The 50,713-nt window shown below is 38.0% G+C and carries 46 protein-coding genes and 1 tRNA gene; 1 reads left to right on the top strand and 46 read right to left on the bottom strand.

What is annotated here, in order from left to right:
* Positions 1-456 precede the first annotated feature (456 nt).
* The 35 genes from lepB to tyrS all read right to left on the bottom strand — a co-directional run bounded on the left by lepB (position 457) and on the right by tyrS (position 36,283).
* On the bottom strand, positions 457-1,038 hold the full coding sequence (lepB, locus tag Q7U95_RS04585) for a signal peptidase I (protein ID WP_308752239.1): 582 nt from the start codon (positions 1,036-1,038) through the stop codon (positions 457-459).
* The gene (leuS, locus tag Q7U95_RS04580) at positions 1,038-3,524 is read right to left on the bottom strand and encodes a leucine--tRNA ligase (RefSeq protein WP_308752237.1); all 2,487 of its coding nucleotides are present in this window, start codon (positions 3,522-3,524) and stop codon (positions 1,038-1,040) included. The genes lepB and leuS overlap by 1 nt, the downstream gene beginning before the upstream one ends.
* 105 nt (positions 3,525-3,629) lie before the next feature.
* Positions 3,630-3,704, bottom strand: a tRNA-Ala gene (locus Q7U95_RS04575).
* 220 nt (positions 3,705-3,924) lie between these two features.
* Positions 3,925-4,299 carry a ribosome silencing factor gene (gene rsfS, locus Q7U95_RS04570; protein ID WP_308752235.1) on the bottom strand — a complete coding sequence of 125 codons (375 nt, stop codon included), beginning with the start codon at positions 4,297-4,299 and terminating at the stop codon, positions 3,925-3,927.
* 13 nt (positions 4,300-4,312) lie between these two features.
* Positions 4,313-5,383: a LytR C-terminal domain-containing protein gene (locus tag Q7U95_RS04565; protein ID WP_308752233.1), complete on the bottom strand. Its 1,071-nt coding sequence runs from the start codon at positions 5,381-5,383 to the stop codon at positions 4,313-4,315.
* Positions 5,347-5,931 (bottom strand): bis(5'-nucleosyl)-tetraphosphatase (symmetrical) YqeK, encoded by a 585-nt coding sequence (gene yqeK / locus Q7U95_RS04560; protein ID WP_308752231.1) that lies wholly within the window; start codon positions 5,929-5,931, stop codon positions 5,347-5,349. The genes Q7U95_RS04565 and yqeK overlap by 37 nt, the downstream gene beginning before the upstream one ends.
* A gap of 6 nt (positions 5,932-5,937) precedes the next feature.
* Positions 5,938-6,573, bottom strand: a complete 636-nt coding sequence (gene nadD / locus Q7U95_RS04555; RefSeq protein WP_308752229.1) for a nicotinate-nucleotide adenylyltransferase — start codon at positions 6,571-6,573, stop codon at positions 5,938-5,940.
* Positions 6,574-7,473: 900 nt separating this feature from the next.
* Complete coding sequence (locus Q7U95_RS04550) at positions 7,474-8,721, bottom strand: glutamate-5-semialdehyde dehydrogenase (protein WP_308752227.1); 1,248 nt, start codon at positions 8,719-8,721, stop codon at positions 7,474-7,476.
* 86 nt (positions 8,722-8,807) lie between these two features.
* A complete protein-coding gene (gene proB / locus Q7U95_RS04545) occupies positions 8,808-9,932 on the bottom strand; it encodes a glutamate 5-kinase (RefSeq protein WP_308752225.1) in 1,125 nt (374 codons plus the stop codon).
* Positions 9,933-9,956: 24 nt separating this feature from the next.
* Entirely contained in the window at positions 9,957-11,246 is a 1,290-nt protein-coding gene (obgE, locus tag Q7U95_RS04540; protein ID WP_308752223.1) for a GTPase ObgE, read from the bottom strand.
* Between the two features lie 102 nt (positions 11,247-11,348).
* Positions 11,349-11,603: a 50S ribosomal protein L27 gene (gene rpmA / locus Q7U95_RS04535; RefSeq protein WP_308752221.1), complete on the bottom strand. Its 255-nt coding sequence runs from the start codon at positions 11,601-11,603 to the stop codon at positions 11,349-11,351.
* An 80-nt stretch (positions 11,604-11,683) separates the two neighbouring features.
* Positions 11,684-12,286, bottom strand: a complete 603-nt coding sequence (gene rplU / locus Q7U95_RS04530; RefSeq protein WP_308752219.1) for a 50S ribosomal protein L21 — start codon at positions 12,284-12,286, stop codon at positions 11,684-11,686.
* A complete protein-coding gene (locus tag Q7U95_RS04525) occupies positions 12,283-13,797 on the bottom strand; it encodes an Rne/Rng family ribonuclease (protein ID WP_308752217.1) in 1,515 nt (504 codons plus the stop codon). The genes rplU and Q7U95_RS04525 overlap by 4 nt, the downstream gene beginning before the upstream one ends.
* 9 nt (positions 13,798-13,806) lie before the next feature.
* Positions 13,807-16,464 (bottom strand): TIGR03960 family B12-binding radical SAM protein, encoded by a 2,658-nt coding sequence (locus Q7U95_RS04520; protein ID WP_308752216.1) that lies wholly within the window; start codon positions 16,462-16,464, stop codon positions 13,807-13,809.
* Positions 16,461-17,396 (bottom strand): hypothetical protein, encoded by a 936-nt coding sequence (locus tag Q7U95_RS04515; protein WP_308752214.1) that lies wholly within the window; start codon positions 17,394-17,396, stop codon positions 16,461-16,463. The genes Q7U95_RS04520 and Q7U95_RS04515 overlap by 4 nt, the downstream gene beginning before the upstream one ends.
* Positions 17,397-17,410: 14 nt before the next feature.
* Complete coding sequence (rodA, locus tag Q7U95_RS04510; protein WP_308752212.1) at positions 17,411-18,517, bottom strand: rod shape-determining protein RodA; 1,107 nt, start codon at positions 18,515-18,517, stop codon at positions 17,411-17,413.
* A gap of 10 nt (positions 18,518-18,527) precedes the next feature.
* A complete protein-coding gene (gene mrdA, locus Q7U95_RS04505) occupies positions 18,528-20,387 on the bottom strand; it encodes a penicillin-binding protein 2 (protein ID WP_308752211.1) in 1,860 nt (619 codons plus the stop codon).
* A 16-nt stretch (positions 20,388-20,403) separates the two neighbouring features.
* Positions 20,404-20,943 carry a rod shape-determining protein MreD gene (mreD, locus tag Q7U95_RS04500; protein ID WP_308752208.1) on the bottom strand — a complete coding sequence of 180 codons (540 nt, stop codon included), beginning with the start codon at positions 20,941-20,943 and terminating at the stop codon, positions 20,404-20,406.
* A 1-nt stretch (position 20,944) separates the two neighbouring features.
* Positions 20,945-21,799 carry a rod shape-determining protein MreC gene (gene mreC, locus Q7U95_RS04495; RefSeq protein ID WP_308752206.1) on the bottom strand — a complete coding sequence of 285 codons (855 nt, stop codon included), beginning with the start codon at positions 21,797-21,799 and terminating at the stop codon, positions 20,945-20,947.
* A 39-nt stretch (positions 21,800-21,838) separates the two neighbouring features.
* Positions 21,839-22,870: a rod shape-determining protein gene (locus tag Q7U95_RS04490; RefSeq protein ID WP_308752204.1), complete on the bottom strand. Its 1,032-nt coding sequence runs from the start codon at positions 22,868-22,870 to the stop codon at positions 21,839-21,841.
* Positions 22,871-22,989: 119 nt separating this feature from the next.
* Positions 22,990-23,685: a DNA repair protein RadC gene (radC, locus tag Q7U95_RS04485; RefSeq protein WP_308752202.1), complete on the bottom strand. Its 696-nt coding sequence runs from the start codon at positions 23,683-23,685 to the stop codon at positions 22,990-22,992.
* Positions 23,672-24,250, bottom strand: a complete 579-nt coding sequence (locus Q7U95_RS04480) for a Gx transporter family protein (protein WP_308752200.1) — start codon at positions 24,248-24,250, stop codon at positions 23,672-23,674. Before Q7U95_RS04480 ends, radC begins: the two co-directional genes overlap by 14 nt.
* A 5-nt stretch (positions 24,251-24,255) precedes the next feature.
* On the bottom strand, positions 24,256-24,639 hold the full coding sequence (locus tag Q7U95_RS04475; protein ID WP_308752198.1) for a NusG domain II-containing protein: 384 nt from the start codon (positions 24,637-24,639) through the stop codon (positions 24,256-24,258).
* A gap of 141 nt (positions 24,640-24,780) precedes the next feature.
* Entirely contained in the window at positions 24,781-25,602 is an 822-nt protein-coding gene (locus Q7U95_RS04470) for an RnfABCDGE type electron transport complex subunit B (protein WP_308752196.1), read from the bottom strand.
* A gap of 93 nt (positions 25,603-25,695) precedes the next feature.
* Positions 25,696-26,307: an Rnf-Nqr domain containing protein gene (locus Q7U95_RS04465; RefSeq protein WP_308752194.1), complete on the bottom strand. Its 612-nt coding sequence runs from the start codon at positions 26,305-26,307 to the stop codon at positions 25,696-25,698.
* On the bottom strand, positions 26,308-26,916 hold the full coding sequence (gene rsxE / locus Q7U95_RS04460) for an electron transport complex subunit RsxE (protein ID WP_308752192.1): 609 nt from the start codon (positions 26,914-26,916) through the stop codon (positions 26,308-26,310). It lies immediately after the preceding gene.
* On the bottom strand, positions 26,913-27,500 hold the full coding sequence (locus Q7U95_RS04455) for an FMN-binding protein (protein ID WP_308752191.1): 588 nt from the start codon (positions 27,498-27,500) through the stop codon (positions 26,913-26,915). Before Q7U95_RS04455 ends, rsxE begins: the two co-directional genes overlap by 4 nt.
* A complete protein-coding gene (locus tag Q7U95_RS04450; RefSeq protein ID WP_308752189.1) occupies positions 27,497-28,450 on the bottom strand; it encodes an RnfABCDGE type electron transport complex subunit D in 954 nt (317 codons plus the stop codon). The genes Q7U95_RS04455 and Q7U95_RS04450 overlap by 4 nt, the downstream gene beginning before the upstream one ends.
* On the bottom strand, positions 28,451-29,821 hold the full coding sequence (gene rsxC / locus Q7U95_RS04445; RefSeq protein ID WP_308752187.1) for an electron transport complex subunit RsxC: 1,371 nt from the start codon (positions 29,819-29,821) through the stop codon (positions 28,451-28,453).
* 11 nt (positions 29,822-29,832) lie between these two features.
* Positions 29,833-30,237, bottom strand: coding sequence for a nucleoside-diphosphate kinase (ndk, locus tag Q7U95_RS04440; protein WP_308752186.1), 405 nt, complete (start codon positions 30,235-30,237; stop codon positions 29,833-29,835).
* Positions 30,238-30,320: 83 nt separating this feature from the next.
* The gene (locus Q7U95_RS04435) at positions 30,321-30,590 is read right to left on the bottom strand and encodes a zinc ribbon domain-containing protein (RefSeq protein WP_308752184.1); all 270 of its coding nucleotides are present in this window, start codon (positions 30,588-30,590) and stop codon (positions 30,321-30,323) included.
* A 241-nt stretch (positions 30,591-30,831) separates the two neighbouring features.
* The gene (locus tag Q7U95_RS04430) at positions 30,832-32,157 is read right to left on the bottom strand and encodes a folylpolyglutamate synthase/dihydrofolate synthase family protein (protein ID WP_308752182.1); all 1,326 of its coding nucleotides are present in this window, start codon (positions 32,155-32,157) and stop codon (positions 30,832-30,834) included.
* A 5-nt stretch (positions 32,158-32,162) separates the two neighbouring features.
* Positions 32,163-34,814: a valine--tRNA ligase gene (locus tag Q7U95_RS04425; RefSeq protein ID WP_308752180.1), complete on the bottom strand. Its 2,652-nt coding sequence runs from the start codon at positions 34,812-34,814 to the stop codon at positions 32,163-32,165.
* A gap of 16 nt (positions 34,815-34,830) precedes the next feature.
* On the bottom strand, positions 34,831-35,040 hold the full coding sequence (locus Q7U95_RS04420; RefSeq protein WP_308752177.1) for a hypothetical protein: 210 nt from the start codon (positions 35,038-35,040) through the stop codon (positions 34,831-34,833).
* A 19-nt stretch (positions 35,041-35,059) separates the two neighbouring features.
* Positions 35,060-36,283: a tyrosine--tRNA ligase gene (gene tyrS, locus Q7U95_RS04415; RefSeq protein WP_308752176.1), complete on the bottom strand. Its 1,224-nt coding sequence runs from the start codon at positions 36,281-36,283 to the stop codon at positions 35,060-35,062.
* A gap of 171 nt (positions 36,284-36,454) precedes the next feature.
* Between tyrS and Q7U95_RS04410 the strand changes: the two genes are divergently transcribed.
* Entirely contained in the window at positions 36,455-38,710 is a 2,256-nt protein-coding gene (locus Q7U95_RS04410; protein ID WP_308752175.1) for a PBP1A family penicillin-binding protein, read from the top strand.
* A gap of 6 nt (positions 38,711-38,716) precedes the next feature.
* Here the strand turns inward: Q7U95_RS04410 and Q7U95_RS04405 are convergent, their stop codons facing one another.
* The 11 genes from Q7U95_RS04405 to argJ form a co-directional block, all read right to left on the bottom strand.
* Positions 38,717-39,670, bottom strand: coding sequence for a hypothetical protein (locus Q7U95_RS04405; RefSeq protein ID WP_308752174.1), 954 nt, complete (start codon positions 39,668-39,670; stop codon positions 38,717-38,719).
* Positions 39,671-39,799: 129 nt separating this feature from the next.
* On the bottom strand, positions 39,800-40,378 hold the full coding sequence (locus Q7U95_RS04400; RefSeq protein WP_308752173.1) for a DNA-3-methyladenine glycosylase: 579 nt from the start codon (positions 40,376-40,378) through the stop codon (positions 39,800-39,802).
* Between the two features lie 327 nt (positions 40,379-40,705).
* A complete protein-coding gene (gene polX, locus Q7U95_RS04395; protein WP_308752172.1) occupies positions 40,706-42,433 on the bottom strand; it encodes a DNA polymerase/3'-5' exonuclease PolX in 1,728 nt (575 codons plus the stop codon).
* A 51-nt stretch (positions 42,434-42,484) separates the two neighbouring features.
* Positions 42,485-43,876 carry an argininosuccinate lyase gene (gene argH, locus Q7U95_RS04390; RefSeq protein ID WP_308752171.1) on the bottom strand — a complete coding sequence of 464 codons (1,392 nt, stop codon included), beginning with the start codon at positions 43,874-43,876 and terminating at the stop codon, positions 42,485-42,487.
* Positions 43,877-44,208: 332 nt separating this feature from the next.
* Positions 44,209-45,408: an argininosuccinate synthase gene (locus Q7U95_RS04385; RefSeq protein WP_308752170.1), complete on the bottom strand. Its 1,200-nt coding sequence runs from the start codon at positions 45,406-45,408 to the stop codon at positions 44,209-44,211.
* A 67-nt stretch (positions 45,409-45,475) separates the two neighbouring features.
* On the bottom strand, positions 45,476-45,904 hold the full coding sequence (locus Q7U95_RS04380) for an ArgR family transcriptional regulator (RefSeq protein WP_308752168.1): 429 nt from the start codon (positions 45,902-45,904) through the stop codon (positions 45,476-45,478).
* Positions 45,905-45,906: 2 nt separating this feature from the next.
* Entirely contained in the window at positions 45,907-46,842 is a 936-nt protein-coding gene (gene argF / locus Q7U95_RS04375; protein WP_308752167.1) for an ornithine carbamoyltransferase, read from the bottom strand.
* Positions 46,843-46,863: 21 nt separating this feature from the next.
* Positions 46,864-48,051, bottom strand: coding sequence for an acetylornithine transaminase (locus Q7U95_RS04370; protein ID WP_308752165.1), 1,188 nt, complete (start codon positions 48,049-48,051; stop codon positions 46,864-46,866).
* 216 nt (positions 48,052-48,267) lie between these two features.
* Positions 48,268-49,146, bottom strand: coding sequence for an acetylglutamate kinase (argB, locus tag Q7U95_RS04365; RefSeq protein WP_308752163.1), 879 nt, complete (start codon positions 49,144-49,146; stop codon positions 48,268-48,270).
* A gap of 12 nt (positions 49,147-49,158) precedes the next feature.
* Entirely contained in the window at positions 49,159-49,482 is a 324-nt protein-coding gene (locus tag Q7U95_RS04360; protein WP_308752161.1) for a hypothetical protein, read from the bottom strand.
* 9 nt (positions 49,483-49,491) lie between these two features.
* Positions 49,492-50,713: bifunctional glutamate N-acetyltransferase/amino-acid acetyltransferase ArgJ (argJ, locus tag Q7U95_RS04355; protein ID WP_308752159.1), on the bottom strand; the 1,222-nt coding region annotated here is incomplete at its 5' end.

Genomic DNA, 50,713 nt, shown 5'->3' with positions numbered 1-50,713 from the left:
TCATTTTTAGGTTTCAAAATAGGTTGTTCAGGAAATAAGCCGAAGCTGTTTGAGTCAGGCTTATATCCGCCTTACAACATAGTTGGAAGCTTTGGTTTAAAAAGCCAAAGGGAAGGATATGGTTTAGTCTGACGAGTTCTGCCGTGCCTACCGGCAGGCAGGTAGGCGCCTGAACAACCGTTATTTTGGAGCTGTTTAAAAAATGATCGGCCGTCCTTCTTTTGCTTCGTTTTCTTAGACGAGTAAGAAAATGAAGGAAATAAAGTTTCGCAATGAGAGAGTCGAGTGAATAGGGAGGCAAACCAGAGTCCAAGAACAACCCACAAAAAAAATAAATTAATAAAACTAAGTTTTAAAAAAATAGACGTAAAAATCAAACGTTATGATTAAAACGAGATTGCCGCGCTCCGCTCGCAATGACTAGCTCACAACCATTAGCTTTCAACAAGTTGAAAGCTAATTTACAAGCCCAATTCTATCCACCGGCCAATAGATAAAAAATACCTTCCCCACCACATCATCTTCAGGAATCGGCCCAAAGATGCGGCTATCATAACTATTCGGCCGGTTGTCGCCGGCGACAAACACGTAGTCCTGAGGTATTTCGATTGGTTCAAGTCCGCTTAAATCATGGTTCTTTATATAGGATTCTTCGACTGGTTTTCCATCAATTACCAAAACGCCTTCTTTAATTTCAATCGTTTGCCCTTCAGTAGCTACAACTCTCTTTACAAAATCGGTTTTATTCATGGGAGATTTAAGGATTATAATGTCACCATCCTCAATATCTGATAAACGGTAAATAAATTTGCTAACAAGAACTCGGTCGCTATCATGAAGCGTTGGGTCCATGGAATGCTGTTGAATTGTAAAAGCCTCAACAATAAATAAGCGTATTACAAATGAAAATAAAAAAGCTGCAATAACTATAAAAACCGTCTCTTTTATAAAAGCCCAAAAGGGACTGCTTTTTGATTCTTTACCCGGAGCTTCGCTTTCAAACAACTCTTCGTTAATTGCTTCTTTTCCTTCTGTCATTATCTCACAACCACATTAACAAGTTTTTTTGGAACAACTATTACCTTAACAACTTCTTTCCCTTTGATAAATTGAATTAGTCTGCCGCTGGAAAGGGCAATTTTTTTCATCTCTTCCTCTTCTATGTCGGCCGGGACAGTTATTTTATCCCTCATCTTACCATTAACTTGAACGATAAGGGCTATCTCTTCGGCTTTTGCAAGCTCGGCATCAAAAACCGGCCATTTTGCTTGATGAATACTTTTCGTTTCCCCTATCATCTCCCATAACTCTTCAGTAATATGAGGAGCAAAGGGAGCCAAAAGCAATAACAATTTCTCGTTAGCTTCAGCTAAAACTTCCGGATTTATATTTGCCTCGTTTTTATCGTCATAATATTTATGGTTGGCATTTACCAGTTCCATTGTGGCACTTATAGCCGTGTTTAAATTGAAACGTTCAATATCATTTGTGACTTTCTTGATTGTCCGGTGAATTATCCTCTGAAATTCTCGGTCAATTTCATCTACTTCAACTTTTTTATTCTTCTTTGAGGCTTCTATGTTTCTCTCAACGATTCTCCAAACTCTGTTTAAAAATCTGTAAGAACCTTGAACCCCTTGGTCGCTCCACTCAAGCTCTTTTTTAGGTGGAGAAGCAAAAAGGATGAACAGTCTGGCAGTATCTGCACCATAAATCTTAATTATCTCGTTTGGATCAACTACATTTCCTTTAGACTTAGACATCTTAGCTCCGTCTTTTATGACCATCCCCTGGGTAAGCAAGTTAGTAAACGGCTCTTCGGCTCTACAAAGGCCCATATCTTTTAAAACTTTCGTAAAGAAACGAGAGTAAAGAAGATGTAAAATTGCATGCTCTATGCCACCGATATACTGGTCAACCGACATCCAATAATTAGCCGCATTTACATCAAAAGGACCATTCTCTTCATGAGGGCTTGCGAAGCGAATATAGTACCAGGAAGAACAAGTAAATGTATCCATGGTGTCAGTTTCTCTTTTAGCAGACCCGGAACATTTTGGACAAGTTGTATTCATAAAGGCCTCGTTTTTAGCTAAATGGGAGCCGCCTTTTTCGGTAATCTCCACATCATCCGGAAGTACCACCGGCAAATCTTCTTCGGGAACAGGAACCGCGCCACATTTATCACAATAAATCATGGGAATTGGATTTCCCCAATAACGCTGACGAGAAATTAACCAATCCCTTAAACGGTAATTAACTGCAAAATCGCCCTTATCTTGCTCCTTCAACCACTTAGTTACAGCTTTAATCCCTTCTTTGTTAACCATTCCGGTAAACTGACCGGAATTTATCATTATTCCCTCGCCGGTATATGCTTCATTGAGCCCAGCGCTAAAATCTTTACCTGCCGGTTGAATAACCGGCTCTATTGGAAGGTTGTATTTCTTGGCAAAAGCAAAATCCCTTTCATCATGAGCAGGAACCGCCATCACCGCTCCGGTTCCATACTCCATTAAAACGTAATCGGCAACCCAAATCGGTATCTTTCGGTCATTTACGGGATTTATGATATGGGCGCCGGTAAAGCAGCCGTTCTTTTCAATTTCAGCTGATGTTCTGTCAATCTCAGTTTTTCTTGCAACTTTTTCTCTAAATTTAATAACTTCATCTTCATAAGAAGTCCCTTTGATGAGCTCGTCAACAAGTGGATGTTCCGGTGCAAGCAAAAAGAAGGTGCAGCCAAAAAGAGTATCAGGACGAGTTGTAAACACGGTAATGGTCTTGCCGTCTTTGAGTGAAAATTTAACCCAAGCTCCCTCGCTTCGGCCAATCCAGTTTTTCTGCATAATCTTTACCTGTTCAGGCCAACCAGAAAGCTTGTTAAGGTCATTTAATAATTCTTCAGCGTAGTCAGTTATTTTAAAGAACCACTGGGTAAGTTCTCGTGGCTCGACCAGAGTACCACATCTCCAGCAGTTTCCTCCTTCAACCTGTTCGTTGGCAAGAACCGTTTCACATGAGCTACACCAGTTTACTTTAGCTTTTTTACGATAGACCAAACCTCTCTTGTAAAACTGCAAAAATAGCCACTGGCCCCATTTATAATATTTTGGCTCGCAAGTTATGATTTCACGATCCCAGTTATAGCTTAAGCCCAAACCTCTTAATTGAGTTCGCATAGTCTTGATATTTTTAAAAGTCCAATTTTTGGGATGAATTCCATGAGCTATTGCCGCATTTTCGGCCGGCATACCAAAAGCATCATAACCAATTGGATGAAGAACATTGTAACCCTTCATCCTGTTATAGCGAGCCAGCACATCGCCTATGGAGTAATTTCTCACGTGGCCCATATGAATATTTCCCGAAGGATATGGAAACATTTCAAGGATATATTTTTTAGTTAATGATGGGTCTTCTGAAACTTCATATATCTTTGATTCTTCCCATTTCTTTTGCCATTTTTCTTCAATCTTCGCAAAATCATATTTTCCCACAGTACCTCCAAAAAAAACTGGCATAAACTACCACCATCCACAAAGTAGATAAACTAATAATTATAATACTAACAAAGAAGCCCCGTAAAATTGCTTCGCAACCACGGGGCACACTTGCCGATTTTTACTTGGTGGAGATGGAGGGGATTGAACCCTCGACCTCCTCCACGCCAAGGAGGCGCTCTCCCACTGAGCTACATCCCCAAAATTTCGCTCTCTTTTGGTGATTTAACGCTCACCAAACGCGAAGCTTAATAAAAAAATAACTTTCGAATTCGAGCTCCAAGGTGAATTCAACCCGGTCAGATACTGATTTTCGCCATTCCAGCTCTCTAAGTTCCTGTTTAAGGCCTACTATTTCTCTTTAAAGCCACTTATTTAATTTCCAAATTATTATATAAAATGCGGCTTAATAAAGTCAACGTTATTCTGCGTTTGCTTTTTGCTTTAAAACTTCTTCCCATTCAAGATGTGGGGCATCTTTCCAAAGACGCTCAATTTGATAGTATTGCCTCGCTTCGCTTGTGAACACATGAATAACCACGTTGCCATAATCTAACAAAATCCATCCCGCTCTACCGTCTCCTTCAACACCGTACGGCTTAACTCCATTTTCTCTCAATTTTTCTTTAATAAATTCTGAAATGTAATCAACCTGCCGGTCATTTTTGCCTTCACAAATTACAAAATAATCAACAATTCCCAGTAAATTGCTTAAGTTTAAAATAATAATGTTTTCAGCTTTTTTGTCAACCGCCGTTCTTGCAGCTATCCTGGCAATTTCTTTAGAATCTAACAAACAACCGCCTCTTTTAATTTTCTTCTTCGTTAGAATTATAATCCCTCCCGACAACCACAACAATATCAGTTACGTCTTGATTAATAGTTCGGATGATAATTGTGCCAACTCCCAATGTTTCTTTTATATTGTTGGCGATATCCTCGTTGTCGCCATAAACCAGTAATTGGGTTTCTTCATATTTAAAATTATCCGCATTTTTTGTGCCTACTACTTGATACCCCATATTTATTAATTTGCTTGCAACCTCGCCCGCCACTCCGGGAACACCGCATCCGTTTAAAACCATAACCCTTGCTTTTTCGACTTTTTCAACTTTCACTCCCCAAATACGCGCAAGCAATCCTTCTAACTCTTTTTTATCGGGTTCATAGTATATTTCCTGGCCAACTGCGTGGCTTTTTACCGGAAGAGATAAAATATTTATATCCTCTTTGTGATCCATTAAAGCAATTACCGATGATATTGTTTTTTGGTGTTCTGTTGGAATATCCGAACTTATCGCATTATTGAACACTTTTTCAAAATCGTTCTTATCCATGATTCCTTTCAGGTCAAAGAGGTTCATTTTTGTATAACCATGAAACTCAACCCCAAAAAGATTTTGAATGGCAGATATCGCCGTGGAATCTTTTTTAAGAGAAAGCATCTCACTGACTTTCTCAAAACCCAATCCCGGAATCTCAATGATGACATCTTTTGGAACAGATATCCCGTTTATAATTCCCTCTTTTAAATCACAAAATAACGCCAGTGTTTCAGCAACTGTCTCTTTGTCTCCCTCTTTCTGCACACCCATTACCAAAAAAATAACCGTATCCCCGAGCTCAGGTTTTAAGGAAGACGCGTCCACCTTATCATTCTTGTTTGAAGTAGTAGTTGACGAGTTTGAGGTAGTAAGATTATCGGCATTTCTGTTTTTAAAGAAAAAAGAACTAATTCCCGAAATAAGCAAAAAGGCGATTAATGAAGCACCAATAATAAGCATAATTAAGCGTCTGTTCTTTCTCTTTCTTTCTCGCCTTTTATATGCTCTTGAATCTTTTTTTAATATATCTCTTTTTCTTTTGATAGTTGAATCCAATTCCAAACCTCGAATGATTTAGGGTGAATTAATTTTTTATTTCTTATTAAATAATGAAGAGTATGAGCATAAGCCAACTCAAAAACTTCAATCAGCTGCTTCCCTTCAAGGTTTCTAATCTCCTCCAAGCCAGGGAAAGAACGAGTCGGCTCAATCATGTCAGCTATATATACTATCATATCTAGCTTCGACATAAACGGCTCTCCTACGGTGTGCCGGCTTACCGCCTGCATAACATCTGTATCTTTAATTCCTAATTGAGAAAAGATTAACCTTGCTCCAACTGGGGCATGAAGTAAATATGGATCATATTCTTCAGCACTATTTATGGAAAGACCAAGTTTTTTTGCTTCAAAAATTATATCAGTCTTTTTTATGCCCTTTCCGTAGTCATGAAGTAACCCGGCCAAAGCCGCTTTTTTAACATCAACCCCAAACTTTTGAGCCATTTCTTTAGCCGTATTTCTAACTCTCAAGCTATGGGCAAAAAGCTTTTCATCCAACCACTCAGAAAGCAAATTTAAAATTTTTTCTTCGCTATACCTCAAATAAAATCACCTATAAAATTTACGTTTAAGGACATAATTTGCAACACCCTCAGGCATAAGATACTTTATTGAATAACCATGTAAAACGCGATGCCTGATATCAGTTGAAGAAATAGCAAGAGCCGGTATTTCCATTATATAAACTTTCAGTTTTCCGGGTTCAGGCTCTTTGTTTTCATTGGGAATAACATGTAGTTCTTTAAATTTTTTCAGACAATATCCCGGTCGAGTTGCAGCAATAAATTTGCACATTTTAGCGAGTTTTTTCGCATCTCGCCAAGTAATAATCTCAAGTATTGCATCAGCTCCGGTAATAAAATATATTTCCGCTTCATCCCCATAAATCTCCCTAAATTCTCGAACCGTATCTATCGTATATGAGGGGCCTTCTTTATCAATCTCGATTTTTGATACTTCAAAATCAGGATTTGAAGCTGTTGCAATAACCGTCATAAGATAACGTTCAACCGAATCTAAGGATTTTCTTACTTCTTTATGAGGAGGTTGCCCGGCGGGTACAAAAATCACCTTATCCAGTTTAAATTGAACTAAGGCTTCTTCAGCTGTAACTAAATGACCATTATGGATGGGGTCAAACGTGCCCCCCATTATGCCAATCTTAATTGATTTTTTTTGTGTCAATGCAATCACCTAAAATAATTTTACTATAACCGTTCTCTCTCACCAAAAAAAATCTTCTTTTATAGATTATCTGCCTGATAGCACAGCCTTACCAGGTACTGGCTCGTACCGGGCGGCCTCGATGGCTAGTTAAATTAATAAATAAAAACGAAAAAATAAAAATTACCTGCCTGCCGGTAGGCACGGTATAGAAAAATGTAAGATGTTAAAGACAAAACACCTTCACCCTCCCCTTAATCCCCTCCCATCAAGGGAGGGAGAATATTTCCCCTGAAGGCTGGCGGCTGGGAGCTAAAAATTAACTTTACCCGTTCCCTTTAACCTTTTTATCAATCTCTACCTAATCTCTCTATTTAATTTTTACTGAGTGCTGATATTGAAATTCACTGAGACTAATTGAAATTACCGCCTAATTTCTATTTAATCTCCCCAATTACCACTTAATTTCTATTTAATTTCCACATAATCTCTTCCCAGTTTCTATTTAATTACAACTTAATCACCGCTTAATCTCCACTTAACTTCTCCTTAATCCTTACCCTTTTATTTTTCATCTGCCATCTGCCATATCATTTTTAGGCTTAAAAATAGATTTGCTTGGAACAAGCGCCGAAGCTGTTTGAGCCCCGATATTATCGGAGCGAGTTCTGCAGGCGCCCAAGCAAGCCGTAAATTTTTAAGCCGTTAAAAAAAATGATCGGCCGCCCTTCTTTTGGTTCGTTTTCTCAGGCGAGTAAGAAAATGAACAAATAAAAATTATCTAAAAAATTACTTCACTTTAAAACGTATACACCGTGCCTACCGACAAGCAGGCCAAGCAAATCAGTGGTTTAAGCATTAATTATATGCCCGCCGCCAGCCAGCCAATGGCTGGCTGGCGGCGGGCAAACATCTGCAAACTCAAGAACGAACCTGCCCTTCGCCATAGACCACATATTTCGTAGAGGTTAAAGCTTGCAATCCCATTGGACCCCTGGCGTGGAGTTTTTGAGTACTTATTCCCACTTCAGCCCCCAAACCATACTCTCCTCCATCAGTAAATCGTGTTGAGGCATTAACGTAAACCGCGGCAGCATCAACCTCTTCCGTAAATCTCTTTGCCGCGGAATAATCCTCGGTTACTATAGCTTCGGAATGATTGGTCCCGTATTTTTGAATATGCAAGATTGCCTCATCTAAAGATTCCATCACTTTAACAGCCATCTTTAAATCTAAATATTCGGTTTTCCAATCTTCCTCGGTTGCTTTATTCACTCCGGGATAAACAGAACATGTAACGGGACAACCAAAAACTTCAACATTCCTTTCCTGAAGTTCTTTTAAAATTTTAGGAAGAAAAATTTTAGCTACATCTTTGTGGACAAGCAAAGTTTCGGCCGCGTTGCAAACACCGGGACGCTGACATTTTGCATTTATCACAATTTTTTCAGCCATGCTTAAATTTGCCAACTTATCTACATATATATGACAATTACCAAGGCCGGTTTTTATTACCGGAACGGTTGAATTTTCAATCACGGATTGAATTAAAGATGCTCCCCCTCTGGGGATTAAAACATCAACGTAGTCGTGCATCTTCATTAATTCAGTAACAGCGGCCCTGTCCGTAGTTAAAACAGATTGGATACTATTTTCGGGAAGCCCTTCTTTAACTCCCGCATCTGCAAGGATATTAGTTAAAATAAGGTTTGAATTTATAGCTACTGAACCACCGCGCAAGATAACTGCATTGCCTGATTTAACGCAAAGTCCCGCCGCGTCAACAGTTACGTTTGGCCTCGCTTCGTAAATTATTCCAATTACACCTAAGGGAACTCTGACCTGCAATATCTCAAGCTCATTTGGCAACTTCCAACCTTTTATTATTTCACCAACCGGATCTTTTAAGAAAGCTACCTCTCTAAGCCCCTTCGCCATATCTTCTATACGAGCTTCGTTTAAAAGCAATCTATCAATTAACGCCTTGGTAAAGTTTCTTTTTTTGCCTTCTTCTAAATCTTTTTTGTTGATTTCAATAATTTCCTTGGTATTTGTAATTAAAGCATCCGCCATTGCACGCAAAGCACGATTTTTTATCTCAGTAGAAATGTTTGCAAGCTTTACCGATGCTTTCTTGGCTTTCTTCCCTAGCTCTAAAACTTCACTCATATTTTTCCTCCAAAATAATCTTATTTTAGCAACAAAATTATTAGACTAACTTAAGTTCCTATATTAAACTTTCCATTTTTAACTTTCTACTTTAAAACTACCAAACAATCTCTGTGAATTATCTCTTCACTTGCTTCCTCGGAAAGTTTTTTAACAACTTCACCTCTTCTTAAACCTTTAATTTTTTTAATTTCGTCAGAACTAAAGTTTGTAAGTCCTTTCGCAAAAATCTCACCATTTAAATCTACAATATCAACTGAATCTCCAACGCTAAATTTTCCAAAACAATCTATTGTTCCCGCGGGAAGTAAGCTCTTTCCTCCTTCAATAATGGCTTTCTTCGCGCCATTGTCTATCTTAATTTTCCCTTTAGATGTGTGCCCAAATGCTATCCAGAGTTTTTTGCTTGAAACCTTTTTCTTTTTAGGAAGAAAAACGGTCCCCACAGGCCGGCCGTCAACTATATCAAGAACAACGTTAGGTTTTCTTCCATCCGCTATAATCATACAAACACCGGAAAATGTGGCAATCTTGCCGGCTTGAATCTTCGTTATCATGCCGCCTGAACCAAACTTAGTCCCCACGCCACCAGCTAAAGATTCTACCTCTGAGGTTATATCCTCCACCTCACAAACAAGTTTCGCGTCTTTGCGCAAACGAGGATCAGCCGTATAAAGACCCTCGATATCAGAAAGCAAAATTAAAAGATCGGCTTTGATTAAACTCGCTACCAACGCCGCCAATGTATCGTTGTCACCAAATTTTATCTCATCAATCGCCGTGGTATCGTTCTCGTTTACAACCGGGACGACTCCCAACTCAAAGAGCTTATTGAGGGTGTTTCGAGTGTTTAAATATTGTTGACGATGGGTAACATCAAATTGAGTTACTAAAACTTGCCCAACTTTAAGATTATATTTATTGAAAAGATTAGCATAGCGCTCAACCAACAATCCTTGCCCAACCGAAGCAGCTGCTTGAAGTTTGGGAATTTCTTTTGGCCGAGATTTTAATCCCAAGCATTCAATGCCCGCCGCAATCGCCCCAGAAGTTACAACAAGAATCAAGTGGCCTTGCTTTCTCAACATGGCCACTTGATTCACCAGACTCTCCATCTGTTTAGAATTCAATCGGCCGGAAGAGGTCGTAATCAAACTAGTGCCTATCTTAACAACAATTTTTTTTCTACCACTAAGATGTTTTCTTTCCATTCTTTTCTCCTCAACGCAACTAATTTAAGTCTCCAGAGGATGAAAGTCAAACGTAACAGAGCCAATCATTACAACATCGCCGTCACGTACCCCGGCTTGAATTAGCTTTTTCTCAAGCCCTATTTTATTAATCCTATCTTGAAGGTAACTTACTGCCTCTTCGTTGTCAAAATCCGTCATGGCCACTATCCGCTCAATCAACTTGCCTTTTACTAAAAAAACATCATCTTTTTTTAAAATTGTAAATTCTTTATCGTTTTGTTTCTTGTTGAAGGAAAAGACTTTGTGAGTTTTTTGTTCTTTAATTTCCAAGACATGTTCAGACTCCTGCAATATTTTTTCAACTTCCCAAAGAAGCCCGTCCAACCCTTCGCCCGTTACCGCAGAGATTGGGAAAAAAGGATAATCACGTTTCTTAAAATACTTAATAGCTTTTTTTAAGTTTTCCCTACCTTGCTCAATATCTATCTTATTGCCGGCTATAATTTGCGGTCGTCTTGCAAGTTCAGAATTATATAGATAAAGTTCCTTATTTACCTTTTCAAAATCGTCTTCAAAATCCCTACCTTCAACTTGAGCAAGATCAACAACGTGCACTAAGATTGCAGTCCGAGATACATGACGCAAAAAAGCATGCCCCAAACCAGCCCCCTCGTGCGCTCCTTCAATTAAACCGGGTATGTCGGCAACAACAAAACTTTTATGCTCTGGAAGGCTTACAACACCTAAGTTGGGAACCTTAGTTGTAAAGGGGTAATTTGCTATCTTTGGTTTGGCAGCCGAAATACGACTTATCAACGTAGATTTCCCGACATTTGGATAACCAATTAAACCAACATCAGCAAGCAATTTAAGCTCAAGCAATATCCAACTTTCTTCGCCTTTTTCCCCTTTCTCGGCAAATCTGGGTAATTTTCGAGTAGACGTTACAAAATGCGTATTTCCTCTGCCTCCTCTTCCTCCATGAGCAACAACTACTTTTTGACCTTTTTTGATAAGATCAAAGATGATTTCACCATTTAAATTTTTCACAACGGTCCCCGGAGGGACTCGAAGAACAATATCGGCGCCATTTGCCCCATGCTTATTGTTTCCTTGACCGTGTTCTCCTTTTTTTGCCGTAAAGTGACGTTTATAATGAAAATCCATCAAGGTTCTAAGACCCTCATTGACCTCCAATATCACGTTTCCGCCCGAGCCGGCATCACCACCATCCGGTTTCCCTTTGGGCTTATATTTTTCGCGATGAAAACTCATGCAACCGTTTCCACCGTCACCACTTTTAACAAATATCTTTGCTTCATCGATAAACATACAAATCACCAACTATCATTATAATAAAAAAAGTTCTGACCTGAAAATTAAAGATCAGAACCTCTTAAAAACAAATTTTAAGTTTCACTTTTTCATCCATTGTTAAACATTGGCTATAATGTCTATTTTCTTGCCACTTTTACTCTTATAAAACTTAACCGTACCATCAATTTTTGCAAAAAGAGTGTCGTCACAACCCCGACCCACATTTAAACCGGGTTTAAACTTAGTTCCTCTTTGCCTAACAAGAATGCTTCCAGCTGTAACAGTCTCCCCGCCAAATCTCTTTATGCCTAATCTTTGCGCGTTACTATCTCTTCCGTTTCGACTACTTCCTAATCCCTTTTTATGAGCCATTTAAATTTCCTCCAAAAAATTTCTTTAAAAATTTTAACAAAAAATACAACCTCTTGTCAAAAAAAAGCATTTCAGATAATCTATTTAGACTTTGGTTTGCTCGCAGTTTTTGATTTACTTGTCGAGCTCTTTTTTGAAACCGAAGATTTTTTAGTTGTCTTTTTTGTTGACGACTTAACCGCCGTTTTCTTGGCTGGTTTAGCCACAACTTTTTTTACCGCTTTTGTTGGTGCCTTTTTAATTGTTGGCACTTTTACTTCTTTTTTTGTAACTATCTTTGCTCTTTCGGGAGCTTTAGATTTCTTCTCGCCAATTGAAATCTCATCAATCATTACTTTAGTTAAAAGTTGGCGATGGCCTCTTTTCCGTCGGTAACCTTTTTTAGCTTTGTGTTTATAAATGATTACCTTGTTTCCTTTTGCTTGCTCAACGATGGTGCCTTTGACATTAGCTTTTGACAAGTCGCTTGATTCCACCATCTTCTTGTCTTCGTCTGCCACAAAAATTATATCTTTGAGTTCAATTGAATCGCCAACATTTCCATCAACCTTTTCTAGCAATACAACTTCCCCCGCTACAACCTTATACTGTTTTCCTCCAAATTTAATTAACGCGTACAGAGCCAACTCCCCCTTTATATTTACACAAGAAGTAATAATATCGCACGAATCTTTCCATGTCAATCAATGGTTTTCATTAAATTTATATAAATTTTCCTTACGTCTGTTCTGGAGCCCTTTACAACCAATTCAAAATCACCACTTGGAACACTTGAATCCTCAACAATATATACTATCTTCCTTGCCCGCTTTTGCAATTTCTGTAATTTTTCCTGATTTTTGCCAATCACAAAATCAGCCACATCGGGATGTATTTTAAATAAAAAAGCTCTTTCGGGATTCGAAACGCAAAACGCATATAATTTTCTTTTAAGATTTATAAAAATAGTTTCTTTTGAAGGAATTTTGCCCGTACCCTTACAGCAAGAACAAGTTTCATACAAAATATCCATTATTCCTTCTGAAACATTCTTCCTCGTCATTTCAGCTAAACCTAATTTGGATATCTCAACAACTTTGCTCTTTGTTCTATCACAAGCAAGAGCGTTGTTAAATGCTTGAAACAGCTTTTTTCTATGCCGCGGATCAATCATATCTATAAAATCGATAACAACAATGCCGCCTATATCTCTGAGACGAATTTGACGAGCAACTTCATCAGCCGCCTCAAGATTTGTTTTAAATATCGTCTCTCCCAAACTTGTTTTGCCAACATATTTTCCTGTATTAACATCAATCGCTGTAAGAGCTTCTGTTGGATCAATGCTTATATGGCCTCCTGAACGAAGCCAAACTTTTCTATTTAATGAACTTTCAATTTGAGAGTTAATATTAAATTTATCAAAAAGAGGCATACTGTCCTTATATAGCTGGACCTTACTCCTAAACTCCGGGTTTGTTTTTTTTAAATAACTCATTATCTTTTTATATCTTTGCGGACAATCGATAATTAGACGCTGAAAATCTGAAGCAAATACATCCCTTACCATTTTTAAGGCAAGTTCTTCTTCAGAATAAATCAAGTTAGGTGATTTGCTCCGGTCGGCCTTTGTTTTAATCATATTCCATGCTCGTTTTAAATAGTTCAAATCTTTCTTTAAATCATCAAGCTTGGCTCCCTCGGCTGCGGTTCTTATAATCAACCCCATATTTTTCGGTTTAATCTTCTTTCCAAACTCCTTCAATTTCTTCTTTTCTTCTTCGGGAAGACGCTTTGAAACTCCAAGCACATCGCCGTAAGGCATTAAGACAAGGTATTTACCCGCCAGACTAATAAAAGTTGTAACTCTTGCCCCCTTAGTTCCCATGGGTTCTCGTGTCACTTGGATTAAAACATCTTGACCTTTTTTAAGCATATGTTGAATTTTTAAAGGAGTAGTAGACTCCATTTCTTCTTCAGAAAAAAGAACTTCATCTACATATAAAAAAGCGTTTTTTCTTAGCCCGATATCAATAAAAGAGGCTTCCATCCCAGGTAAAACATCTTTTACTTTACCTAAATAAACATTTCCAACAATAGAATGAGTATCAATTCGCTCAATATAAATTTCAGCAAGTTTTGAATCTTCAACAATTGCCACACGAACCTCATCCTCGTCCGCGCTAATCATCATTTCTTTAATTTCTGCATCCATTAAATCTCCTTAATTTTGTTTCAGCTTCATACCCATAGGGTCATAAAATTCATTACTTATTTTAGCATACAAGCCAGTACGATGAATATTTAATATTTTGTAACCTCCGCCACATTTAACCCCGCTAAAAAGTAATTTGATTAACAAATCAGGGCGCGTGCTTCCTAAGTCTCCGATAGACAATAAGGCATTAATGGTCACTTCCCCCAATTTAAAATCGACAATTTCAATACAAGAAATTGCCTGTTTTGTTAATAAAACTTTTTCTTTTCCTTTCTTTGTAAATTTAAGTTCTTTTTGAGACAACAAGGTATTAATTTGACTTTCAATATCTTTAACTTCTAACGACGAGATTTCTATTTCTATTTGATATTTAGCAAAATTTACAAATTTTGTTATTGAAGGTTCAGGTAGAGGTGTGTATTCTGCTTGGTAAATATTTAAACCATCAGGAAGCGTTGTGTTTAACAAAAGTACCGCTTCTTTTAATGAAAGCTTTTTGCTTAAAAATATGTCCCCATATTCAGACTCGCTGCTCACTCCAACTGGAAGAGGAGGCCCGTAAGAAACTTTAACTCTTGGGTTAAACCCTTCAGTCAAAATTAATGGAAAATTTGCTCTTTTTAAAGACTTTTCAATAGTAGATATAAGGTCAAGATGTGATATGAATTTTAATTTTCCCAATTTACCATATTTTATCCTCAATCTATATATTGGTTGATGGGTTTTCTCCGTTATTTTTTGGCTTTTTAGTCTCCTGTTTTCTACTTTTTGCCCTCTGCTTTTTGCTTTTTTAATCTTTAAATTTTCACTTTTAACTTTTTGACAAACCCCGCAGTTATTGCAGAAGCTAAAACGACAATCTTCCGTTAATCTTTGTTGAAGTGCTTTTTCGTATTCGGATTTAAGATAGTCCTTAGTAACCCCGGGGCTTATATGCTCCCAGGGTAAAATTTCATCGATAGAGCGTTGCCGATTCGCATAGAAATCAATAGACAGCCCTTCTTCTTCCAGAGCCTTCTCCCACTTTGAAAAATCAAAATACTCCCTCCAGGCATCAAATTTACAACCCAACTCCCAAGCTCTTTTAATTACACCGGCAATACGCCGGTCACCTCTTGCTATAACCCCTTCAATTATGCCTAGTTTTGCCTCATGCCATTTAAAAGAAACATATCTTCCCCGTAAATGCTTCTTTAAAAAATCCTGTTTTTCCAACAATTGGTCTAATTTGTTTTGACCAACCCACTGAAAAGAAGTATGAGATTTTGGCACAAAAGAGGCAACACTTATATTTACTTTAAATTTGTGCCTTTCTTTAGGTGGAATAATCTTTAATCCTAAATCTACAACCTTATTTACTAAATTGATTATTCCCTGTAAATCTTCCTGAGTTTCCGTAGGTAAACCTATCATAAAGTAGAGCTTGAGCCTTCTCCATCCATTTTTAAAAGCCAATTCGGCCGTTGAAATTATATCTTCTTCAGTTAAATTTTTGTTTATGACATCTCTAAGCCGTTGCGTTCCAGCTTCAGGAGCAAACGTAAGACCAGGTCTTTTAACACGTTGAGCCCCTTCTTTTCTACGCGCAAGATGCTCTGCAAGACCTATTGAAAATGTATCCATTCGTAAAGACGGAAGAGAAATAGCAATACCACTTTCTCCATATTGACTTGCTAAATCAGAAACCAATGTTTCAATTTCACTGTAATCACTGCTGCTAAGGGAAACAAGGGATATTTCATCATAACCGGTATTTTTTAACAGCTCTTTAGATAAACTTTCGAGCTTACTTAAAGAACGCTCCCTTGCGGGACGATAAATCATCCCGGCCTGACAAAATCTACATCCCCTGGTACAACCTCTCGTAATTTCTAGAGAACATCTATCGTGTATAACCTCAGTAAGTGGAACTACCGGGGCTACCGGAAATTTTGCTAAATTTAAATCTTCAATTAATCTCTTTTTAACTATCTTTGGTGCTTCTTTAGAAATTGGCTTTATATTTTTTATAAGCCCGGAAGAATGATAGTCAACTTTATATAATGATGGAACATAGATACCCTCTATCTTAGCTAAAGACTTCAGTATGTCTTGCTTTTTAGCTCCTTTTTTCTTTAATTTCTTAAATTTATTTATAATTTCATAAACCAAATCCTCCCCGTCCCCTAAAGCAAAGAGATCAAAAAATGATGCAAGGGGTTCTGGATTAAAAGCACATGGGCCACCGCCAATAATTAAGGGATAATTATCTTTTCTATCTTTAGCTAAAAGAGGAATCCCGGCTAAATCAAGCATATTAAGAATATTTGTAAAAGTCATCTCATATTGAAGTGTAAAACCAAAAATATCACACTCGTTGACTAAAAAATGTGACTCAAGAGTAAAAAGGGGAAGATTTTTCTCCCGCATTTTCTCTTCCATATCCACCCAGGGAGCATAAACACGCTCAATAACAACATCTTTTTTCTCGCTTAAAATTTCGTAAAGAATTTGGAGCCCTAAATTCGACATCCCCACTTCATAAACATCCGGATAAGCTAAAGCAAAAACTACATCGCCTGATTGAGGTATTTTCCTTTTTACGTTCCACTCATTATCTATATATCTAACCGGTCTCTCAATTGAAGATAAAATATTTTCAATTTTTGGCCAAAGACTCTTCAACGCGCAACCTTCAACTCTCTTGCTGCCTCCAAAGCAATATCTTTTATTTCCTCAGCCGACAAATCACTGATTCCTTTTTCGAAATATTTGTTGGCAGCTTCCCCTATCGCTATTGTGCCACCATAAGCAACAGCCGCCTTCGTAGCAAAGCCAATTAGGGGTAAAAAGGATAATAGTTCCCGAGCAATGGCTCTAAAGATAAATCCCCCGCTTATAGCCATGATTATCTCCTTTGCCCTCGATAAACCAATTTCTTTTTCATAGACAGCGGCAATTTTTAATATCATCCTAATCTGGTTTGTGGTAAGCAAGGGCATATCGGCTCCCGGATAAAGAGGAATACCTGCTATAACAGCGTTTTGTAAAGCTGTACTCTTTATAATATGCTTTATAACGGGTAACTTAAATTCCGAAATCTTTATTGCTAAAGACAACATCTTCTTACTGCAACGGCGAATAATCGCTGGAATTAATTCATCGCTTATGTTCACGTCTTTTAAAGCTGAAACTAAAACTATGTTTGGTAGAAATCTTTCCAGATAATCACTTACAGTCTCAAGCTGAGCCCCCAGGTCTTTTGGAATATCAATCTTATTAACTACTAAAAGAAAGGGTTTCTCAATGCTTTCAAGATGCTCTAATAAATTCATAATTTTATTGCTAATTTTTTTTGTTGCATCCACCGCTACTAAAACTAAATCTGCTTCATCTATTTTGGGAGCAAATTTTAACAAACTGTCTTTGGGAGTTAGATTAACTAAAGAAAAAATCTCATTTTTACCAGAGGTAATTTTCTCAATTAAAGATTTTTTCCCTACTTTCTCTTCTCCAATAACCAAAATTGAAATGGGTAAACAAGATTCTCCTTTTATCTCTTTTAACGCTTTTAAAATTGCCTTTGTTTTAAGAGATCTCCATCTTCTTTTTCTCATTGTTTTTCCTCCGTTTATTTAAATCTACGAGCATAAATATTTAACAAAAGACCAACCCCGGCAAAATTTATCAACATTGAACTTCCCCCATAACTAAAAAACGGAAGAGGTATTCCCGTTATAGGCATGATTCCCATGGTCATTCCAACGTTAACCAAAACCTGAAAAAGCCACATTGACGAAATACCGACGGCAACCAAGGTGCCATAAAGATTCCCCGCCGACGCCCCTATCGCCAAACCTCTGGTTATCAAAATAAAGTATAATCCTAAAAGAAAAGACGAACCCAAAAACCCTAATTCTTCACCGACAACTGAAAAAATAAAATCCGCATGACGCACGGGTAAAAATTTTAAACCGGTTTGCGTTCCCGAAAAAAGCCCGGTTCCTAAAAATCCACCCGAACCGATTGCCACTTTAGATTGCAGCAAATTATAACCTGCCCCCAGGGGATCTGCGCTGGAATTAAAAAAAACCATTAACCTGCTCATCTGGTACTCTTTTAATAAATTAAATTGAAAAATAAGAAAAATAACTAAAACAACAATACCAAAAATTAAAAGAGCATGCTGCCATTTCAACCCGGAAATAAACAACAATCCCAATGTTATAGCCACTAAAACTAAGCCTGTTCCTAAATCTGGTTGAACAACAATTAAAAGTAAAGGTAAGCCCACATAAGCAAAGACAGTAAATAGTTCAGATATTTTCCCAATGTTACCTTTTTTATCAGCTAAAACCGCGCTTAGAGTTAAAATTAAAATTATTTTTGCCAGTTCAGACGGTTGAAGATTAAAAAACCCTATCGATATCCAGCGCGTAGCTCCATAAGTTGTAAGTCCAATTAAAAGCACAAGAAGCAACAAGGCAATATTACCGATATAAAGCGGAACCATATAATGCCTAAACCAATTATAGTTCAGAAGAGCTATCCCCACAGCAACTAAAATACCCAACAATGTAAAAATTATTTGCTTCTTCAAATAAAAGAACGGATCGCCTTGCGAGCTGCGAGTAGCGCTATATACCATCAAATTGCCATAAACAACTAACAAAGTCGTTATTGCAATTAAACTAAAGTCTATAAATCTAAACCATTCAAAAACACCATGTTTTTTCATTAAATCACCTTTACCTGGATCTATCCAAAACAGTTACCGGACCCGTTGAGGGAATGTCATGCACAGCAGCCAATATCCTCCGAGCCGCCGGAGCCGCGATAGAACCACCATGCCCGCCTTGTTCAATTAAAACAACTACAACATATTGTGGCTTATCCAAAGGAGCATAACAGGCAAACCACGCAAAATCATCCTTACTTTTAACTTGAGAAGTTCCTGTTTTACCCGCTACCTTAATGGGGAAACCCGCAAAAGCATTCTTTGCGGTACCATCCACTATCACTCTTCGTAAATCTTTTTGTAGTTTCTCAATAATGGTTTTGGGAACGGGGATATCTAACACTTTTTCCTTCTTGAATTCGTGAATTTCTTCTCCTTCGGCTGTTAAAACATTCTTTCCTAAATGTGGTTTCCAAACTGTTCCGCCATTGGCTATGGCGCTGTAAACACTTGCAATTTGAAGCGGCGAAGTTAGTAAATCACCCTGCCCGATGGCCAGATTGACCGTATCGCCGGGCATCCATGCCTGATATTCCGGATAGTTTTCGTTGAATTTTTTCTTCCACGCCTTGTCGGGAACCCTTCCCTTCGTCTCAGAGGGCAAATCAATACCTGTTTTGGAACCTAAATTAAATTCACGAGCCCATTTTTGGAGTTTTTCTCCTTTTTCTTTATATAATTTATAGCCAATTTCGTAAAAAACAACATCACAGGAATTGCTCAACCCTGAGCTTAAATTCATTTGTCCATGACCACTTCTTTTCCAACAATATCGAGCCCAACTTTCTCCCATACCGGTCCATTTTCCCGTACAATTAAAAGTGCTATTGTAGGAAATCACTCCTTCCATTAATCCTGCCAAATAAGTAATCGGTTTAAAAACCGAACCTGGAGCATAAGAACACATCATGGTCCGATTAAGAAGAGGAAATCCTGAAGTCTCATCGTTTAATCCGGCCCATTGTTTTGAAGAAATTCCCCCTGTAAATAACGAAGGGTCGAATGTGGGATAACTTGCCATTGCTAAAATCTCGCCTGTGTTTGGATTCATTACCAATGCCGCTCCGGCATTAGCATCTTTATAACCCTCCTTATTTGCCGCCTTAATTGCTTCCTGTAAAGATTTTTCTGTAGCGAGTTGGAGATTATTATCAATGGTAAGTTGAAGGTTGTTCCCGGCAACGGATTCGTTTTCGTCAAGAATCCTGATTACTTTTCCTGAAGCATCCACCTCCAACTGTTGAAAACCTCTTACGCCACAAAGAATTTCTTCATATTGCTTCTCTGTTCCGCTCTTTCCTATTAAATCCCCCAGCTTGTAATCTTTATCTTTCATTTTCTCAAACTCGTCTTCAGATATTTCTCCAAGATATCCAAGAACATGAGCCGCTACTGTGGAGGTAGAATAATTTCTAACCGGCTCAACTTTTACTTCCACTCCTAAAAAATCGGCAGAATGTTCTTTAATATAAACTGCGGTATCTTCATTTATGTCATATTTAATCGTTCTTGGTTTTAGCGGGTCAACCTTCTTATCTTCCAGCTTTTCCTCAATTTCATTGGGAACCATATCCAAAAGTTCACTCAACCGAAGCAAAACATCTTTATTCTTTAATTCTGAAGGAATAACCGTAACGACCAAGCTGGGACGATTATTGACTAAAATCTCTCCATTTCTATCATAAATTACTCCTCGAGAAGCACTTATTGAAACAGTTCTAACTCTATTACTCTCCGCCATTTCGAAATATTTTTCCCCAGCAATAATTTGAAGAGTCCAGAGTCGTCCCAAAAGCACACCGAATGCAATGATAACTATTACTCCGGCTATAGCTAGTCTCTTTTGTATTGAATCATCGAATCTTACCATCTAATCTTTACCTACTTTAGCGTAGATTTTTTCCCTCATAGAAAGTCGCTTCTCTTTCAAATAATAGGCGCTCTTTTTTTCGAGTTAATATTTTTAAAAGAAGCAGGTAAATAGGCAATGCCAACAAACTGTCATAGATTGCGCTTGGAATAATCACTCTAAAAAAAATTTGCCGCAAGACAATGATGTCCCCTATCAAAAAAGAGAATAAAACATAGATAATTTGAGCACTCAAAGAAGTTAAAAATACCACAATTACCGGTAAAAAAAGATTTTCGCCAACTACATTTTTCTTTGCTAAACCAGCCAGATATCCAACAATGGTTTTTGATAAAGCCCCAAGGCCCATATTTCTTATTGTTACTAAGTCTTGCAGTAACCCACCCATAAACCCAGCCAACGAACCCCAAACGGGTCCTTCGATTAAAGCACAAATTGTAATTACTATTAAGACCAAGTCTGGCTGAACTCCGCCAATTTCAAAATAAGGGACTATTGTAGTTTGAGATAAAAAAACTATAAACAAAACCAAAAACAAGGTTAAAAAAGATTGCACATTAATCTCCCTCTTCAAGCAAGGGCGGAACAACAGGCACGATATCTGTGATAACAAAGACCTCTTCTAAATTAGAAAAATTTACATATGATTTTACCTGTATGTTTTTGTACAAATCATAAGGAGTTTCTTTAACTTCGCTAACAGTCCCAATGAATAATCCTTTTGGAAAGATACTCCCTACACCAGAGGTTAAGATGGGTTCGTTTTTATTTACTTCAACATTTTTTGCAACATAATTCATCACCAATCTACCCGTCGCTTGACCCTCTACAACTCCTGTTTCTCCCGAATTTAATAATTGGGCAGCAACCCCGCTTCTTCGATCAGTTATTAACTGAACCTGAGCAGCATTAGGCGAGACCATAATTATTTGTCCAACAAGGCCTTCCCCAACCACAACCGGCATGTTCTTAGAAACTCCATCTTTTGACCCTTTGTTTATAGTTAAGGTTAATTGCAAATTATTTGAAGATCTCCCAATAACCCTTGCAAGCAAAGTAGAGTAATGCGTCTTTTCTTTAAAACCAACTAATTTACGTAAACGCTCATTCTCTTTTTCCATAGCTTGCATGGTAATAATTTGTTGCTTTAAATTTACTACCTCATCTTTTAGTCTTTCATTTTCCGAGCTAAGGTGCCCAATATTAGTTACATGTTTCCACGTATTATGAAAAGGAGAGACTGTTTTTGAAATACCCGATTGGATAGATGCTAAAGAGTTTGTGGCAAAAACCTGAGTTTTATGCAATATTCCTTCATTAGTTTCTCTAAAGTAAAAAGTTAAAATCAGAATACTTGCAAATATTAAAATAATAAGGGTGAGCTTATTTAAACCACCCCTCCGAAGACGCAAAATTTAACACCTCTCAATTTTTTAATACATTCACGGCAGCTAACGTTGCACACCAATGAGTATTTTTTTAAGTACGCTTATTTCTTCCAGCGCTTTTCCTGAACCTATTACTACACAGGTCATAGGGTCATCTGCAAGATAAACAGGCATTCCTGTTTCTTGTCTCAATCTTTCATCTAATCCCTTTAAAAGAGAGCCTCCACCGGCAAGAACTAATCCTCTATCCATAACATCACTTGAAAGCTCGGGAGGCGTTCTTTCCAAAGTGGCTCTTATTGCCCCAATGACAGCATTAAGAGGCTCATTGATGGCAATTCTTATTTCTTCTGAAGAAAGTGTTAAATTTTTGGGCAAACCGGTTAAAAGATCCCTGCCACGAACTTCCACATCTTCCTCTTCTTCAAGAGGATAAGCCGAGCCTATTTCAATCTTTATCTCTTCGGCCGTTCTCTCGCCAATCATCACATTATATTCTTTCTTCACGTGGTTGATAATGGCCTCGTCAAATTCGTCTCCGCCAACTCTAATTGATTCACTGCAGACAATACCGCCAAGCGATATTACCGCAACTTCAGTGGTTCCTCCTCCAATATCGCATACCATATTGCCGGTTGGCTCATGAATTGGAAGTCCCGCGCCAATTGCCGCAGCCATCGGTTCCTCAATTAAATACGCGGCCCTTGCCCCAGCTTGAATAGTTGCTTCAAAAACCGCCCTTTTCTCAACCTCCGTTACTCCGGATGGCACACAGACAACAATTCGCGGTTTAATAGCAAATTTTCTTTTATGAACTTTTTGTATAAAGTAACGAATCATACTTTCAGTTACATCAAAATCAGCAATTACGCCATCTTTCATTGGACGGATAGCCACAATATTCCCAGGCGTTCTACCCAACATCCTTTTTGCTTCAGCGCCAACAGCAAGAATTTTCCCTGTTTGTTTTTCAATTGAAACTACCGATGGTTCCATTAATACAATACCCTTGCCTTTTACATGGACAAGTGTAGTTGCTGTTCCTAAATCTACTGCCATATCTTTACTAAAAGGAGCTATCAAAAAATCTAACACATAATCATCCTTCCTAAAAATTTAAAATTAAATAGACTTATAAATACTAACAAATATTAGCAAAACAATAAACAAAAAGGTAATTTACTGCTTTTATTGTTTAATTTCAACCCATTTGCTTAAACTAAGTTCTTTTCTTTAAGGCTAGTATACTCTCCATCGCCTATTATGACATGATCCAACAATTCTATCCCCAAAAGCTTCCCTGCTTCGCTTAGCCGTTGAGTAGTAACAACGTCCTCTTTGCTTGGCGAAGAGTCCCCACTTGGATGATTATGGACAACTATTACCGAAGCAGCACTGCACTTTATCGCAAATTTATATACTTCTCGCGGGTGAACAATGGAGGAATTTAAATTCCCGGTGGAAACTTCCACTATTTTTAAGACCTTGTTCTTGGTATTTAAAAGTGCTGCTTTAAAACATTCTCTATCAAGATATCTCATTTCCGCCATAAATAAATCGACCACATCTTTGGGATTTGTTATAAAATTCCCTTTCTCATTGGAGATAGTATTCATTCTTCTTCCAAGTTCAACTGCCGCCACAATCTGAGATGACTTGGCCTTTCCTATGCCATTAATTTCAGCCAGCTCCTCAGGACTTGTAGATACCAAATTTCTCAAATTTTTAAATTTACTTAAAATACGCTGGCCAAGCTGTAAAGCCGTTTCTCGCTTAGTTCCTGTTCCAAGAAGAATTGCCAATAATTCAGAATCAGAAAGACCACTCGCCCCATAACGAAAAAGCCTTTCGCGAGGCCTTATATCAAGCGGTAGTTTTTTCATAGTTAAGTGATAGTTAGATATTTCCATCGGTTCCTCGTAAATTAATAGTGGCAACTCGAGTTTTTGAAAATTCAGGAATAGAAACAGCTTTTTTTACAAAAAGGTTAGCAATTATCCCGTTCAGCGTCCCTGTTATAACCGCGGCCAAAATAAGAACGGGAACCTGTAAAATTACTCCCCAGTGCTTGATAAATAATGTTACGGCTAAAATTAATTGAGTTATGTTGTGAGAAGTGGCTCCGGCAACGCTTACGCCAACTAAGCTAAATTTGCCATAAAACATTTTATAAGTAATAAGCATAACGACTGTGCTTACAAGGGCGCCTCCAAGACTAAAAATAAAGGCAGGAGTCAAAAAAACCCCCGTTATTATTGAACCAATTAAAGTGCGAGCTATCGCATTAAAAATACAGTCTTTCCAAGAGAAAAAAACCACTAAAATTAAGGTCACGATATTTGCCAAACCTAATTTAACACCAGGGACTGAAAACATCGGCAAATAAAGAAATTCAATAACGTAAAGGGCTATTCCTATCGCAAGAAAAAGTGCCAAAATTATCATTTTTTTAACATTATAAGAAGAATCTGCCAATCTAATCACCAACTACATGCATCAATTTTATTTTCAGCATTATCTCCAATAATCTTAATTATAACTTCATTGGGGACGCAAATTATAACATCACCCGATCTGTTAATCCATCCCCGCGCCATACAATTATGATTGGGACAAGGGGAGCAAACCATTCTTACCTTGCCCTCCGCAACTTCAATTAAACTTTCACCTATAAGCCCTTTTACCTTTATTTTTTTTGGATTTTCTAAATTAATCGAACATCGTTCAACTTCATGTCCGCTTACAAGAATTACAACTTCTTCACCTTTTTTGCCTGAACCAAATACGCTAAACCCTCCAACAAAAGCAAAAAGAGCCAAGAAAAGTAGGATACAAATGAAGATTTTATCGTAGCGAGTTAACATGATTACCTCAAAAGTTTAATTCAACAATTTTTGGTCATTACCTAAGAATAAAGTTTATCATTCCCGGTTGAAAATTAACAATAAAAAAAACCACAGTTCAAACTATGAAATTAAGTATTTTTAACAGAAATTTCTTTTTTATCAGGACAAAGCATGAGCTTCTAAAAGAGTTGCAATGCAACCTGTCGGACATTTCTCTACACACTTCTGACAATTAATACATTTTTCATAATCAATAACCGCAAGATTATCAACCACATGAACGGCATCAGATTCACAAACCTTTTCGCATGCCTTGCAACCAATACATCCTTTTTTACATATTGAGCGAACTATTTTACCCTTATCGTGCGAGCGACAAAAAACATGAACTTCTTGATTTTCAGGAACCAAAGCAATAATTTTTCTCGGACAAGCCTCTACGCAAGCTCCACAACCCCGGCACTTTTCCCAATTGATATAAGGTAATCCATTTTCACCCATAGTAATAGCCCCAAAAGAGCAAGCTGCCATGCAACTTCCAAATCCCAAACAACCATATACACAAAGAGAGGGGCCGTTAGCTATTTGTTGGGCCATTTGACAATCAAGCTTACCGTCATAAATATAGCGATGAACAACTTCGTTCTTCCCCCCACCGCAACGAACAATAGCCTTCTTTGAAATTTTTTCTTCTTTTACTTCAATTCCCAATACAGTTGCAATCTGATTTGCTACTTCTGCCCCTCCTGCCACACAGGCTAAAGGAGAAGCTTCACCTTTAGCAATAGCTTCGGCAAGACCGTCGCAACCGGGATACCCACAAGCCCCGCAATTAGCTCCGGGAAGAACTTCTCTAATATGTTCGATTTTTGGGTCTACTTCAACGTGAAAAATCTGCGAAGCGATAGCTAAAATAGCCCCCAGAACAAGTCCCGCGCCACCAAGCACTAAAGCTGCTTTAATTATTATACTAGTATCCATTTTTCAATCTTTCACCCTTCAAAAATTCCTGCCAATTATAAATTCTTTGCAATACTCTAAATCACCATGTCTCCAGGTCTCTAAGTAACTATCTTATATGCCAAATAATCCTTTAAATCCCAAAAAAGCTAAAGAAGAAAGACCGGCTGCTATAAACGCTATTGGGAAACCCTTAAATGAACGTGGTATCGGGGCAATCTCAATCCTTTCCCTCATGGCCGCAAACATTATAATTACCATTGAAAACCCTAAAGCGATACCAATTGTATAAACCAGAGCTTCTCCTAAACTATAATTATATTCCAAACTAAGCTTCCAAAAACCCGGCTTAACGCTCTCTGTTGCAGCAGCTAAAACTGCACAATTCGTTGTAATAAGGGGCAAATATATACCCATCGCCTTAAATAAGGCCGGGCTTACTTTTCTTATCACCATTTCAACAAACTGAACAAGCGAAGCTATAACAAGAATGAACGCAGGAATATACAAAAAATCTCCAACCCCTAAAGGATTGAGCAAGAAATTCCAAACTCCCCAACAAACCATAGAAGATAACGTCATAACAAAAATTACCGCCATGCTCATTCCAATAGAAGTCTCAAATCTGCTGGAGACTCCAAAGAAAGGACATAATCCAATGAATCTGATAAGTAAAATATTATTTATTAAAAACGCGGCTAAAAATATTAAGAACAATCGTTCCATCTATTCTCCCTTCCCTTGAATCTTTCGCAATAAACCCATCAGTATCCCAAACGTAAAGAAAGCACCGGGGAAACTTTGCAATATCTGAGGTGGCTGAAATCCTTTTAACGAAACAATGGTGTTTTCAAAAGCAACTATCTGCCCCGTTCCTCCAAGCTCACGAATAACAGCTATTATAAGAAGAGCTAATGTATAACCAAACCCTTTGCCTAATCCATCTGCTATAGAGCGGATAATCCCATTTTTAGAGGCAAAAGCTTCCGCGCGGCCAAGTATTATACAGTTAACAACGATTAAAGGAACCCATACACCTAAAGCTTCGTAACCAGCCGGGAAAAATGCCTTCATACTCAAGTCGACAATGGTCACAAATGAAGCAATTACAACAATAAATACAGGAATTCTTATTTGACTTGGAACTATTTTGCGAATTACCGAAATTAAAATATTTGAAGAAACCAGAACAAAGCTCGCAGCTACTCCCATAAAGATAGCATTTTCGACCTTGCTTGAGACCGCTAAAGCAGCACAAAGACCAATAACTAAACTAAATAAGGGATTTTCCTCAATTATTCCAATGGTAAAATCCCGCCATACGCTTCGTTTCATTTATCGCTCCCCGCAAATTCCTTAAAAACTTTAGCTGCATCTCTCACATCTTGAGTTACAGCTCTTGAAGTTATTGAAGCTCCGGAAATTGCATCTACATCGCTACCTATCTTTAAAGTATCATTTACAGTTTTCCCTGCAAACTGCTCAATAAATTCCGGCTCTTCGACAACCCTGGAGCCAACACCCTTCGTTTCACCGGAGACATCCAAAATCTTAATGCCCGCTATAGTTCCATCGTTATTAATGGCAATGGCAGCCTTAACCAGCCCTCCATACCCACTGGACCCCGTCATAACAGCAACACCAATTTTTTTACCATCCTTACTTACATTAAAAACAGCTTCCAAACCCTCTATGGATTCTTTACCTTTTTCCAATGCTTCAATATTTTCCTCAAGCCCAGCACCCTCAACCTTAAAAAGTTTCAACAAATCCTTGTACTTTTCTCTCATTTCCCTATCTTCTCGTTCTGTTACTATTGGTTGTGTAATGGAATAAGTGGCGGCCAAAGCACCTGCGGCAATACCGCAAACCAACATAAGCGTTAAAGATAATCTTAAAAAATAGAGAATTTTTTTCACTTGGTTTTCACCAACCCGTATTTCCTTGGTCGAGTAAATTTGTCAATTAAAGAGACAAAAGCGTTCATAAATAAAATTGCAAACATAATTCCTTCGGAATAGCCTGAATAAAGCCTTATGAGCATAATAACCAACCCGCAACCAATACCATAAACAACTCTTCCTTTTCTTGTAACCGGAGAAGTTACAGGGTCCGTTAACAAAAAGAACGCTCCAAGAAGAAGTCCTCCTCCTAAAACATTCAGCAAAATGTTTGTTTTTGCGATAAAGCTTATAAACATAACCGTGCCAATAAAACTAACCGGGATACGCCAGTCTATAACCTTCTTTGCAATGAGAATCACACCACCTAAAATAATCAGTAAAGCAGAAACTTCTCCCAAACATCCCCCGCGATTTAAGAAGAATAACGGCTTATAAACAACCGAGAGGTCAGCCACAAGCGTTCCCGCTCTTACTTGGCTTAAAGCCGCAAGAGGAGTGGCCGTTGTAATTGCATCCAGTTCTTTTAATGAAGCAAACCAGCTATTGGCCATTATTTCCGGCCACGAGACAAAAAGCATGGCTCTTCCCACAAGAGCAGGATTAAATATATTATAACCAAGACCTCCAAAGAGTTGCTTTCCAAAAAATATGGCTAGAAAACCACCTACAAGCGGAATCCAATACGGTACTTTTGGCGGTAAAGTAAGCGCCAAAACCAAACCGGTTAATATGGCGCTTCCGTCTATTACCGTAATAGGCATATGTCTATATTTTAGAACTATAATTTCTGTTATAACGGTAGCAATTATTGACAAGCATATTGTTCGAAAAGCATAGCCGCCAAACAAATAAATATCCAAAATTACTATGGGTAAAAGGGCTGAAATTGTCCATCCCATCAGTTTTCCGATAGTTTTCTCGCTTTTTATGTGCGGAGGAACAGAAACGATTGGTTTTAAACTCATTTAATTGCCACCCTTCTTTCGATTGCTCACAATTTTAGCTTTTGCGTGCCTTATGAGCTGAATGAGTGGTCTATGGGCCGGGCAAACATAACTACAAAGTCCACATTCTATGCAGTCCATTACATCTGCTTCTTCAGCTTGATCTATCATTTCCACCTCTGCATATTGGCCAATATAGTTTGGCATTATAGAAACAGGACAAATCTGAATACAGCTTCCACATCTTATACATGCCCTGGAATCGGATAAATGTACCATCTCTTTTGGCAAAACAACTATACCTGATGTTCCTTTGATAACTGGAACATCCAAATCAAAAAGAGCAAAACCTGTCATTGGACCACCAAAAACAATTTTTCCGGGATCCCCTTTAAAACCTCCACATTCTTCAATTAAATGACTCACCGGAGTTCCTATTTTAACTCTAAGATTTTTTGGTTCATTTATTCCCGGGCCCGCAACAGAAAGAATGCGCTCGGTAAGAGGTTTACCCTTCCTTACAGCTTCCGATATGGCTATCACCGTTCCAACATTTTGAACTAAGGCCCCCACTTCGCTGGGAATACACCCACTTGGAACTTCTTTGTGTAAAAGAACTTGTATAAGCTGTTTTTCAGCCCCTTGAGGATATTTTGCAATTAAGGGAACTACTTTTATATTTTCTTCAGAGGAAACCAAATCACTTATGTGATGAATGGCATCAATCTTATTTGTTTCAATTGCAATGTAGCCTTTTTTTGCCCCAAGCGTTTTAAGAATAATTTTCAACCCGTCTATTATAGCTTCGGCATTTTCAAGCATATTTCGGTGGTCACCGGCAATATATGGCTCACACTCACAACCATTAATTATGACATCGCTTATGGGCTTATCTTTCGGAGGTGTTAATTTTACGTGAGTTGGGAAAGCCGCTCCACCCAAACCTGCTAAGCCGGCTTCTCGAATAGCTGTTCGGACTTTATCCGGGTTCGTGATTTCCTCATCGGAGAGACCTTGAAAGGAAAGTGTCTCTTGTTTACCGTCGGGAGCTATAACTACGCTTAGAACCTTGTTCCCCGTGTGATTTAACCTTGGCTCAACAACCACTACTTCACCTGAAACACTTGAGTGCACAGAAGCTGAAACATATGAATCGGAGTTGCCAATTTTTTGGCCGACCAAAACCCTCTCTTCTGCTTTCACTAAAGGATTACAAGGCGCTCCTATATGTTGGGACAAGGGGATAACAACTTCCGCTGCCAGCGAAGCATCCTCAATTGGCTTTTTCCCAAGCACTTTTTTTGGAAGTTCATGTTTAGGTGGAAATATTAATCCTTTTTTAAGGATCTTAAGCTGACCAAAAATGTTTTGTGCCAGAGCAGCTTCCTCCATTAATAGTTTTTCTACTTGAAAAAAAGTGAAATTTCTCTATCTGCGCTTTCTACTGAATCAGAACCATGGATAATGTTTTCTGAAATATCCAAAGCAAAATCTCCACGGATGGTCCCCGGGTCAGCATCAAGAGGATTGGTTGCCCCCATCATCTTTCTCATAACAGAAACAGCATTTTCACCGCTTGCAACCATAATTACAACTGGACCGGATGTAACATAATCTATCAAACCATTAAAGAATGGCTTCCCTTTGTGTTGAACATAATTTTCTTCGGCTGTTTCCTTTTTTAACGTTATCAGCTTCATAGATTCTAAATTAAGCCCTCTGTCTTCTATGCGCTTTATTATTTCGCCTACAAGTCTTCGTCTTACACCATCTGGCTTAATCATTAAAAATGTTTTTTCCAAAATCATCAACCTTTCTTAGAATGTAACTCTAAGTTACAAGTGATTTTACAATAGCATTAATTCCCTATCAAGATTTTTTTTATTTTATGTTAAAGAGAAGTCTTACAATAAGGACAGACCTTCCAATTTAAGTCCAGAGGATGGTTGCAAGCGGGACAACTTTTTTTTAATCTTTTCATACAATATGGACATATGAGAAAATCGGGTTCAATTGGCTGATGGCATCCATAACAAGTTAGTTCTGAATTAAGAGTTTCCTCTTTGGCTAAAATTTCAAGCTCTCTTTCTTGAACGTCAGCCAAATACTCCGGAGGCCTCAAAATTAAATATACTATCAACCCGAATATGTTAAAAAACAAAACCACGGCCGCCCAATATATCCCAGTAGTCCCCCTTTTTTCAGCATCACGATAAGTCCAACAAATTAAACTTATCCATAGAATAAAAACAAAGAAACCAAGAAGTCTAACCAACATTCTAAAAAAGGGGGAATTAAAAAAATTTAATATAGATGAAATAAAATCCAACTTGCTCAACCCTTTCTTTTAAAGAACAAAAAGAATTTACATTTTAAAAGTGACAAACACAATTTTACCAACATTAATTATGTTTCGATAGTTTGCCCTTTTTACCTTCAAAATTTCTCCTACATTTTCTCAAAAGAAACTCTCTCGCTTCAGCAATTGTCGACAAAGAACCCGTTACGCAAATTAAATCTGAAGCCCCCGCTTTTTTCAATGCAATCTGCAAAGAATCGGGAATATTTTTCACACAATCATATCCAATATCCCCAATATAATCTCTTAAAAAATCACAAGGGGCACATCTCTCATTTTTGTTCTCCGTAAGAACAGCAAAAGAAGTAATGGGAATAAGCTCATCGATTATCCCTTTTACATCTTTGTCTTTGAGTATCGCAATTACAATAATAAGCTTGTCATAAACAAAATTATTTTTCAAAGCATACGCTAACTCTTTAGCTCCAGCGGGATTATGGGCTCCATCTAAAAGGATTAAAGGTTTTTGAGATATAACTTCTAATCTTCCCGGACATTTAACTTTGTCCAACCCTTCTCTTGTTCTTTCGGTAGAGAGAGGCCCCTTCAAAAAAGCTTCTGACGCAACTACCGCTAAGCAAGCGTTTTTAAGTTGATTTCTTCCAAGTAAATTTAAACTAAGATTATTGTAGTGTCCATAAATTCCGTTTATTGAAAACTTATTCATATTTTCATTGATTAAAAAGAAGTCTTTGTTAAAAACTTTCAGGTCAACTCCCTCGCTCACGCAACGCTTTTTAACTATTTTTAGAGATTCAACGGATAATTCACCAACAATGGCGGTTGAACCACTTTTAATTATATGTGCCTTTTCCCAGGCAATTTGGGAAACTGTGTCTCCCAGTCTGTCTGTATGGTCTAATTCCACGTTAGTTATAACCGAAACCTTTGGGTTGGAAATGCTCGTGGCATCCCACCGGCCACCCATACCTACTTCCAATACAGCACATTTAACATTTTTTTTCTTAAAAATAATAAGAGCAAGAGCGGTTACAACTTCAAAATAACTTAGCTTATCGGGAGAAAATCTTTCATTGACTTTGTTTATACCAGGCATAATTAAAGTTAGAGCATCAGAAAAATCTTTTTTTGAAATCTGCTCTCCGTCTATTTCAAATCTCTCAGTTATAGAACTTAGATGAGGAGAAGTATAAGTACCCGTTCTTATTCCGTGCGCGTTAAGCAAGGATGCTGTAATGCGCGCCGTGGAAGTTTTTCCGTTTGTCCCGGTAATTTGTATTACAGAAAAATTGTTTTGCGGATTCTCGATTTCCCCGCAAAGCGCCTCAATTCTTTTTAAGCCAGGATTGATTTCATTGCGCCCTAACGAATTTATATAATCGTTCGCTTCGGTAAAATTCATTTGCATTCAAACTACCGCATAATCTGTTCTAATTGGGCTTTTATTTTATTTTTTTCGTCAATAAGTTCAGCTTCTTTAGCTTTCTCTTTTTTAACCACTTCAACCGGCGCTTTTGTTAAAAACTCGTCTCTTGACAATTTTTTCTGTATCTTTATTAAATCTTCCTCAATCTTATCCAGTTTTTTTGAAAGTCTTTCCTCTTCCTTTTTTACATCAATTAAACCGGCCAGGGGAACAAAAATTTCAAAACCATGCGTGATAGCAGATGCAGATTTTGGCGGTCTCTTTATATCTTGACCAATTGAAAAATTCGAGATATTCGCTAACTCAGAAATATAATTAAAATTGTTTCTTAAGATAGAGTTTTGAGTTTCATTTGTTCCTTTGATAATAACGTCAATACGTTTTGAGAAAGGAAGCGAAAACATCGACCTAATTGATCTAATTTCCACCACTATGGCCTTAATAAGCGCAAAATCATCCTCTAACTTATCATCAATAAAAGATTTGTTTTCTTCGGGCCACGACGCAACCATTATGCTTTCTCCGTCAAAAGAAAATTTTTGCCAAATTTCTTCAGTGATAAATGGCATAAAAGGATGCAACAGCTTTAAAACGTTGTCCATTACGAAACAAAGCACATGTTGAGCTGTTTGTCTGCTTGTTCCTTTCTCGCCATCTCCTTCTGCATCTTTTTGGTAAAGTCTCCCCTTGCAAAGTTCAAGATACCAATCACAAAATTCACCCCAAAAGAAATCGTAAATTTGTTTACAAGCAAAACTAAGGTTAAAAGTTTCAAAATCTGCATTTACATTCTTTAATAATTTGGTAAATCGGGAAAGTATCCATTTATCAACAAATTCGTATTGTAAATCAGCTTCTTTGGAGTATCCGTCGAGATTCATGAGAATAAATCTGGAAGCATTCCATATTTTATTGGCAAAGTTGCGGCTCATTTCAATTTTTTCTTCTGAAAAACGCATATCTTGTGCTTGAGCCTGAAACATTAAACCAAACCTCGTTGCGTCAGTTCCATATTTTTCAATTAATTCCAAAGGGTCAATTCCTGTACCCAACGATTTGCTCATCCTTTTCCCTCCAATTGTTAAAACTGTCGGATGAATGATAACCGTGCGATAGGGTACATCTTTCATAAATTTGAGACCCATCATGTTCATTCTTGCAACCCATAAATAAATAATATCTCTCGCGGTACTTAAAACAGAAGTTGGATAAAAATATTTAAGGTCATCGGTTTCTTCGGGCCATCCAAGAGTAGCAAAAGGCCAAAGGGCCGAACTAAACCAAGTGTCTAATACATCCGTTTCTTGCTTTAAATTATTACTACCACACTTGCTGCATTTCGTGAGTTTTTCAATTGAAACATTAATTTCACCACACTCACAATACCAAGCCGGAATTTGATGCCCCCACCAAATTTGACGAGAGATGCACCAGTCCTGAAGGTTATTCATCCAATTAAAATAAACTTTCTCCCAACGCTTGGGAACAAAATTAATCCTATCATCTTCTACAGCTTTAATCGCGGGTTTAGCTAACGATTTCATCTCGACAAACCACTGTTCGGATAAGTATGGCTCAACTACAGTATGACACCGATAACAATGACCAACAGCATGAAAATGAGGTTCAACTTTCTCGAGCAAATAGGCTCTTTCTAAATCCATAACTATTGCTTCACGGCAGCCATATCTATCCATACCTAAATAATTCTCGCCATTCTCGTTTATTTTTGCATCTGGGGTAAATATGTTTATTTGCTCCAATTTATGACGAAGACCCAATTCAAAATCGTTGGGGTCGTGCGCCGGTGTAATTTTAACGGCTCCCGTGCCAAAATTCGGATCAACTGCTTCGTCGACAATTACAGGAATCTCGCGGCCAACACCGGGCAGTATTAATATCTTTCCAATATACTGTTTATAACGAGGATCTTCTGGATGCACGGCAACTGCAACATCACCCAACATGGTTTCAGGTCGAGTTGTAGCAACCGTTAAATATTCATTGGAATCTTTGAATGGATATTTGATATACCATAAATGGCCTTCAATATCTTCATGCTCTACTTCAATATCAGAAAGAGCTGTTAAACAACGTGGGCACCAATTAATAACCCTGTGTCCTTTATAAATTAAACCTTCTTTATAAAGCTTTACAAAAACTGTTTTTACAGCATCCGAGTAACCTTCATCCATAGTAAAGCGTTCTCTTCCCCAATCGCACGAACAACCAATCCGCTTTAATTGGTTTATGATGGTGCTGCCATACTTTTCTTTCCATTGCCATACTTGTTCTATAAATTTTTCGCGGCCAAGATCCTCTTTTTTTAAACCTTCTTTGGCCAACTGTTTTTCAACCACGTTTTGAGTTGCAATTCCCGCATGATCGGTTCCGGGAAGCCAGAGAACGGACAAACCCTCCATCCTCTTTTTGCGAACTAACGCATCTTGCAATGTATTGTTTAAAGCATGGCCTATATGAAGAGAACCGGTAACATTGGGAGGAGGAATTACTATAGCAAATGGCTCTTTCCCCTTATCTATAGTTGCTTTAAAATATCCTTTTTCCAGCCAAAAACTATACCATTTATTCTCAACAGCTTTCGGATTATATATCTTTGATAACAACTCTTGAGCCATCTATGGTCAACGCCTCTCATTTTTCTTTTTCTTTAAAATTTTTGTTCTCTTTACGTAACGTTTCATATTCTATACGGCCTTCTTTATAAACATCTAACAATCTCACAGCCAAACCATCGTCTCCGCGTCTTGCCTTGGGAGAATCACATTTCTCCTCTTTCCTGCCAAGAACGCAACTCCCAATAGCCTCCACATACCACCTGCAATTTTCACAGCGTGAGCTCATTTTAAATCTTCCCCTTTAGTTAAGTCCGTATGAACTTTGCGAATCTTCTTTTCCCAATCTGCAAAATATCTCCGTTGTTTATCTTTAAATCAACATCCGCTGCCTCTATAACCTCATTATTTAATTTTACCCCACCCTGTTCTATAAGTCTTTTAGCCTCTCCGTTGGTTTTCACAAAACCAGCTTCTTTAATAAGCTGTACAATCCATATACGGCCATCCTTAAATAATTGGGGGGCCAATTTAACCTCAGGGATATTGGAGGGCAAAGATTTTTCTTTAAAAACAGTATCAAATTCTTTCTCAGCAGCTTGTGCTATTTTTTGATCATAGCATTGAGAAACAATTTCACGAGCAAGCCGTCGCTTAATTTTTGCCGGATGCAAAGACTCATCTTTAAGACCTTTTCCTATTTTTTTTATCTCTTTTTCTGACAAAGTAGTGGTTAATTTAAAATATTTAATCATAAGCTCATCAGGAATTGACATAATCTTCCCGAACATTTCTTTTGGCTCATCAGTTATGCCAACATGATTGCCAAGACTTTTGCTCATTTTTTGAACTCCGTCAATCCCTTCTAAAATCGGCAAGGTAAAAACAACCTGGGGTTCCTGGTCGTAAATTTTTTGAAGATTTCTTCCAGCTAACATATTGAATTTTTGGTCAGTCCCTCCCAATTCCACATCAGATTCAAGCATAACCGAATCATAGCCCTGCATCACCGGGTACAAAAATTCATGTAACCCGATGGGTATATTTTCTTGATACCGTTTGTAAAAATCATCTCTTTCCAAAAGTCTTGCAACCGTAAAATTTGCAGTTAATTTAAGTATTTCTTCAAAACTCATCTTTCCAAACCATCGGCTGTTATAATCAACAATTGTCGATTTTTCATCTAAAATGTTGAACGCTTGCTTAGTATATGTCTTAGCATTTAAAACAATTTCTTCCCCGGAAAGCTGCGGCCTTGTAGCAGACTTTTGAGATGGGTCACCAATTCGTGCTGTAAAATCACCTATTAGTAAAATCACTTTATGCCCAAAGTCCTGAAATTGCCTTAATTTTCTTAAAGGAATAGCGTGGCCAATATGAAGGTCAGGCGAAGTAGGATCCACCCCATATTTAATTATCAGCGGCTTATTTTCTTTAATGGATCGTTTGAGTTTGTTTTTAAACTCATCAAGAGGTAAAATTTCTTCCGTGCCTCTAATTAATGTATCTAGTTGTTCTTTAAAATTAATCATAATCAATACACCTTTTTTAATTTAAGTGCCAAAATCTTACCACAGTTTTCTTTAGACTGTCCAACAAAGAACCACTTCAATTGGGAAAATAATTTAATAAAATATGTTATAATTTCTCTTATTTCATTTTTGTATCATACTTAAAATTAACATAATTTAAAAAGAGGTTATATGTCTTACGCAAGAAAATTTCGAAAAATTAAAAAAAAGAAAGCGGAACGCCTGCTGAAAGTCTTTTTAGCCCTAATAATTATTGCAACATTTGCCTTTTCTTCAATAGGAATTGGGTTTTTGATAGGATTAAACAAAGATCTTCCGCGCCTTGAAGAACAAGCACAAGGAGCATCAGCACAAACTTCAAAAATTTATGATTCTAATGGAGCGCTTATTGCAACCTTCCATGCGGAACAAAACAGGGTAATTGTTCCGCTTTCAGAAATCCCTGAAGACATGAAAAACGCGATAATAGCAATAGAAGATGAAAGATTTTATCAACATAGCGGACTAGACCCTCGAAGAATAATCGGAGCCCTTCTGGCTGACATAAAAGCTGGTGGTAAACCAGTTGAGGGAGCTAGTACCATTACCCAACAATACGTAAGAAATATCTTCCTAACCACTGAAAAAACTTTTGAAAGAAAAATAAAAGAGATGGCTCTCGCCTATCAAGTCGAGCAAAAATACAGCAAAGATAAAATCTTAGAAAAATATTTAAATACAATTTATTTTAGCTCAGGTTGTTATGGAGTGGAAACAACATCGGAAACTTTTTTCAACAAAAAAGCCAAAGAAATGACGCTATCCGAATGCGCGCTTCTTGCGGGATTAGTCAAATCACCAAATAACTATTCACCTTACGTAGACCCCCAAAAAACAAAGACACGAAGAGATGTAGTTATAAACAAGATGCTGGAGTTAGGTTTTATTACTAAAACTGATGCTGAAGCCGCCAAAAAAACTCCCGTCGAAGTTGAACCTATAAAAGAGAAAAATATTCGCGCCCCATATTTTGTTGAATATGTTAAACAGTTGCTAATTGAAGAATTTGGTGAAAATGTCGTCTTTAAAGGTGGTTTACAAGTTCATACAACAATAGATTTACAAAAACAGGCCTACGCCGAAGAAGCAATAGCAAAAACTCTTGACAGAGAAGATGATCCGGATGCCTCTCTTGTAGCAATTGAACCCAAAACGGGATACATACGAGTCATGGTGGGAGGAAAAGATTTTAACACTCAAAAATTTAATTTAGCAGTTCAAGGGAAAAGACAAGCAGGTTCTGCTTTTAAAACATTTGTTCTTGCAACGGCAATCGAGGAAGGAATTCCTCCAAACAAAATCTATGATTCTGGTCCAATTACCATCAAATTACCCGGAGAAGACTGGCGTGTCACAAACTATTCGGGTGGTGGTGGACCACCTATGACAGTCTGGCAAGGAACAGTAAAATCCGTAAACGGCGTATACGCGAGATTAATGATGGATGTTGGACCAGAAAAAGTTGTTAAAGTAGCTAAGAAGATGGGCATAACAAGCCCTCTCGAAGCTAATCCCGCCATCGCTCTTGGTGGGTTAAAGATAGGGGTTTGCTCACTTGAGATGGCTTCTGCTTACGGAACCCTTGCAAATGAGGGAGTTCATTGTGAACCAATCGCTATACTAAAAATTTTAGACTCAGAAGGAACCCTTATTAAAGAAAACAAGATTCAAGGTAAAGCAGCAATTGCACCCGGAACTGCTTATCTTGCCACATGCATACTTCAGGATGTTATTACAAGGGGAACCGGCATCAGAGCAAAAATTGGCCGTCCGGCTGCGGGAAAAACCGGAACTGCCCAAAATTATCGAGATGCTTGGTTTGCCGGATATACTCCTGACCTTTCTACAGCGGTGTGGGTTGGATATCAAAAAGGACAAATTCCAATGAGAAACGTACATGGTATTCGTGTTACAGGCGGCTCATTCCCTACACAAATTTGGGCACGATTTATGGTAAAATCCCTGGAAGACACCCCTCGAACAGCATTTCCAATTCCAAAAGCCGGCTTAGTAAGAGTAACTATTTGCGCAGAAACAGGACTCTTGCCAACAGAATTCTGTCCAAAATTAACGGTGGGAACTTTCGTCAGGGGAACACAGCCAACCAAAAAATGCAAACTTCATCAAGGCATTGAAGTGCCAAATGTAATCGGCTTAACTGAAACGCAAGCAATTAGTGCTCTCCAAGAGTTAAAATTCGAAATGAACAAAATAACAGAATACAGCAACACTGTACCAATTGGTTCTGTAGTTGCACAAAACCCAGAACCAGCCAGTTTGGCAAAAGAGAAAGCCGTTGTCACAATAACGGTTAGCCTTGGCCCATCCGAAGATGAACCACTGGAAGAAGAAGAAACACCGCATGAAAAAACAACGAACACCCCATAGGCCAGTTTATAGACGGCTGATTCTAGTAAATCCTGAGCACTCGATTATTTCAATACCCTCTTTTTCGAGATTATCAAGCAATAAGTTTAATCCGAGGTTGTCGCTGGCAATATGTCCGGCAATAACCACGTTGATGTGATACTTTAACGCTTTTTTTCTAAGTTTGCTGCCCATATGCATTCCTACAATTGTTCCAACACCAGCATTGGCTAACTTTTCTAAAACTTCTTCAGGGCCCTCAGTTCCACCTGTCATGTCCACTACTACTCTTCCAGCTCTCTTGTCTCCATCTCCTACTAAAATTGTTGGGCCTGTCCCTGTCTTTGCAGCCATATTATATTCAGGAATTTTTCTTAAAAAGCTTATTACATCCTTTACTGTATACGGAGGAACCTCGTCAAATCCTTTCTGTAAAAATGAGGTAACCATATTATCTGCCGGCGTATGAACATTCATAAAAGGAATACCAAGAAGTTTTGCGGCATCAACTGCCCTGTTGTGGTTAACCGGCATGACCGATCGCTGAACTTCTTTCATCCTTTCATCAATTAAAAATTCTCCTATGTTTATCGGCACACCTTCCCGATGCCAAATATCAGCTTGTACCCTCATGACCCCGGGCAACCCTGCTAATGATTTGCCTTCCGGATGATGAGCAAGTAAAAGATCAATATTCTTCCCTTTCTCTCTTAATCTATCTGCAAGCAATACTTCACCAACTTCAATATCTACCCCACATAAAATAGTGCTGACGTCTGTGTTTGGATCACCTGCTAAAATACGGGTATCTGAGTACGGATTCGTTAGTTTCTCTAAATCAAAAAATTCTTTTTCGTCATCTTTTAAGTTTTCATATTCTTTTTTTGACTTTTCTAAAAATTTATCTAACTCTTCTTTATCCCTTGGATCAGCTTTCATCCCTTCTTTAATGGCAAGTTCATATATCTTTTGAATTTTCACAAAAATCGACCTCCTAAAAAAATAAGTTTTTTCCGTTAAATTTTTATATAATTTCGTTAAATAAATGTATAAATGTTTATTATACACTTTAAATAATTGTAAAAATAATTGTAAATTTAAAATAATAAATTATTTAGCTGTAGAAACAAATTGATTATCTTTGATGTAAAACCTTAAAAGTTCGTCTTTCCCAACAGATATTCCAATTCTTGAAGCCGATGCTACCTTGAATACCGCTTTTTTATCATCACACACAAAAATCTCCCCATTAACTAAATCTAACCCGTTGTGTGAGATATCTATTCCAAGAGCTTGTGTAAGTTTTGCGGGACCATTTGTGAGACATCTTAATTTTTTTGTCTTTCGCCTTTGCAACATAAAATCGATACCTTCAATTGGTTCAAGAGCCCGAATTAGTACTGCTCCGGGAATCCCTTTTTTCTCAGTTACAATATTAAATAAATAATGCATACCATAATTAAAATAGACATAAGCATGTCCAGACGGTCCAAACATTATAGCGTTCCTGGGAGTCTTTCCCCTGGAAGCATGGCTAGCCGGGTCACCGTTACCAAAATACGCCTCGGTTTCAACAATTCTTCCCGTTATGTCACCTTCAGGCAATCGATGAACCAAAACCTTGCCCAAAAGCTCCTTAGCAACTACTTTTGTGTTTCTCTCGTAAAAATCTCTTTTTAATGCTTCCATTCCCCATCTTCCAATTTACAATTTACAATTCTTTTAAATTCTTCGCTTTAATATACTTTATACTCTTTTTTTTCCTGAAGGCTGGGGCTGGTAGCTTTCTTACCCTTTTCCTTTACCCTTATTTTGCCACCTGCCCCGCCGGAGGCGGGCAGGCATCAACCGCTTGTTTTTTGACTTTAACTACCCTTTTATGAGATTGCCGCGCTCCCCTTCGGCCCGCCTGCCTACACACCTATTATGCCGTCAGGCATTGACGGGCAGGTCGCTCGCAATGACGCCAAGAGTTATCTCTTCTTAATCCTTAATCCTTAATCCTAATTTTCAACTTTACCCATTCCCCTTATTCCTAAGCATCTTCATCAATTTTTCAAAAGGATAGGTATTTATCACGTCTTCTGCTTCTAACCAGCCGCGTTGAGCCGTCGCTACTCCATAGAACATGTAACGAAGCTGCCCTATACTATGAGCATCCGTATTTATCGCAAATTTTACCCCCATCTCTTTTGCTTCCCGGAGATAATCATCTTTTAAATCAAGTCTATCCGGAAAAGAGTTGAGCTCAAGAAAAGTTCCGGTTTCCGCTGCCGCTTTAAATATTTCTTTTAAATCTAAGGGATAAGGCGGCCTTTTGCCTAAAATTCGGCCTGTCGGATGCCCAATAATATTTACATGCTCATTATAAATTGCACTTAAAATACGCTTGGTTAGTTGCTCGTTGCTTTGAGTAAATCCGCTGTGAATGGAGGCCGTTACGATATCAAATTCTTTTAAAAAACCATCGTCAAAATCAACTTTTCCGTTATTATCGATATTTACTTCGGCACCACGTAAAACTTTTAAGCCATCAATCTCTTGATTCACTTTTTCTATTTCTTTCCACTGACGCCTATAATCATCAGCCGTCAATCCCCCGGCTACCTTTAGTTTTTCGGCATGGTCGCTTATTGCTATATATCGATAACCCTTTTTTTTAGCATCATTGGCAATCTCTTTAATCTTGTTAAATCCATCGCTCCAATTTGAATGAACATGAATATCTCCTTTTATATTAGAAAGCTCAACAATATTTGGAAGAACACCGGCAAGAGCTGCTTCAATTTCCCCTTTATTCTCTCTTAATGTAGGATGTATCCATTCCATGCCCAATAAATTATAGACTTCCTTCTCGGTAACTCCTCCCACTTTTTCACCTGTTTTAACTTCAAAAACACCATACTCGTTTACCTTAAGACCTTTTTTCTTGGCAATATCTCTAAGATGAATATTATGCTCTTTTGAACCGGTAAAATATTGAAGAGCGGCACCAAATTGTTCAGGTAAAACAACTCTTAAATCAACCTGTAAGCCAATTTGTGTTACCACACTACTTTTAGTTTCCCCTTTGGCCAAAATATGTGTAACTTTGGGAAGATTGCAAAATACATCCATCGCTTTGGAAGACTCATTGCTAGCGGCCAGAATATCAATATCGCCAATTGTCTCTTTCATTCGCCTAAGACTTCCAGCTGTACTTATTTCGAGAATAAAATTATGTTCTTTAAGTTGTTGAACTATGTTTTCAGCCAACGGATAAGCTTCACTTAAAAGTATTCGCTCCCTTAAGCGCTGAAGCTCAAGTATTCCAAGTCGTATATTCTCTTCGGCCTTAGGGCCCATCCCGGCCAAATCCCTTAATTTGTGTTTATTTATGGCTTCAAGAAGTTCTTCAATTGTGGTAATTCCAAGCTTATCGTAGAATAGTTTGGCTTTTTTGGGGCCGACACTTTGAATGCTTATCAATTGCAAAAGGCCGGGGGGAACATGTTCACACAGCTCTTCATAATAAGTAAGCTTGCCGGTTTCAAGCAATTCGGCAATTCTCTCGGCTATGCCCTTTCCAATACCGGGAATTGTTTGAAGTTTGCCTTCATGGTAAATATTGTTGATATCTTCAGATAACCCGCGAATTGCATAGGCAGCACGATTATAAGCTCTTACTTTAAAAGATGATTCTCCTTTAATCTCGAGCATTTCTCCAATTTCATCGAGAATATGGGCCACATCTTGATTGTCCAAAACAACCTCCTGAGATTCTGCCAAAAAGAAGGAAGTGACAATTAGGGCTCTTTAGGCAAGCCAAGCTTGCTCTTTACCTACAATCTTTTCTGCCACTGACATCTGCTTATTCACGCTTTTTGCTGAGGTTCCGCCAAAACTGGTTTTTCTGTTTACGGAGTTTTTAATATCTATAATCTCAAAGATATCTTTATCATACAACGTCGAAAACTTCTTAAAATCGTCTAAACTTAAATCTGAGAGATGACAATTTTTCTCAATACAACTCGCAACCATTTTACCAACAATTTCATGAGCTTCGCGAAAAGGGATGCCTTTTGCTGTTAAATAATCGGCAGCATCTGTTGCATTAGTAAATCCCTCTTTAGCTGCTTTCCCCATATTTTCACTTTTTACTTTTATTGAACCAAGCATGCCTGTAAAGGTCTCCAAAGCAAGTTTTAAAGTATCAATTGTATCAAATAAACCCTCTTTATCCTCTTGCAAATCGCGATTGTAAGCCATCGGAAGTGCCTTTAGAGTTGTCAGCAGCCCCACAAGATGACCAAAAACTCGGCCACATTTGCCTCGAATTAACTCCGCGACATCCGGATTCTTTTTCTGAGGCATTATACTGCTGCCGGTAGTAAAAGCATCATCTATTTCAATAAAGTTAAATTCTGAGCTTGACCAAATAACCAGTTCCTCACAAAATTTACTTAAATGAACCATAATTAATGATGCTGCTGATAAAAAGTCCACTATAAAGTCACGATCGCCTACGCTGTCTAAGCTATTTTCGCTCACGCGGGAGAAACCGAGTTGTTTGGCAACATATTCCCGGTCTATTGGAAATGTGGTCCCGGCAAGTGCCCCTGCTCCTAGCGTCATTACATCAGTCCGCTTATAACAGTCTTTTAAACGCTCGAAATCCCTTTCCAGCATAAAGAAGTAAGCCATCAAATGATGCGAAAAAAGAATTGGCTGCGCGTGTTGAAGATGAGTGTAACCCGGAGATATGATGCCTATGTTGTCTTTGGCCAATTTCATTAATTCACGTTGAAGGCCCAAAATTAATTCTTCGATAATCTTGATTTCGTCTTTTAAATAAAAACGTGTATCTAAAGATACTTGGTCATTACGGCTTCGAGCAGTATGTAACTTTCCCCCCACCGGTCCAATTTTATCTATTAAGGCACGCTCAATTGCCATGTGAATATCTTCATCGGCAGCATTGAAAACAAATTTATTCGCTTCTATCTCGCGATAAATCTCATTTAAACCATCTTCAATCTTAGCTGCTTCATCAGGGGGAATTATCTTACACTTGCTCAGCATTTTGACATGCGCAATGCTTCCTTTGATGTCGTACTTATATAAACGACAATCAAAGAACAGTGAAGAGGTAAACTCTTCTACTAATTTATTTGTATTTTTCTTAAAACGTCCACCCCAAAGTTTCATTAAGCCTCCTCACATTGTTAACTACCAATAAATTAAAAAATAAAAGTGAAAAACTACTTATCTTGTTGTCGGTTTTTTCCATACTCAATACTCCATACTCACTCTACTCTATACTCTCTCTGCCATCAGGTACTTTGAAATTAATTGAGACTAATAGTAATTTGTTGTAATTACCACTTAATCTCCACTTAATTTCTACTTAATCTCCCCAATTACCACTTAATCTCCACTTAATTTCTATTTACTCTTTTATCTGCCATCAGCCCCGCCACCTGCCCGCCAATGCCTAAAACGGCATCATAGGCGTAGGCAGGCGGGGAGGCGGGCAGGCATCAGCTTTTTCTTTGCCTTTTTGCCCAAACCTTCAAGGGCAATCCAAATAATTCTATAAATCCTTTAGCTGATTCATGAGAAAAAGAATCGGCGGTTTCGTAAGTAGCTAAAGATAAATCGTATAATGATTCTTTCGACTCTCGTCCAACCACATTGCTTGAACCTTTGTATAGTTTCATTCGAATCTTACCAGAAACCGGCTCCTGCGTTTTTTCAAAAAAAGAATCTAACGCTTCCCTGAGGGGAGAAAACCATTGCCCGTAATAAACTAATTCAGCATATTTTAACCCAAGAAGTTCTTTGAAATGAGAAAGATCCCTCTCTAAAGTCAAAGCTTCTAATTCCTTATGCGCTTGAATTAAAATTGTTGCCGCCGGACACTCGTAAATTTCGCGCGATTTGATGCCTACCAGCCTGTTTTCTATCATATCTATGCGGCCAATTCCATGTTTTCCGCCCGTTTTGTTTAATTCTTCTATCAAACTTACCAAACTCATTTGCTTCCCATTTAGTTCAACTGGGCTCCCTTTTATAAAACTTATCTCCAGACACTCAGGCTCATCGGGAGCTTCAAGCGGACTTTTGGTCCAGCTGTAAGCATCCTCGGGCGGTTCTTTTCCAGGGTCTTCTAAAATACCGCACTCACAACTCCGGCCCCAAAGGTTTTCATCAACGCTATACGGACTTTTTTTAGTTGTCGACACCGGAATGCCATGTTTTTCAGCATATCGCATAGACTCATCCCTAGACATAGTCCATTCCCTAATCGGCGCTATAACTTTAATTGAGGGCTCAAGCGAAGCAATTGAGACTTCAAACCGTACTTGGTCATTGCCCTTTCCCGTACTACCGTGTGCAACCAAATCAGCCCCGCTTTTCTTGGCAACTTCAACCAAATGTTTGGCAATAAGCGGACGTGCAAGAGCCGTAGGTAATGGATATTTCCCTTCATATATGGCATTTGCCTTAAGAGCCGGAAAAATAAAATCTTGAGCAAATTCTTTTTTTGCCTCAATTACATGCGATTCTTTTGCTCCAATTATCAATGCTTTTTGTTTGATAGCATCCAAATCTATCGGTTGCCCCACATCCAAAGCTAAAGTGATAACTTCCAAATCATATTTTTCTTGAAGCCACTTTATAGCAACAGATGTATCAAGACCTCCAGAATATGCTAAAACTACTTTTCTTTTAGACACTAAAACCCCTCCCTGTCCATTTGCCGATAAATACAACTTCTCAGCAAATCGATAAAATAAAAATCAATTAACCCGTTTTTAACTTTATCAATCTTTTCTCAATCAACTTTGCCACCATATCATCCGAAACAACCATTAAAATGGTATCATCGCCGGCAATCGTTCCCAAAATTTCTTCCCAATCAATTTCATCTAAAGCCGCTGCAACTCCAGGAGCCGAGCCAGCAGCACATTTAATTAAAACAAGGTTGTTGGCTGAGACAATGTTATTAACAAACTCTTTCATCATTCTAATCAAATACATATCTTTCGCTAAAACATAATAACCTTTCTCGTTTTTGTCTAAACCTAAATCAGATATATCTCGAGAAATTGTAGCTTGGGTCGTTTTGAAACCTTTTTTCTTTAGTCCCAACATTATTTCCTCTTGAGTCTTTATCTTTTGTTCTCTAACAAGTTTTTTTATATCAGCTTGCCTTGCTTTCTTCTTTTCCATTGTTAATCTCCAATCAAAAGAGATAAGAGAGCTTTTTGAGCATGCATTCTGTTTTCCGCCTGGTCAAATACAACACAATTTGGACTTTCCATAACCTCACCAGTTATCTCTTCTCCGCGATGAGCGGGTAAACAATGCATAATAAGTGCATCAGGTTTCGCTAAAGATAAAAGCACACTATTTACTTGATAAGGTAAAAAAGTTTTCTTTCGCTCCTCAGATTCACTTTCCTGGCCCATACTTGTCCAAACATCCGTATAAACAACATCAGCTCTTAAAACTGCTTTTTTAGGATTGTTTGTTATATCTATCTTATGATTAATATTCCTCAGCACACTTTTGGCCTTCTTTATCACATACTCTTTCGGCTCATAACCTAAAGGAGTAGCAACCGATAAATTCATCCCAATATGAGATGCTCCCAGCATAAGAGAGTGACAAACATTATTCCCATCGCCAACATAAGCCATCTTTAATCCAGCCAACCTGTCTTTTTTTTCTAAAATAGTTAAAAAGTCCGCGATGACTTGGCAAGGATGAAAGTCATCGGTTAATCCATTGATAACAGGCACGCTTGCAGCTTTAGCTAAATTTTCTAAATCACTTTGCTTAAATGTTCGAACAACTATCGCATCCACATATTTTGAAAGAACACGCCCTGTATCTTCTATGGTTTCTCCTCGGCCAAGCTGTAAGTCTTTACCATGCAAAACTACAGGATGAGCTCCAAGCTGGGCAATACCGGCCTCAAAAGAAACCCTTGTCCGGGTAGATGGCTTTTCAAATATCAAAGCCACTGATTTGCCCTTAAGCAAATGAGTAGGTTCACCAAGGCGATGAAGCCGCTTTAACTTAGAGGCCTTCGCTAAAATTTGATAGATTTCATCCTGCCCGAAATCTGCTAAAGTTAAAAAGTCCTTTCCTTTTAAGGAAATCACCTAAATCCTCCTTATAAAATTTTAATTAGTCAGTGCTTTCTCTAATATTTTCATCGCCATATTGACCTCATCTTTTGTTATGCAAAGAGGAGGAAGGAGACGAATAATCTTTGAGCCAATATTATTTACAATCAAACCATCATTTAAACACTTAGAAACAACTTCTTTTGCCATTTCTTGCTCCAATTCAATTCCAATCATTAAGCCTTTCCCTCTAATTTCTTTAATTGGAATTTTTTTAGACATTTTCTGTAATTTTTCCAGGATAATTTCACCCATTTTTTCAGAGTTTTCAACTAACTCTTCATCTTCAATAATTTTTAATGCCGCCAATGCTGCCGTGCACGCAACAGGGCCCCCGCCAAAAGTGGAACCGTGATCACCCGGCTCAAACGCCTTTGCTACTTCATCTTTTGCAATAATAGCTCCAATTGGAAGACCGCCACCTAACCCTTTAGCCAAACTTATTATATCCGGTTCGATACCAAAATGCTCATATGCAAACATTCGGCCCGTTCGCCCAATTCCTGTTTGAACTTCATCTAAAATTAAAAGAAATCCTTTTTCATCGCAAAATCGCCGTACATCTTGAAGATATTTTAAATTGCATGGATAAACGCCACCTTCGCCTTGTATGGGTTCCAGCATTACCGCCCCGGTCTTATCCGTTATTGCTCCCTTGAGAGCTTTAAAATCATTAAGCGGAACATGTTTAAAACCAATGGGCATCGGCTCAAAAGGTTTCTGTTTTTCAGGTTGGCCTGATGCTGCCAACATCTTCATTGTTCGACCATGAAAAGAACGATAAGCCGTTATAATTTCATACTTATCTTCACCTCGAAAGGTCTTAGAATATTTGCGAGCAAGTTTTACAGCTCCTTCGTTTGCCTCAGCCCCACTATTTGCAAAAAAACATTTATCTCCAAATGAGATACTAACTAATTTTTCCGCTAACTTAATCTGCGGAATGGTATAAAACAAATTGGAAACATGAACTAACTGTTCCATTTGAGACTTAACCGCATTAACCACCGTTGGGTGACAATGCCCAACACTCGTTACGCCAATCCCACTTAAAAAATCGAGGTAACTTTTGCCATTAATATCCCACAAAGTACAACCCTTCCCTTTTATTAAAAGAACGGGGAGTCGGGTATAAGTATCTATATGATATTGCGAATCTTTTTTTACATAATCTTCAAAATCCATACTCTTTCTCCATTCTAACTAGCCATTTAGTCGAGAGTCTCTTAGTCGGGAGTCAGGAGTTTGTTGGCCAGATTGCTGGTTTTACTATAGTATATACTCCATACTCCATCAGCCATCTGCTATCTGCCCCGCCATCGGTGAGCAAGCGAGAGTCGGTAGTGATTGTTTTTACTCCCCACTCCCCACTATTGACTACCCACTAATCACCTGCCATATCTATCGGCTGGTGGTTAGCATCGTCCCGATTCCTTCATCGGTAAATATTTCTAAAAGAAGCGAATGTGGAATTGTTCCGTTTAAAATATGCGCTTTTTTAACCCCACCCTTTAAAGCATTAACACACGATTTAATCTTTGGAAGCATCCCCTCTTCCAGCTTACTTTTTTCAAGAAATTTATTGCATTCTTCCAATGATAATTTGGAAATCAATGAACTTTTGTCGGTAAAATCTTCATAAAGGCCATCAACATTAGTTAAAAATATCAACTTATCAGCATTTAACGCTGAGGCAATTTCAGCTGCAACCAAGTCGGCGTTTATATTATAACTTTGCCCGTCGCTTCCTATTCCCACCGAAGCAACAATGGGCGTAAAGCCATCATTAATTAAATCGGTTAAAATTTCCGAGTTTATTTTTTTTACCTCGCCCACAAAACCTAAATCAACATCAGGTAAAACAAACTTTTGCGCTACGATTAATTCAGCGTCGTCTCCACTTATTCCAACTGCTATACGACCATGACGATTAATTAAGGTAACAATTTCCTTATTTACCTTTCCTACTAAAACCATCTTTACAAGTTCCATTGTTTCTTTATTTGTAACGCGGAGACCCTTAACAAACTTAACCTCTTTTTTCATTTTTTTCATAACTTTTGTTATTTCCGGTCCACCACCATGAATAATTACCGGATTTATGCCAACATACTTCATTAAAACAATATCGGTTGCCACCGACTCTTTTAATTTCTCGTCAACCATAGCATTACCGCCATATTTAATAACCACGGTTTTTCCGTAATATTCTTTTATATATGGAAGAGCATGTATAAGAACTTTAGCACGTAACGCATTATCAATATTGCTCATATTCATTTCTTCATCCTCCTATCCTCTATAAAGAATCCAAGGCAAGTAAAGTAAGGTTAAATAAGCAACCACAATAGACAGTAAAACCGCTAAACCAATTGAAGAACCTGCTCCCAAATAAAAAATAAAAAAACCAAACGGTAGCGAGATAATACTCCACAACACATCTTGCGCGCTTCGTTTGAAAATAAAAACGAAGTAAGCAACATAAAGCAAACTGCTTAAAAACTTAATGACCAGCGAACAATCCTTTGTAAAGATAAAGCTAATCAAAAGACCAAAAACTAAAAACAAAATAGCCAAAAAAAATGATTTCCAAGTATTTGTTAAATTTATTTTCATTAAAATCACCTAAGTTCTGTAAGAAGCGTTTATCTTTATATAGTCGTAAGATAAATCAGTTGTCCAAACTCTTGCCTGACTTTTGCCAATGTTTAAATCAACAAACAACTTTATCTCATCTTTTTTAAGAACTTCATTTATCTTGTTCTCATTAAAAGAAACGGCAACACTATTTTTTACAATTTGAATATCATCGAAGTAAATGTCTATCATCTCGGGATCAATTTCAGCTCCGGAATGCCCTACAGCTGAAATTATACGACCCCAATTGGCATCCTCGCCAAAGAAAGCTGTTTTAACCAGACTAGAATTAGCAATAGCCATTGCCGCTTTTTTAGCATCTTCGTTTGATTTCGCTTTTCTTACATTTACTTCAATAAACTTAGTCATTCCTTCACCATCTTTTACTATCATCTTCGCGAGTTTAGTAGTTACATAATGTAAAGCTTTTTCAAAAATTACGTAATCGTCATCTCCAAGAATTAACTTCTCGTTATCCGCCTTGCCGTTTGCCAAAATAACCACCATATCATTGGTACTGGTTTCTCCGTCAACGGTAATCATATTAAAGGACTTGTTAACCGCTTCAGATAAACTTGCCCTCAGACAGGTTCGACAAATTTTTATATCAGTTGTTAAAAAAGCAAGCATTGTGGCCATATTGGGAGCAATCATTCCCGACCCTTTGGCCATTCCACCAACTGTTACCGTCTTTCCTCGAAACTCAAACTGAACCGCAACCTCTTTTGAAAAGGTATCAGTCGTCATGATAGCTTCGGCTGCATCGACATTTCCTTTTTTGCTTAAGGACGAAACCGCGTCGATGATTCCCTTCTCAACCTTTTCTATGGGAAGAGGAACACCTATTACCCCTGTGGACGCAACAATTACGTCCTGAGAATGAATATTCAGCGCTTCCGCTGTCTTTTCAATCATCGTCATAGCATCTTCTTGACCTTTATAACCAGTGCAAGCATTGGCATTCCCGCTATTTACAACAACTGCTTGAGAAATACCGTTTCGCGTATTGCACCTGCTAAAATACACAGGGGCCACCGCCATTTTATTAGTTGTAAAAACCGTAGACGTTGTGGCCGGAGCTTCCGAAAAAACAATAGCAACGTCTTTTTTACCGCTTGCTTTTATTCCACACGAAACCCCCGCGGCCTTAAAACCAGCAGGAGCTGTTATTCCGCCTTTTATAACTTTTATCTTGGACATAATTTCCTCC

The sequence above is a fragment of the Candidatus Oleimmundimicrobium sp. genome (assembly GCF_030651595.1).
GTDB lineage: Bacteria > Actinomycetota > Aquicultoria > UBA3085 > Oleimmundimicrobiaceae > JAUSCH01.
The sequence above is the reverse complement of the archived record's forward strand: the minus strand, read 5'-3'. Positions and strand labels throughout refer to the sequence as shown.

Bases quoted from the DNA above. Each gene is read 5' to 3' on its own strand.
- rsxE (WP_308752192.1), bottom strand. From the start codon at position 26,916: ATGAAACGAAGCGTATGGCGGGATTTTACCATTGGAATAATTGAGGAA.
- Q7U95_RS04470 (WP_308752196.1), bottom strand. From the start codon at position 25,602: ATGGATACTAGTATAATAATTAAAGCAGCTTTAGTGCTTGGTGGCGCG.
- Q7U95_RS04550 (WP_308752227.1), bottom strand. From the start codon at position 8,721: ATGAGTGAAGTTTTAGAGCTAGGGAAGAAAGCCAAGAAAGCATCGGTA.
- tyrS (WP_308752176.1), bottom strand. From the start codon at position 36,283: ATGATTAATTTTAAAGAACAACTAGATACATTAATTAGAGGCACGGAA.
- Q7U95_RS04515 (WP_308752214.1), bottom strand. From the start codon at position 17,396: ATGAGAAAAAGAAGATGGAGATCTCTTAAAACAAAGGCAATTTTAAAA.
- Q7U95_RS04410 (WP_308752175.1), top strand. From the start codon at position 36,455: ATGTCTTACGCAAGAAAATTTCGAAAAATTAAAAAAAAGAAAGCGGAA.
- obgE (WP_308752223.1), bottom strand. From the start codon at position 11,246: ATGTTTATCGATGAAGCAAAGATATTTGTTAAAAGTGGTGACGGTGGA.
- Q7U95_RS04425 (WP_308752180.1), bottom strand. From the start codon at position 34,814: ATGGCTCAAGAGTTGTTATCAAAGATATATAATCCGAAAGCTGTTGAG.
- mrdA (WP_308752211.1), bottom strand. From the start codon at position 20,387: ATGGTAAGATTCGATGATTCAATACAAAAGAGACTAGCTATAGCCGGA.
- Q7U95_RS04360 (WP_308752161.1), bottom strand. From the start codon at position 49,482: ATGAAAATAAATTTAACAAATACTTGGAAATCATTTTTTTTGGCTATT.
- Q7U95_RS04450 (WP_308752189.1), bottom strand. From the start codon at position 28,450: ATGAGTTTAAAACCAATCGTTTCTGTTCCTCCGCACATAAAAAGCGAG.
- rodA (WP_308752212.1), bottom strand. From the start codon at position 18,517: ATGAAAAAACATGGTGTTTTTGAATGGTTTAGATTTATAGACTTTAGT.
- Q7U95_RS04475 (WP_308752198.1), bottom strand. From the start codon at position 24,639: ATGTTAACTCGCTACGATAAAATCTTCATTTGTATCCTACTTTTCTTG.
- rsxC (WP_308752187.1), bottom strand. From the start codon at position 29,821: ATGGAGGAAGCTGCTCTGGCACAAAACATTTTTGGTCAGCTTAAGATC.
- ndk (WP_308752186.1), bottom strand. From the start codon at position 30,237: ATGATTTTGGAAAAAACATTTTTAATGATTAAGCCAGATGGTGTAAGA.
- lepB (WP_308752239.1), bottom strand. From the start codon at position 1,038: ATGACAGAAGGAAAAGAAGCAATTAACGAAGAGTTGTTTGAAAGCGAA.
- Q7U95_RS04400 (WP_308752173.1), bottom strand. From the start codon at position 40,378: ATGGAAGCATTAAAAAGAGATTTTTACGAGAGAAACACAAAAGTAGTT.
- Q7U95_RS04465 (WP_308752194.1), bottom strand. From the start codon at position 26,307: ATGGAACGATTGTTCTTAATATTTTTAGCCGCGTTTTTAATAAATAAT.
- Q7U95_RS04525 (WP_308752217.1), bottom strand. From the start codon at position 13,797: ATGGATGCAGAAATTAAAGAAATGATGATTAGCGCGGACGAGGATGAG.
- Q7U95_RS04420 (WP_308752177.1), bottom strand. From the start codon at position 35,040: ATGAGCTCACGCTGTGAAAATTGCAGGTGGTATGTGGAGGCTATTGGG.
- Q7U95_RS04370 (WP_308752165.1), bottom strand. From the start codon at position 48,051: ATGGATTTTGAAGATTATGTAAAAAAAGATTCGCAATATCATATAGAT.
- argH (WP_308752171.1), bottom strand. From the start codon at position 43,876: ATGAAACTTTGGGGTGGACGTTTTAAGAAAAATACAAATAAATTAGTA.
- Q7U95_RS04430 (WP_308752182.1), bottom strand. From the start codon at position 32,157: ATGCAAATGAATTTTACCGAAGCGAACGATTATATAAATTCGTTAGGG.
- leuS (WP_308752237.1), bottom strand. From the start codon at position 3,524: ATGCCAGTTTTTTTTGGAGGTACTGTGGGAAAATATGATTTTGCGAAG.
- Q7U95_RS04380 (WP_308752168.1), bottom strand. From the start codon at position 45,904: ATGGAAAAGAAGAAAGCAAGGCAAGCTGATATAAAAAAACTTGTTAGA.
- radC (WP_308752202.1), bottom strand. From the start codon at position 23,685: ATGGAAATATCTAACTATCACTTAACTATGAAAAAACTACCGCTTGAT.
- rpmA (WP_308752221.1), bottom strand. From the start codon at position 11,603: ATGGCTCATAAAAAGGGATTAGGAAGTAGTCGAAACGGAAGAGATAGT.
- argB (WP_308752163.1), bottom strand. From the start codon at position 49,146: ATGAATATGAGCAATATTGATAATGCGTTACGTGCTAAAGTTCTTATA.
- proB (WP_308752225.1), bottom strand. From the start codon at position 9,932: ATGGAAAGAAAACATCTTAGTGGTAGAAAAAAAATTGTTGTTAAGATA.